The following is a 52,262-nucleotide window of genomic DNA, read 5'->3' on the forward strand; positions in this document are numbered from 1 at the left end:
ACCTGGTCCGGCCAGGTGCGGTCGGGGATGTCGATGCGGGTGAAGGGGCGGTATTTCTTCGACGGGTCTTTGAGCATGCTCATGGCGGTGGTCCCTGGAAAGTGTGCAGACGGAAACGGCGGGGCGAAGGGCGGTTTCAGCCTGGCAGTCGCGGGCTGACCAGACGCTGGCAGGCGTATTGGCGCAGCAGGATGAGGGTCTGTGGCGTATTCATGGGGTCAACGCTAACGATGCAGGGGTTTCATTGCAACAACTTGAGGAAATACGCTGGTAAATCGCGTATCAAGTATTTTTCAGCAATTTTATCTCGTTGTGTTCGTGCAATGCGCTAGACGATGTTAAGGCGCGCCATGCTGGCGCGGCTAGAACGAATGTGACGATGTGGGCATTGCCCCGGAGCGGGGAAGGGGAGCCGGTCCAGTCCATGGGCAAGAGGCGACCGGCAATGGGCCGCGACGATGGGGACGAAGAGGGCGGGCCACGCGCACCCGGATGCGCCGGGCAGCGGCGCCCGCAGGCGCCGCCCCGGGACTCAGAACGCCGCGCGCAGGGTGAGCGAGACGTTGCGCGGGTCGCCGTAGTAGTAGCCGATGCCCGTGGCGCTGATTTTCTTGTAGTAGTACTTATCGAACAGGTTGTTGGCGTTGAGCTGCACCGAGTAGTGGTCGTCGAACTGGTAGTTGACCACTGCGTTGTACACCGCGTAGCCGCCTTGGCGGGCTTCCGCCTTGCCGCTGCGGGCGTAGGTGTCGCTCTGGGCCTGCACGCCGCCGCCTACGGTCCACGCGGCGTACTGGCCCGGCAGCCGGTAGGTGGTGAACAGCTTCAGCAGGCGCTTGGGGTCGGTGGAGCGCAGCACGTTGCCGGTGTTGCTGGCGGTGTCCTTGAGGTACTCGGTGGTGTTGTAGGTGTAGCCGCCGGAGACCTGCCAGCCCGGCAGCACCTCGCCGGAAACCTCCAGCTCGAAGCCGTCGCTGCGGCTCTTGCCGCCAGCCACCTTGCAGTAGCCGCTCTCGTAGAACGGCAGGCAGGGGTTGGCGCTCTCCGGGTCGTCCAGGGCCTTGCCCACCTGGTTGATGCGGAACACTGCGAACGAGGTGTTCAGCCGGCCGTCGTAGAACTCGCCCTTCACCCCCAGCTCGTAGGCCTCGCCGGTCACCGGGTCCAGCAGCGAGCCCGAGGCGTCGGTGTAGTTCTGCGGGCTGAAGATTTCGGTGTAGCTGGCGTAGGCGCTGTAGGTGTCGTTGAGGTCGTAGATGAGCGCCGCGTACGGCGTCACCTCGTGGTCGACGCTGTAGTTATTGTCCGGGGTTGCCGGCTGCTCGTAATCCCACCAGCTCATCCGTGCACCGAGGATCGCCGTCAGCGGTTCGGCCAGGGACAGGCGCCAGGTGGCGTACGCTCCCTCTTGGGTGGTGCGGGTCAGCACCGGCGTGGCGGTGATGGGGATGCTCGGCTCGGCGAGGATCGTGCTGGGGTCCCAGTGGCGGATGTCCACGTTGGTCAGCAAGTTCTGCCGGTTGGCGGTGGCCGAGGCGTAGGAGTCGTTGCGGATGCGTTCGGCGCCCAGGACCATCTCGTGCTCGCGGCCGAACAGCTCGAACGGCCCGTGGAGCAGGCCACTGAGGTTGGTCTGCTCGCTCTCGCCGCCATCCCCCTCGGTGACCTGGACGTTGAACAGGTAGGGGTTGGTGGCGCCGGCCGGGCGACTGATGTAGGTCTGCTTGAAGCCGTTGTCTTCCAGCCGGTAGTGGGTCCGGGTGCCGGACAGCTTCAGCGACCAGTCGTTGTCGAAGCGGTGCTCCAGCTCGCCGAAGGCCTGCAGGTTGTTGCGGTCCCAGCGGTTCCAGTTGGCGCCCAGGTAGGTGTCCCGGGGCAGGTCCAGGGGCGAGCCGTCGAAGTCCGCCGGCAGGTTGCCCCAGGCGCCGGTGGCCTCCAGTTCGGTGTATTCGAGGCCACCGGTGAGGGTGGTGCGGTCGGTGAGGTCCGCCGCCAGCACCGTGTAGAGCACGTTCTTGCGCTCCATGCGGGCGTCCTGGAAGAAGTCTCGGTCGTCGTGGACCGCGACGATGCGGCCGCGGATCGCGCCTTCCGCCGACAGCGGTCCGGAAATGTCCGCCACGTAGCGCTGGGCGTCCCAGGTGCCGGTGGCGTAGCTGCCGGACGCCTGGAAGTCGTAGGTGGGCCGCTTGCGCACCAGGTTCACCGTCCCTGAGGGGTTGCCCGAGCCGCGCAGCATGCCGGTGGCGCCCCGCAACGCCTCCACGTGGTCGAGGATCGCCGAGTCGGTCTGGATGAACGAGCCGCCGCCGCTGCCCTGGGCGAGGGTCGCGCCGTCGTACTGGATGGCGTCGATCTGATAGCCCCGGGCGTAGTAGTTGACCCGTTCGCTGTCGGTGTAATCGACGATGATCCCCGGGGTCTGCTCCAGCACGCTGGTGAGGTTGGTCAGGTGCTGGTCGTCCAGGCGCTGCTGGGTCAGCACCGAGACCGACTGCGGGGTGCGCCGCAGGGTCTGCGGGGTCTTGCCGATGGTCACCGCGCCGGTGGTGTAGGACCCGCTGTGCTCGGTCACCTCGCCCAGGCGGGTGCCGCCGATGGACACCGCGCCCAGTTCCAGGGCGCCGTCCACCGGTTCCGCCGCCGGGAACAGCAGGAAACCGTCGCCGCCTTGCTGCTGCGCCTGCATGCCGCTGCCCTGGAGCAGCACACCCAGCGCCCCGGCCGCGTCGAGGGCGCCGGAGACCCCCTGGGTGCGCTTGCCCTGCATGCTGGCGGCGTCATAGGACAGGTTCAGGCCGCCCTGGCGGGCGAACTGGTCCAGGGCGGCCGCGAGCGGGCCGGCGGGGACGTCCCAGCGGCGCTGCTCGGTGGCCGGGCGTTCGTCGCCGCGGACGGGCTGGGGCAACGCGCCCAGGCCCAGGCTCACGCCGAGCACGGCGGCGCTGATGGCTTGGCCCAGTGGGCTCCGCGGGGAAGGAAGGCGGGTCATTGCGGGTTCCTGTAGATGATGAGGTGGGCGGGTGGCCATGGGCGGCCGTCCGATACAGGCCGGACGGCACGGGCAAACCCCCTCAAGAATGTTTCCGGCTAGGCGACGGCGGCTTCCAGGGACACCCAGTAGGCGGAGCGGTAGCGCACCCGGAGCGGCAGGGCGCGGGCGAGCAGGGCGAGGATCGCGTCGGTGTCCTTGAGCTGGTAGATCCCGGAGACCCGCAGGCCGGCGACCGCTTCCGAACAGCGCAGCAAGCCAACGCGGTAGCGCGAGACCTCGGCGACGAAGGCGTCCAGGCGCATGGCCTGGGCCCGCAGCACGCCGTCGCGCCATGCCCAGGGGTCGAGGCCGTCGTCCGCCGGCACCCTGGCCTGCCGGGTATCGAAGGCCAGGCGCTGGCCCGCGCCCACCGCCGTCGCCGCGGCGGCGCCCTGGCCGCCGGGGAACACCTGCACCGTGCCCTGGTGCACGGCGAGGACGGTGTCCCGATCCTGCTCGCGGACCAGGAAACGCGGGCTTTCCGCCCGCAGCAGGCCGTCACGGCCCTGTACCCAGATCGGCTGCGGCCCGGCCGCCGCCTCCACCAGCAGCTCGCCCTGGCGCAGGCGCAGCACGCGCCGCTCGCCGCTGACGTCCACGTCCAGCGCTGTGTCGGTGTTGAGCAGCAGGCGGGTGCCGTCGGCCAGGTGCACGGGGCGGCGTTCGCCGGTGGCGGTGCGGTAGTCCGCCAGCAGCGCCGCCGCCGGTTCCCGCAGGCCGTAGGCACCGAGGGCGCCGGCTCCGGCCAGCAGGGTCAGCACCTTGAGGCTGTCGCGGCGGCGCAGGCGACGCGGGCCGTCGTCCAGGGCCTGGCGCGCCAGCTCCCGGGGCAGCACGGCGAAGTCCTCGCCGAGGCCCTCGACCCGTCGCCAGGCCAGCGCATGCTCCGGACGCAGCGCCAGCCAGCGCTCGAAGGCCTGGCGGGTCGCCGGATCGGCCGGGTCCTGGTCGAAGCGCAGGCGCACCATCCAGTGGATGGCCTGCTCGACCACCTCCGGCGCCGGGCCGCGGGTGTCAGCCTTCGCCATAGCGCAACCGGTAGCAGCGTTGCAGGGCGTGGGCCAGGTCGCGCTCCACGGTGGCGCGGGACACCCCCAGGCGCTCGGCGATCTTCGGGCAGGACAGGCCGTCCAGCTGGGCCAGCAGGAACACCTGGCGCACCCGTGGCTTAAGGCGGTCCAGGAGGCGGTCGACGCGCTCCAGGGCGTCGAGGATGATCCGCCGGGTTTCTTCCGACGGCACGTCCGCCACCGGCAGCAGCGCGATGCTTTCCAGGTAGGCGCGTTCCAGCTCCCGCCGCCGGTGCTGATCGATCAGCAGGCCACGGGCGATGCTGCTGAGGAACGCCCGTGGCTCCCGCAGCAGCGAGGCCTGGCGGGTCCGCAGCAGGCGGACGAAGGTGTCCTGGGCGAGGTCCGAGGCGTTTTCCCGGCAGTTCACGCGACGGTTGATCCAGCCGCGCAGCCACCCGTGGTGATCGCGGTAGAGCACCGCGATGTGCGCGGGATTCAGCCAGTCGTCGCGATGCATGGACGTACGGTCTTTATTGAAAACGTTTCTCAATTGTATTGCGCGCGCGTAAGCGGCGGCAACTGCTAACCGAGCCAGGCGCTGAACGGAAACCTGGTGTCATGGAGCGAACGGCGGGCGACGGGCAATCCCGCCCGGCGTGGACCGGGGTGGGGCCGGGAACGGGCCGATGAAACGGGTGGACGTTCGAGTCTCCCCCGGAGACTCGAAGTCATCAGCGCGTTGGAACGGCGCGTCGCCCGTCAACGGGCGTAGGCGTATTCGCCGCCCTTTTCCAGGGCGCGGCGGTAGGCGGGGCGGGCGTGGATGCGTTCGAGGAATGCCTGCAACCGTGGCCGGCTGGCGTCCAGCCCGCCACGGGACGCGGCAGCTTCCAGGGGGAAGCTCATCTGGATGTCGGCGATGCTCAGGGCCTCGCCGGCGAACCAGGCGTGCTTGCCCAGTTCGCCCTCCAGGTAATCCAGGTGCTGGCGGATCTGCGGCTCGACGAAGCTCTGCTTGACCTTGCGGGCGATGCCTTTGGCGATGGGCCGGACGAAGAACGGCATGGGGCTGCTTTCCACCTTGTCGAACACCAGCTTGAGCAACAGCGGCGGCATCGCCGAGCCTTCGGCGTAGTGCAGCCAATAGGTGCAGCGCAGGCGTTCCGGGGTCCCGGCGGCCGGCAGCAGCTGCGGCCCGTAGCGCTCGGCCAGGTATTCGACGATGGCGCCGGATTCCGCCAGGGTCAGCTCGCCGTCGGTGATCACCGGCGACTTGCCCAGGGGGTGCACGGCCCGCAGCTCCGGCGGCGCCAGCAGGGTCTTGGGGTCGCGCTCGTAACGCTGGATGCGGTACTCGACGCCCAGTTCTTCCAGCAGCCAGAGGATGCGCTGGGAGCGCGAGTTGTTCAGGTGGTGGACGGTGATCATGGACGCTCCGCGAGTAGGGGTGGTCGGGGTTGGACCGTGCTCAGGGCTGGAAGGCGCCGATGAAGATCGCCGGGTCGACCCGCACGTCGTTGAGGCTGACGTTCCAGTGCATGTGCGGCCCGGTGGCGCGACCGGTGGAACCGACCCGGCCGATCACGCCGCCGCGGGGCAGCGCCTGGCCGAGGGTCACGTCGATCTTCGACATATGGCAGAACATGCTGATGAAGCCCTGGCCGTGGTCGACGAACACCGTCCGGCCATTGAAGAAGTAGTCGCCGATGAGGACCACCTTGCCTGCCGCCGGGCTCTTGATGGGCGTGCCCGCGGGCACCGCGAAGTCCAGCCCCGCGTGGGGGTTGCGCTCCTCGCCGTTGAAGAAGCGGCGCAGGCCGAAGGGGCTGGACAGCGGGCCGTTCACCGGTTTGTCCAGCAGCAGGTTGCTGGGCGTGCCGGGGCTGAAGCGGCGGTAGGCGGTGGTCTGCTCGGCCAGTTCGCGTTCGATGCGCTTGAGATCGTCCGGCAGCGGGTTCACCTGGCGGGTGTTCTTCAGGGTGATGCGTTGCTCGCGGTAATGCTTGGCGCCGACCTGGAAGTCCAGGGGCTGCGCCCGGCCGTCCACCGCGAGGTGCTGTGGGCCGGGCGCGGTCTTCAGCGGGATGCCGACGATGGCGACCCAGCGCTTGCCATCCTCGCGTACCACCAGCACCGGCCGGCCCTGGTAGCGTGCGGCGGGCGCCTGGGCCGCTTCGCCCAGGGTCACCACCGCGACGCCGCCCGGCACCGGCTTGTTCAGCAGGCGGCTGATGAACCCGTCGGCGCGGACGGAGGACGCGCCACACACCAGCAGGGCGACGAGCAGAAAGGACAGACGCGGCATGACGGCACTCGGTGGCGAAGAAGCCGCCCATGCTGGCGCAAATGGGCGGCGGAAGAAAGCACCGCGCCGCGCCGGGCGGCCGTCAGTCCAGCAGCGACAGGGTCACCGGCTCCAGGTGGTTGTCGCTGACCCGTACGTCCAGCTCGCCTTCTCCCAGGCGCGCCCGCAGGGTCTGGCCGATGCGGGTCTGGGCGGCGCTGCGGATGGCCTGGCCGCGCTCGTCCAGCAGAATGCTGTAGCCGCGCCCCAGGGTGGCCAGGGGGCTGACCACGTGGAGCGTCTGGCCCAAGCCCTGGAGCTGCCGGCGGCGATCCCGCAGGGCTTCGCCCATGGCCCGGGGCAGGCGCGCCTGCAGGTGTTCCAGGCGCTGGCGCAGCAGGGCCAGGGCGCGGCCCGGGTGCTGGGCGGCGAGGCGGGTGTCCAGGCGCGCCAGGCGCTCATGGCGTTCGCCCAGGCGGCGGTCCAGGGCGCGGATCAGGCGTTGTTCCAGGTCGTCGATGCGCTGAGACTGCTGCAGCAGGCGTTCGCCGGGGTGGCGCAGGCGGCGGCTGAGGCCTTCCAGGCGCAGGGCATTGCGGTGCAGGCGCTCGCGCATCCGCACCCGCAGGCGGTGATGCAGACCGGCGAGGCGCTGCTGCAGGTCGTTCGCGTGGGGCGCCAGCAGCTCGGCGGCGGCCGACGGCGTCGGCGCACGCACGTCGGCGACGAAGTCGGCGATGGACACGTCGGTCTCGTGGCCCACGGCGCTCACCAGCGGCGTGACGCAGGCGGCGATGGCCCGGGCCACCGCTTCCTCGTTGAAGCACCAGAGGTCCTCCAGGGAGCCGCCGCCGCGGGCCAGGATCAGCGCGTCGAAGCCCTGGGCATCGGCGCGGCCCAGGGCACGGACGATCTGCTCGGTGGCGTCGCGGCCCTGCACGGCGGTGGGGATCAGGGTCAGCGCCACCTGGGGCGCGCGGCGGCGGAACACGCTGATGATGTCGCGGATCACCGCCCCGGTGGGCGAACTGACGATACCGATGCGCCGCGGGTGGGCGGGCAGGGCGGCCTTGCGCTCGGCGGCGAACAGGCCCTCGGCGTCCAGGCGCTGCTTGAGCGCCTCGAAGGCCAGGCGCAGGGCGCCGTCGCCGGCCGGCTCCAGGGTCTCCAGGATCAGCTGGTAGTCGCCGCGGCCTTCGTACAGCGAGACCTTGCCGCGTACCCGCACCGCCAGGCCGTCGCGCAGGGCCTGGCGGACTCGCGTGGCGTGCTGGCGGAACAGCGCGCAGCGGACCTGGGCCTGGTTGTCCTTGAGGGTGAAATAGATGTGGCCGGACGCCGGACGCGACAGATTGGAAATCTCGCCCTCGACCCAGATGCGGGCGAACACGTCTTCCAGCAGTACCCGGGCACGGCTGTTGAGTTGGCTGACACTGAGGACCTCGCGGTCGAGGCCCAGGCGTTCGAAGGGATCGGTGAGCATCGGCGCATGATAAAGGGTTCACATCCTCGCCGGAAAACCGTCGGTCTTTACCCAGCCTTTACCGAACCCTGACGCCGCCCGGGTGGCCGCCGAGGATAATGCCCGGACGCTTCCTCACCGGTCCTTCCCCATGCACGCAGACTCGCGCTTTCCTCGTTACGCCATGAACGCCGCGGCCTACCTGTTGTTCGTGGCCCTGGTCGGCTGCGCCGGCTGGCTCGAAGTGAACCGGGGCGCCGCCGGCAGCCTCTGGCACGACCTGCAGACGGCCTACCTGCCCGGCGCCACCGACCCGCTGACCGAGGTGGGCGGCTGGCCGGGCACGGGCGCCGCGCTTCCCGCCGTGGAAGACCCCGCGGTCCCGTCCGCCCGGACGTCTCGCAATGATCCGCCGTTCGCCGCCCTCGACGGGCCGCTGTTGCCCGCCGAGAGCTGGGCGCCGGTGCCCGGCGATGGTGCCACCGTCGCCCGGGCCGGCTCGCCCCGCGCACCCGCGGCGGCCCGCTACCTGGGGGGCGGCGAGCAGGCCCCGGTGCTGCGCCGCCACGGCCGCAGCGCCCGGCCCTCGTCGCCCACCCACATCGAATTCCGCGCCTCCGGCGAGACCCCGGGCACCTGGAGCCGCGAGGTTCCCCACTACACCTTCTGACGGCCGGCGGGCCAGCACGTCGAGCGCGCCGGCGGAGCGGCCCAAGTCGCCCCGCTTCCATGCCGTTCCGCCGGGCTGCCGCTCGTTGAGCGCGGGGCCGGTGCTGGGTATAATGCCGCGCTTCCTTTTTCCCGACTGGGAGCCCCCGCCATGCTGCGCATCAGCCAAGAAGCCCTGACCTTCGACGACGTCCTCCTGATCCCCGGTTACTCCGAGGTGCTGCCGAAGGACGTCAGCCTGAAGACCCGACTGACCCGTGGCATCGAGCTGAACATCCCCCTGCTGTCCGCCGCCATGGACACCGTCACCGAGGCGCGCCTGGCCATCGCCATGGCCCAGGAAGGCGGCATCGGCATCATCCACAAGAACATGGGCGTCGAGCAGCAGGCCGCCGAAGTGCGCAAGGTCAAGCGTTTCGAGGCCGGCGTGGTGAAGGACCCCATCACTATCGACGCCGACGCCAGCGTCCGCGACCTCTTCGACCTGACCCGCCAGCACAACATCTCCGGTGTCCCGGTGCTCTCCAACGGTGACCTGGTGGGGATCGTCACCTCCCGCGACGTGCGCTTCGAGAGCCGCCTGGACGCCCGGGTGCGCGAGGTGATGACACCGAAGGATCGCCTGGTCACGGTGCGCGAGGGGGCCGACAAGAACACCGTGCGCGACCTGCTGCACAAGCACCGCATCGAGAAGGTGCTGATCGTCGACGACGCCTTCGCCCTCAAGGGCATGATGACCGTCAAAGACATCGAGAAGGCCAAGGCCTACCCCTTCGCCAGCAAGGACGACCAGGGCAGCCTGCGAGTCGGCGCCGCGGTGGGCACCGGGGCCGACACCGGTGAGCGGGTCGCCGCGCTGGTGGGCGCCGGGGTCGACGTGATCATCGTCGACACCGCCCACGGCCACTCCAAGGGCGTGATCGAGCGGGTCCGCTGGGTCAAGCAGAACTTCCCGCAGGTGCAGGTGATCGGCGGCAACATCGCCACCGGCGAAGCCGCCCTGGCGCTGGTGGAAGCCGGCGCCGACGGGGTCAAGGTGGGCATCGGCCCGGGCTCCATCTGCACCACCCGCATCGTCGCCGGCGTCGGCGTGCCGCAGATCTCCGCCGTGGCCAACGTGGCCGCCGCTCTGGAAGGCACCGGCGTCCCGCTGATCGCCGACGGCGGCATCCGCTTCTCGGGCGACCTGTCCAAGGCCATCGTGGCTGGCGCCTCTGCGGTAATGATGGGCTCCATGTTCGCCGGCACCGAAGAGGCGCCGGGCGAGATCGAACTGTTCCAGGGCCGCTCCTACAAGGCCTACCGCGGCATGGGCTCCCTGGGCGCCATGGCCCAGGCCCAGGGCTCCTCGGACCGTTACTTCCAGGACGCCTCGGCCGGCGCCGAGAAACTGGTGCCCGAAGGCATCGAGGGCCGGGTGCCGTACAAGGGCTCCCTGGCGGCGATCATCCACCAACTGATGGGCGGCCTGCGCTCCTCCATGGGCTACACCGGCTGCGCCACTGTCGAGGAAATGCGTACCAAGCCGCAGTTCGTGCGCATCACCGGCGCCGGCATGGCCGAGTCCCACGTGCACGACGTACAGATCACCAAGGAAGCCCCGAACTACCGCGTGGGCTGATCCGGGCGCCCCGGTGGACACCTCGTCGTCCACCGGCAACCCGGCCGCAGGGTGGCCAGGCGCCAGGCGCCGCCACCCGCGCACTTGCAATGGATAGGCGCCGGACCCTGGAGAACCTTCCGGAACGCACCGTTCCCGACCCGTCTCCCGTTTCCGGTTCAACGCTCCCGCATTCTCCGAAGGAAAGCCCCATGTCTCTTCCTGACATCCACGCCCACCGCATCCTGATCCTCGACTTCGGCTCCCAGTACACCCAGCTGATCGCCCGCCGCGTGCGGGAGATCGGCGTGTACTGCGAACTGCACCCCTTCGACATGAGCGACGAGGACATCCGTGCCTTCGCCCCGCGCGGCGTCATCCTCGCCGGCGGCCCCGAGTCGGTGCACGAGGCCGACAGCCCCCGGGCGCCCCAGGCGGTGTTCGACCTGGGCGTGCCGCTGCTGGGCATCTGCTACGGCATGCAGACCATGGCCGAGCAGCTCGGCGGCAAGGTGGAAGGCTCGCAGATCCGCGAATTCGGCTACGCCCGGGTCGACGTGGTCGGCAAGAGCCGCCTGCTGGATGGCATCGAAGACCACGTGGACGAAGACGGCGTGCTGGGCCTCGACGTGTGGATGAGCCACGGCGACAAGGTCGCCCAGCTGCCGGGCGACTTCCACGTCGTCGCCAGCACCGCCAGCTGCGCCATCGCCGCCATGGGCGACGACACACGCCGCTGGTACGGTGTGCAATTCCACCCGGAGGTCACCCACACCAAGCAGGGCGGCCGAATCCTCTCGCGCTTCCTGCTGGACATCTGCGGCTGCGAAGCGCTGTGGACCGCCTCCAACATCGTCGACGACGCCGTGCGCCAAGTCCGCGAGCAGGTGGGCGACGCCAACGTGCTGCTGGGCCTCTCCGGCGGTGTCGATTCTTCCGTGGTCGCGGCCCTGCTGCACAAGGCCATTGGTGAGCAGTTGACCTGCGTGTTCGTCGACAACGGCCTGCTGCGCCTGCACGAAGGTGACCAGGTGATGGCCATGTTCGCCGAGAACATGGGCGTCAAGGTGATCCGCGCCGACGCCGAGCCCCAGTTCCTGACCAACCTCGAAGGCGAGGCGGACCCGGAGAAGAAGCGCAAGATCATCGGCCGCACCTTCATCGACGTGTTCGACGCCGAAGCCAGCAAGCTGCCCAACATCCGGTTCCTCGCCCAGGGCACCATCTACCCGGACGTGATCGAATCCGCCGGCGCCAAGACCGGCAAGGCCCACGTGATCAAGTCCCACCACAACGTCGGCGGCCTGCCCGAGGAAATGAACCTCAAATTGGTGGAACCGCTGCGCGAGCTGTTCAAGGACGAAGTGCGCAAGATCGGTCTGGAACTGGGCCTGCCCTACGACATGGTCTACCGCCACCCCTTCCCGGGCCCGGGCCTGGGCGTGCGCATCCTCGGCGAAGTGAAGAAGGAATACGCCGACCTGCTGCGCCGCGCCGACGACATTTTCATTAGCGAACTGCGCAAGGCCGACTGGTACCACAAGGTCAGCCAGGCCTTCGTCGTCTTCCAGCCGGTGAAATCCGTCGGCGTGGTGGGCGACGGCCGCCGCTACGCCTGGGTCGTCGCCCTGCGCGCGGTGGAAACCATCGACTTCATGACCGCCCGCTGGGCCCACCTGCCCTACGAACTGCTGGAGACCGTCTCCAACCGCATCATCAACGAGATCGAAGGCATCTCCCGGGTCACCTACGACGTCTCGAGCAAACCGCCGGCGACGATTGAGTGGGAATGATTAGGCATCTGGCAACTGCCGGCACCCTCTAGCAAGAAATACCCTGGAGCCCGCGTAATTGCGGGCTTTTTGCATTTTGCGTTAAGCACCTTCTGGCAGCTATAGGCAGTATCAAGCAGCACTTTTTTATGGCATGGAGGATGGTAGTATCGGCGTTGGATACCATGAGTTATCTCAATACCATAAGGCATAGCCAACGTTCATCATGGTATAAAAAATCTATTAATATCTGATTTATAAGGTTTTTTAAATTTTTCCTCGGCCTTCGCAGCCATGGTATTTCTACAGGGAGATTCGGGAGGACGATGCTGACTGATACCAAGCTCCGTAGCCTCAAGCCGCAAGAGAAGCTTTACAAAGCCAATGACCGAGATGGGCTATACGTTGCAGTTACACCAGCCGGCTCGATTTCGTTTCGCTACAACTACTCGATCCACGGCAGGCAGGAAACCATCACCTTCGGTCGCTACGGTGTCGGTGGCATCACGCTGGCAGAAGCGCGGGAGCGCCTGGGCGAAGCGAAGAAAATGATTGCTGCCGGTAAATCACCTGCGAAGGAAAAGGCGCGGGATAAAGCACGGGTTAAAGACGCAGAGACTTTCGACGCCTGGGCTCAAAAATGGCTGCGCGGCTATCAGATGGCGGATTCGACTCGTGACATGCGCCGGTCAGTTTATGAGCGTGAGCTCAAGCCGAAATTCGGTAGCCGAAAGCTGATCGAAATCACCCACGAGGATCTGCGTGCGCTCGCTGATACCATTGTCGAGCGCGGTGCGCCGGCGACAGCAGTGCATGCACGTGAAATTGTCCAGCAGGTTTTCCGCTGGGCCATTGAGCGGGGCCAGAAAGTCGAGAATCCTGCCGATCTGGTTCGCTCCGCAAGCATTGCCAAATTTGAGCCGCGTGATCGGGCGCTTGCGCCTGACGAGATCGCTTTGATGTATCAGTACATGGATCGTATCGGTACTTCATCATCTGTACGCGCTGCGGCCAAGCTGCTTCTGCTGACCATGGTACGGAAAAGTGAGCTGACAAATGCTACATGGCGCGAGGTCAACTTTACCGAAGCGCTCTGGACGATCCCAAAAGAGCGCATGAAGCGGCGCAACCCTCACCTGGTGTTCCTGTCGAGCCAGGCGCTGGACTTCTTCATCGCGCTCAAGACCTTTGCGGGCGGCTCGGATTACGTGTTCCCCTCTCGATACGACTCTGACCAGCCAATGAGTGCAGCAACCATCAATCAAGTGCTGACTTTGACGTATCGGCTTGCGCAGAAAGAAGGTAAGCCGCTGGGCAAGTTTGGGCCGCACGACCTCAGGCGCACGTCAAGCACGTTGCTACATGAGGCGGGTTACAACACCGATTGGATCGAGAAGTGCCTAGCCCATGAGCAAAAGGGGGTGCGAGCGGTGTACAACAAGGCGGAGTATCGTGATCAGCGGCGGAGCATGTTGCAGGACTGGGCCAACATGATTGATGGCTGGACGGCGGGAAATTCCCACTGATTATTTTTCTTTAGCAGCTAAAATTTCTCCAGGGTTAACGCTTCAAGTGAAGCGCTTCGGGAATTGATGCCAGCGCCTTCGATATGGCCTGGCGACCAATGCCCAGCCGGCGCCCAATCGCCGATTGGCTCAGACCGTAATGCTGGAGTACCAGCATCTGCTTTTTCCGATCTGACAGCTTTGAACCCACCATGAAGCGCGCTTGATTGCGTAGTGCCGCCTGGTCTGCGGGTTGGATGGTTTGGCTTAGCATGTAAATGTGAAAGTAATCGTCCACCAACGGGCAACCGGATGCTGCTTGCGGCTTGGCTCGTTTGGCACATTGACGACTAAGCCGAGCTAGCTCCAAGTTGAATTGCTCCTGAGATCTTTTCGCTTGCCGATAAGCAGGGTTCCACTCCCCATCTAAGCGTTTTGGGCGGTGCCCTGTGCAGTATTGGTGGCTGAGTTCAAGCTTCTTGTGCTCTTCCAGCTCGATATCGTTGATACCCCCGTCCGCTACGGTTGCCGTAAAGTCGGCGAACTCGGTCAGTTCACCGCAGAGATCGCAAAATCCATTCTTTCGTTGACCATTAAGGTTGACCCCTTTCGCTGGTGCCGAGTTTTTTGGGCGTTTGCACGCGCAGTCCCATACCAACTCAATCAGAGACTCCAGGGTGGCGACGAATCGCTGGTCTCTAGCGTCCTGCCTATCCTCAGTTTTGATGAACTGGCGCAGTAACTGGCGCTGTACACGAACCATAGCATCAAGCCCAACCAGCTTTGTGATTGCGCTGAAGCTCACTCCTGAGCCGGCACCTGAAACGTAGGCACTGTATCGGGCCGGCAACGTCGCCATGTATTCAGTTACTACGGGGTCGATAAGCTCTTCAATCAGCCGAATGATCGGATAACGCCGAGACGAGATCGAGTACGGATGCCAACGCTGCTCGAATTGTCGAATGGCTTCCGAGACAGAGGGGGAACAATTTTCCCAGACCGCGACGCTTGGTGTATTTTTCATGTCAACCATTATGGACAATTAATGGGCTAAATCAATATGCATTGCTTGGCAACATGAGGCATGTATCGGCAACTGGAGGCCAAGCCATGCAAACAGTGCAAAGCAAGATGTTGATCAACCGTAAACGACTACTGGAGATCATTCCTCTCTCCACGCGAACGATCTATAACCTGGAGCTGCGGGGGGAGTTCCCGCGCCGCATTGCGCTCACTTGCAGGAGTGTCGCGTGGGATTTATCTGAGGTTGAAGCTTGGATCGAAGCGCGCAAAGCATCGAGTATCCAAGCCGACCGTCCTGGCGAGGAGAGGCGCTGATATGGCCCTTGACCTGATGGCGGCATTCACCGAGCCGCCGCCCCCGATAGATTATGTTTTGCCTAATATGGTTGCCGGCACTGTGGGGGCGCTTGTTTCACCTGGTGGTGCCGGGAAGTCCATGTTGATCCTGCAATTGGCTGCGCAGATTGCTGGTGGGCCAGACCTGTTGGAAGTGGGAGAGCTGCGTGGCGGTACAGTCGTGTATCTGCCAGCGGAAGACCCACCTACGGCTATTCATCATCGTCTGCATGCACTAGGCGCGCATCTAACCGCTAATGAGCGGGAATCGGTGGCCGATGGACTGCTGATAGAGCCGTTGGTGGGCAGATGCCCCAACATCATGGCCGCTGATTGGTTTGATGGCCTTCGGCGGGCCTCTGAGGGGAGGCGTTTGATGGTTTTGGACACACTGCGCCGCTTTCACGTTGAAGAGGAGAACGCCAGCGGGCCTATGGCGCAGGTCATTGGTCGAATGGAGGCTATAGCTACTGAGACGGGTTGTTCAATCGTCTTCCTGCATCATGCCAACAAAGGGGCAGCAGTGAGCGGTGCCGGTGACCAACAGCAGGCCAGCCGGGGATCGTCCGTGATTGTCGATAACATCCGCTGGCAGTCGTACCTGGCTGGTATGACGCAGGGCGAGGCCAATGAGTGGGGTGTAGCCGATAGTCAGCGTGGTTACTTTGTCCGCTTTGGCGTCTGCAAAGCCAACTACGGTGCGCCTTTTCAGGAATGTTGGTTCAGAAGGCACGAGGGTGGCGTTCTCAAAGCTGCGGTGCTGGAACGGCACAAGCCCAAGTTGCCCTCCAAGCTGAAGTCCGTGACGAGGGGCGGTAATGACGATTGGTAACCAGGTCGCTCCCACCAGCACGGCATTGCAGGCTCGAGTAATGATCTATCAGCCAAGTCAGCGGCCACGAGAGCGTGTGGGGGATTGGATGGACACCAGCTTTGGTCGATGCCGCGTAACTGGCAGGCTGGGACAGCGGCATGCCGATATTGTGGAGTCCATCCTGTATATAGCAGAGCGCCGGCGCGAAATTTCAGACGGAGGCATCGAGTTGCTGATTGATCCGGCAAAGCTGCGTCGAATTTTATCTAATCACCAATACAGCCACGACCGTATCAAAAAGTTACTGATCGACCTGCGCGCAGCCACTGTGGAAATTGTAACGCCGGAACTGGAGCTCAGCGGCGAAAGTATCATCGGCGGCCTGATCGACCATGTAATTCCGTCACCTATGACTCGCCGCGATCCACTGACTAGTGGTGTGCGCCATTTGTGGCGTGTCCGTCTGGGTGTTGCTTTGGTAATGCTGTTGGAAAGAGATTTGTCTCTGTATTACCCGCCTGCCCCTATTGCTCGATTGCAGCACGGGATAAGCCAAGCGCTTGCGCGGCACGTTTTGACTCACAAGCAAAACCCGTCCGGAGGCTGGCACTTAGACACGCTGATTCGCGCCGTAGGCGGTAGGGGGGTCCACAGCATGATGCTCCGCAACTACAGGCGGCGGTTGCGGGAGGATGCTGCCGGGTTGGCCGAAATTGGCATCGAATTAGACGCATCGGATAGAGTAAAGCGTGCCACAGCGGCCCGATAGCGTGCTGCTCCGGCCCGATGGCGTGTCACAACGGCCCGAGCGTGTGCCACAGCGGCCCGGCTTGTAGCGGTTTTGGCAGAATACTTAGGATATTCATCATATCCAAGCGGTGTAACCGTCCGCTTTAGGCGGACACTTACACCTTAGTGAGTAAGACCTGATGTTTCGCTTAATCGGCCTGTGGTCGATGGTTGGACGCCATGGAGAGGCGGCGGGGCAACACATCTTCCGGCTTCGCTAAACGGCATATCCGGAGATTATCGATTCCAGGGGCGTCGCCGGCTGTTGGTAGCCTTCAGCTGTAGGCGCAGGCTGAGCATTTTAGCTGCTAAATTTTCCATCAGGGCGGCCTCGATTAACGAATGCCGCGGTTACGCTGACAGATACCCTCCGCTGTTGCTGCCAGAACCAGGCCTGTTTCCAGCTCTCCACCGCTGTCCGCCGTTTGACTGCGTTTTTGCCCCTTCTCCTGATCCCTGTTCCTGTGCTCAGCCAGGTTTCTCCTCTTGGCGTTCAACCTGTTTTTTGGTCGCAGCGTGAGTGCGCGAACTGGCAGCGGTGTGCTGAGGCGGACGTAATTCTTCGGCTACATCGAAACGTCACTCCTCTTGACGATGCTGAGCGTCCTTTGCAATTGCGGTGCAATTGCAGTTGCAGTTGGTCCTATGATGTTGCTCTGACGGCTCTCAATTGATATGCCGATTGATGCTTAGCCGATGTCAGTTGATCTTTGATCGTGCAAAAACGCGGCGAAGCTGCGGGCAAGACAGGTGAGGTAGGCCCACCGGCAAGCCGGCGGGCCTACCTCACTTTCCTAATTCGCGCTACGCACTCAAACGGGAGTCTTGCTCTCCGAGGGGCCAGCTACCGCCGACAGAGACGAGAAACCCACTCCAAAAGCAAAGGCCGAAGTCATCAAATCGGGTCACTGATCAGTATGTGCAGCGCTGCATGCTTGGAGCGGTGCGCAGTCGTAAGCATTTGCCGAAGGATGCCCTCCGCATCTTGCGGAGGGTCGCCTATCGCTGTTGGTAGGGCACATTGAGCATAGAATTGGGCGAGCCTAAACCTGCATAGGAGTAGCATCTAATGGGTGAGTCATCACGCACGGCTGTGAAATGCGAAGACCCTGGCGATGGCAGCGGAGACATGATCGTCGATCTGCCGCCTGAGATTCTGGAAGCCATGAATCTTCGGATTGGCGACTCATTGAGTATTGAGGTGGAGCAAGGGATCATAGTGCTCAAACCAATCCGGAATACAGGCAGTCGTAAGGCAGTTTTCAGCTCAGACTGAGGGTTGGCTAACCTCGTAAATGCGCGACTCCTGCACCGACGCTTGCGACCCATGCGTGATCTTTCGGTACAGAAGAACGCTACAAACCAGAGGGCTGGCTTCGCAGTAGAGGTGGGGCGGCACGATCCGAACCTCAGCCGGAATCTCTCCCTCTTTCGAATGGTTGCTGTTACCGGTGCAGGCTTTACGATTTGGCTGCGTAAGGCACATCTGGCGCAGTCAGTGACTTCTCATTGAGCGTGAGGATAGGTGCAAGGTGCCGGTGCCGCCGGGGAGTTCGGCCACTGATGGTCACCCATTTGCTTGCATTGCAGCGCCGGTATCGTGATTTTCTACGCCCCGTCATATGTATTCCTAAACGCTTTTCAAAAGTTCGGAACACTACAGCCGGAATCTTTCCCCAATAGAGCCGGCGCCGTAGCGGAGTGGGCTTCGGCTTTAAACCTTCATCCTATGCCTTCGCAGCAGCTCAGCCTTCATCCACGCTGATGAGTCCGCCATGTTCTTGCGAAGCTCTGCGACTTCAAGCTCTGTCAAAGCCCGCACGTTTTGCTTGATGTCGTCAGCATGTACTGGCGAGGCTTGATTTTCGGCATAGCCAAACTCTGTGGTCCTGCTTTTCTTCATGCGCACCTCGTGATCTAGACCTCAAACCCGCGCTGCACACCCATAGAACGGTTCGGCTACCGAGGCGATAGCATTTCTCAATACATTACGCCGGCTTGCTAGCTTCACTCCAGGCCTCGAAGCCAGGGCAGTACGGCCGAGAGGCGTTGCAGAGAGCGCAGAAGTCAGATGGGTAATACGGAACAGAAGGCTACCAGCCCACCGGTAGTTGGGAAATCGCTTGCATCTTGCTATAGTGCAAGAGCCTACAGCAAAAACAGGTTTTGAAAGATGCCATCCGTTACCGTTCGAAATGTACCCGATGAGGTGCATCGCGCCATCCGCGTCCGGGCCGCTCAACACGGACGTAGTATCGAAGCGGAGATGCGTGAAATTCTGGAGTCCGCAGTGAAACCGCAGGGCCGGGTCAAGCTGGGTTCGCTGCTGGCCGAGGTTGGTCGTAAAGCCAAGCTGACGGATGAGGAGTTAGGCACCTTTGAGAGCGTGCGCGACAAGACTCCTGCACGGGCAGCGAGCTTTGAATGATTCTGCTCGATACAAACGTTATTTCGGAGCCCCTGCGGCACTCACCTCAGGCCAGTGTCATTGAATGGATTAACGCACAACCGCTGGAGACGCTTTTCCTGTCAGCGATGACTGTCGCTGAGCTGCGCGCCGGTGTGGCACTTATGCCGACAGGCAAGCGGCGGACGATACTGCAAGAAAGCCTCGAAAGGCAGGTGCTACCCATGTTTGTAGGGCGTGTTCTCGCGTTTGATCTGGCATGCACGCACGCCTATGCAGAGGTGCTGGTAACCGCTCGTAAGGCGGGTAGCGGTATCGAGACTGCCGATGCGTGCATCGCAGCAATCGCCCGTGCCAATGGATTTGTCGTTGCTACTCGAGACACTAGCCCTTTTCAGGCTGCCGGCTTGATGGCCATCAACCCTTGGGAGGTATAGACACCTTACTTGTTCCAGACGCCGTGAAATAACACAAAAAGGCCGGGCTTCGGTGTCGCTCTGGTCAATTACCGATTAGCTACGTGGCGCAGCTACTCGATGACCCTGAAAGCCATTTCAGTGAGGTTATCGACCATGAAGCACATCCGCATTTTAGCGGCTAAACCCGCGCTCGCTGCCATCTTGGTCAGCGGCATTTTCAATACCTCGGCTCATGCCGGCATTCCTGTCATAGACGGCACCAACCTATCTCAGAATGTCATGACCGCCTTTGAGTCGGTGGCGCAAACGCTCAAGCAAATTGAGCAATACAGCATCCAACTCCAGCAATATCAGAATCAGCTTCAGAACACGATGGCCCCGAGTGCGTACATTTGGGACCAGGCCCAATCGACCATCAACGGGTTGATGAACGCGACCAATACGCTGAACTACTACAAGAATCAGCTCGGCAGCCTAGACGGTTACATTAGCAAATTCCAAGACGTGAACTATTACAGGGGTTCGCCGTGCTTTTCCGCCACCGGTTGCTCAGCCGCTGAGTGGGAGGCTATGAACAACGGGCAGCGGCTAGCAAGCGGATCTCGGAAGAAGGCCAACGATGCCCTGTTCAAGGGGCTCGACCAGCAGCAAAACAAGCTGACCTCTGATGCGGCAACTTTGCAGCGTCTTCAGGTGGCTGCGCAAGGTGCTCAAGGCCAAATGCAAGCCATCGGCTACGCCAATCAGCTTGCCAGTCAGCAGGCAAATCAACTTTTGCAGATTCGTGGCCTGTTGATCGCGCAGCAGAACGCTGTTGCTACCAAAATGCAGGCAGATGCTGACAAGGAGGCCCGGCAGGAGGCGGCCGGTATGGTTGCTAGAGAGTCCAGGATTGAGCGCACGGCTAGCCCAAAAAACTGGCTTGAACTGACCCGCTAACGGAGGCCTAGCACCATGAACAAAATGATGCTGCTCGCCGGCTTTGCGGCGACGACGCTGGTCGGTTGCGATAGCAAGCCGCCTGTCTTGCCTATGCCTGAAGTCAATGACACCAATTGCCAAATCGAGGTGATCAAGAATATCGACGACAAGCCTACACGTGAAACGTTTGCCGGGTTGTGCTCACGCCGGTCGCCGGAAGCCGGCGGTATTGCGCCGACCGAGAAGCCATTGAATTGGTTGGAGCTGGCTGACCCGGCAAGCTTGAAAGAGCAGGAGGCGAAACCATGAAAGCACTGCATAAGACTGCGCTGATTGGCGTCACTTTCGCGCTGTATTCCACAGCCGCGTCGGCGCAACTCACCAATCAAGGGATGCTTGATCAAGTAATAACGGAGTTCTCCACAAGGGCCTCAGCCTGGCAGACAGTAATCATGAACGCCGCGACGTTCTTGTTTTGGACGCTGGCCACGATCTCGCTGGTCATTACTTTCGGCTTCATGGCACTACGCAAAGCTGACATCGGTGAGTTCTTTGCCGAATTCATCCGCTTCAGCCTATTTCTAGGTTTCTTCCTATGGTTGCTGCGCCACGGACCTGAGTACGCAAACTCGATCGTCAAGTCACTGGCCAGGCTGGGCGAGCATGCGTCCGGTCTGTCATCGGTGACACCATCAGGCATCGTGGACGTCGGGTTTCTGATCTTGAGGCAGGCATTCAATAACTCGTCGAGCTTGTCCCCCGTGGATAGCGTCATTGGTGTGCTATTGAGCGTAGGCATCTTAGTCCTGCTTACGGTTGTCGCGGTAAATATGCTTTTGCTGTTCGTCTCTAGTTGGCTGCTGATGTACGCCGGGATTTTCTTTCTAGGGTTCGGCGGTTCGCGCTGGACATCCGACATAGCGATCAACTACTTCAAAACGGTCCTTGGAGTGGCCGTGCAGATTATGACGATGGTGCTCTTGGTCGGCATTGGGAACGACCTGCTCTCGAGCTTCTACGCCAGGATGAACACCGGCACGCTTAACTTTGAAGAGCTGGGCGTGATGCTGGTTTTCTGCGTTGCGTTGCTCCTGTTAACTAGTCGTGTACCACCTCTGGTTGCAGGCGTCATTTCCGGTGCAGGCATCGGGAACGCGGGTGGTATCGGCAGCTTCGGCGCGGGCGCGGCTCTAGGTGCCACGATGGGAGCGGCTAGCGTAGCAGCGGGGGCTGCGAGCATGGCCGGTGCCGCGGTGATGGGGAGCGCAACCAACCTTGGGGGCGGCGCTTCGGCACTCAAAGCCGCATTTATAAAGGCCCAAGGCAGCATGGCGGGCGAAGCCGGCGCTGGGCTAGGCGCCATGGCGCGTATGTGCGGTGCAGATACTTCCGGCAGCCAAGGTGCATCTGGCTCAGGATCATCAGCATTCGCGCGAGCGGCAGGCTTGATGGATTCGCTATTGGGTGCAGGAAGCTCCTCGACTGGCAGCATTTCTAGTAAGCCGAAGGGCGGCGATAACACCGGCAACATTGGCGATAGATCCCGCAACGAAGCCGGGGAAGCTAATGGCAGTGAGGGGATGGGGCGAATGGGCGCTCCAGCTAGTAGCCAGGGCGGTTTTGCGCGAGCTACAGCGCTTGCAGCAGGCACCGCTGGCGAACTGGTAAAAGGCGCAGGGACTGTACTCAAAGGTAAGGCCTTACAGCTTGCGGATGGGTTTCAGGAACGCATGGATAAAACAATTGGCGGCCAAGCGGCAACTGCAATCCGGGCTAGCACGCCAGCAGAGACTCTGGCTTTCGAGGGCGACAGCTTAGGTAGTGAGCAGGTCGGCAATCAGGCGGCTGATGCAGATGAAGAAGTCGCTGCTTTCGTTAAGGGCTCGACGGAACACTGAAAGGCGCATCGGTCGGCGTGGGGCCGGCCGACACTTCCATTAATCCACCTGAAGAAGAGGTGAATCGTGGCAACTTCGAATCCTACCAACGTAACTCAGGCAATTCACCATGCCGCTGTTCAGCTTGCGGCTATGGACTGGATCGACCAAGAGGAGGCACGTGAGCTTGGGCCTCTGGCCGAAGCAGTCGCCAATGCTTTTATCGTTGTGTTCTATCAGGCCGAGACGGGGCAAGCTACAGCAGCGGACTTCCGTGAGGTTGTAGATACGGTACGGCGAACGCTTGGCGTGTAGTTCGCGCAGTTGAGCAGCAAGGGCGGCTACCGGCCGCCCTTGTCGTTCTATGGCTCATCTTCGAAATCCTGGTTAACCGGCGGCACCAGCGTTTCGGCTAATCGGTTAATGACAGAGGCATTCTGTCCATCAAACGGTGGTTTTCTGGACAGATCAAAGTGGCGCGCTTTACCGTCGTGAAAGCCGCCGTCTGGTGTTAATATCGGCGTCAAGTTTTCAATGTCCTGGATGCGTCCATGAATCAACGCATAGGATACGCCCGCGTATCGACCGATGATCAGCACCTTGACCTGCAGCGCGACGCGCTCCAGCAGGCCGGGTGCGGCGTGATCTACGAAGAAGCGGTCAGTGGCAAGAATACAGCGCGGCCGGAGCTTGAACAGTGCCGCAAGGCGCTGCGGGCAGGGGACACTCTGGTGGTGTGGCGGTTGGATCGGCTCGGGCGCAGCCTGCCCGACCTGGTGCAGGTCGTGACCGATCTTGAGCAGCGTGGCGTCGGCTTTGAAAGTTTGACGGAAAAGATCGAAACCGGCAGCGCGGCGGGTAAGTTGATCTTCCATGTGTTCGCAGCGTTGGCCGAATTTGAGCGTGGCTTGATCCGTGAGCGGACGCAAGCTGGTTTGGCCGCAGCGCGTGCCCGAGGTCGCGCCGGTGGTCGTAAGCCGAAGCTGGACGAACAACAGGTGAGAGAGATCAAAGCCCTGCTGCGTGACCCCGATATTCAGGTGGCGGACGTGGCCCGCCGCTATGGCGTATCTCGAACCACGATTTACAAGCATTGCGGTGTCGTGCAGCCACGTCATCAATAGCGAAGAAACAAAAGAGAGAAAAAATTTCCGTGTCTAGACTGACTGATTTGATTGCCAAGGCCAAAGCCAAGGATTCGGCCCTGGGGGCTGAGTTGGATCGAGAGTTCAAGATGCTCTCTTCGCGCCTCCCTTTTGGTTTGAACTTCGAGCGGCATAGCCCCGAAGCGGTGGAGCTGCCGCTGCGCCCATTGCGCAAGGGCGACAAGGTGCGCGTGCTGCCGGAGCGCGGCGAAACCCGAAAGGGCGATCATCGGCTGTGGCAGGTGAAGGCCATCCACAAGGCGAAGAAAACGGCTGACCTGGAGTTGCTGGGTGCGGCAGAGATCGAAACGCAGACCGTGGCGCTGGATGATCTGGTGCTGGTGGCCGAGTTCCGCGACAACATCTATCCGGGCCTGGTCAGTACCGGCAAGGTGCAGCGTGGTGGTGATAAGCCCTGCCACACCGTTATCAATGGTGAAAACTACCACGTCCTCAAGGCGTTGACCTATACGCACCGGGGCGGCGTGGATGCTATCTACATCGACCCGCCGTACAACAGTGGGGCGAAGGACTGGAAGTACAACAACGATTACGTTGGAGACGATGACCTTTATCGACACAGCAAGTGGTTGGCAATGATGGAGCGTCGTCTGCTAGTGGCCAAGGAGTTGCTAAATCCTAACGACTCGGTGTTGATTGTCACTATTGATGAAAAGGAGTACCTGCGCCTCGGATTACTGCTGGAACAAGTGTTTCCAGAAGGAAAAATTCAGATGATTTCTTCGATTATCAATCGAAAAGGAATTGTCCGGGCAAATGAATTTAGGCGGACTAATGAGTTCATTTATTTCGTCATGTTCGGTGCCGCTCGATTGAGTCCAAGTAGGTCCGATACTGGTGCGGCTGTGAGATGGGCTAGTTTGAGAAGAACGGATATAGAATCGCGACGCGGGACAAAAAAAGGTGGGACCTCACAATTTTTCCCGATTTATGTAAATAGAGCGACTGCGCAGATCGAAGCGATTGGTGAGCCAATTCCACCAGATGTAGATCGTAACTCTGTTCCTGATCGCCAAGGATGCTTCACCATATGGCCTGTTCGCCCGAATGGGACAGAGATGAACTGGGGATTGACGCCAAAGACAGTGATGGCCCTACTGAAGGATGGCTATGTTAAGGCTGTCGATGGGCGAGCGAATAAGGAACCGACGCTCTACTATTTAACTAGTGGTCAAGTGAAAGATATTGCGAGTGGGAACTTGAAAGTTACAGGAAGAGAAGCTAGCGGTGCCGCAATCGTTGAATTTGAAACAGGTAGGGCAACTATGCCTGCTACGCAATGGGATCATGAAGCGCACAGTGCACAGGAACACGGTAAATCTGTAATAAAAGCGCTGATCCCAGGGCGTGCTTTCGATTTTCCAAAGTCTCTTTATGCGGTTGAAGATGGGCTGCGGTTTTTTGTAGCCAACAAGCCTGATGCAGTAATTCTTGATTTCTTTTCTGGCTCAGGCACGACAGTCCACGCTGTGATGCGGCTCAACAAACAGGATGGTGGCAGTCGCCAATGCATCAGCGTCACTAATAACGAAGTGGCCGCAGAGGAACAAAAGGCGCTTCGTGAGCAAGGTTTGCGCCCAGGTGATCTTGAATGGGACAAATGGGGCATCTGTGACTACATCACCAAACCCCGCGTTGCGGCTGCCATCACGGGTAATACGCCCGACGGCGAGCCGATTAAGGGCGATTACAAATTCACCGATGAATTTCCGATGTCCGATGGCTTCGAGGAAAACGCCGAGTTCTTCACGCTGACCTATGAGACGCCGGTATCGGTCAATTACAACCTCGCGTTCAACCGGATTGCGCCGTTGCTGTGGCTGCGAGCCGGGGCGCGAGGCAGCCGCATAGACAAGCTGCCCGGCGATGGCTGGGCGGTGGCTGACGCCTATGGCTTGCTCAACCAGGTCGATGCGGCCACACCTTTTATCAAGGCGCTGGACAAGGTCGATGGAATCCGCATTGCCTATATCGTCACCGATGACGACCGGCGCTTTCAGTCCATTGCCAAGCGACTGCCTGATGGCGTTGAGCCGGTGCGCCTGTACGAATCGTATTTAACTAATTTCAGTTTCACCAACGGAGAGTAACGGATGAAGTTCACGCTAAAAGACTACCAGCGCGACGCCGTCCGCGAATCCTTGAGCAACCTGGGCAAGGCCCGCCGCCTGTGGCAGAGCGAAGCCGACAGGACGGCGTTTTCACTGACGGCGGTCACCGGCGCGGGCAAGACCGTGATGGCTGCTGCCACGTTCGAGGCGCTGTTTCATGGTGACGATGAGTTCAATTTTGATGCTGACCCCGGCGCAGTGGTGATTTGGTTCAGCGACGATCCTTCGTTGAATGAACAGACCCGTTTTCGCTTTATCGAGGCCAGTGACCGCATCAATTACACCGACCTGGTGGTGGTGGAAAACACCTTCAACAGGCCGAAGTTCCAGGCGGGGAAAATCTACTTTCTCAACACCCAGAAGCTCAGCAAGAACAGCTTGCTGGTGCGCGGCCATGACCCTGAAGAGATGGCCGCCAAGTGGGACGGTACCTTTCCGGACATGCGGCCAGACCTTCGGGCCTACACGATTTGGGACACCATCCAGAACACCATTGAAGACCCGGATTTGACGCTCTATCTGGTGCTGGATGAGGCGCACCGGGGCATGGGCGCTCAAACAGCAGCCAGTCAGAACGCCAAGAGCACCATCGTCCAGCGGCTGATCAATGGCGTGGGCAGCGTGCCCGGTATCCCGGCGGTTTGGGGTATTTCGGCGACTGTGGAGCGGTTCAACAAGGCGATTGAGTCGGCAGGCAAGCACATCAAGCTGCCGAATGTGGAGGTGGATGCCTCCAAGGTGCAGGAATCCGGCCTGATCAAGGACACCATCCTGCTGGATATTCCAGACGATGCAGGCAATTTCGACACAGTGCTGGTGCGGCGTGCGACCGATAAATTGAAGGAATCCAGCCTTGCCTGGAGCGCCTATTCCAATCAGCAACAGGAAGCCCATGTTGTTGTGCCGTTGATGGTCTTGCAGGTGCCCAACACGCCTGACCCTGATGAAATCGGGCGGGCGCTGGATACCATTTTCAAACAGTATCCGGAGCTGCCCTCTGCCTGCGTGGCGCACGTTTTCGGGGATCACACCACGCAGCGCTTCGGTAACCGTGACGTGCCCTACATTGAGCCGCAGCGGGTTCAGGAATCGACCTGGGTGCGGGTGTTGATCGCCAAGGATGCCATTAGCACCGGCTGGGATTGCCCGCGTGCCGAGGTCATGGTGTCGTTCCGTGCGGCCAGCGATAAAACGCACATCACACAGTTGCTGGGCCGTCTGGTGCGCTCGCCGCTGGCCCGCCGTATACCCGGCAACGACCGCCTGAATGCGGTGGAGTGCTTGCTGCCGAAATTCAACCGCAAGGCCGTGGAGGAGGTAGTTGACGCGTTGACGACGGGCAACGAGGCAGCCACACCGGGGCGGGTGTTGATCGACTACATCGAGGTGCGGCCGAACCCTGCGGCCGCACCTGCGGTGTGGGAGGCATTCGAGGCGCTGTCGTCACAAACGCGGCCACAACGGGGTGCTAGGCCGGCAGTCAGGTTAACCGCATTGGCGCACGAATTGGTATCCGACGATATTCTGTCAGGCGCAGGCCGACGAGCACACGCCGAGATGCACACGGTTTTAGATGCGTTTCAGGCTGACAACGAGGCCAAGGTCAAGGCCAAGCGGCAGTCGGTGCTGGTGGTAGATGGCAGGACCGTGAAAGCAGACCTGCTGGGCCAGGGTCGGAGTCTGGAGAAATTCTGGGAAGACGCCGATGTGGCAGTCATCGACGATGCCTACCGCCGTGCGGCGCGCATCTTCAGCCCGCCGATTGCCCATTCCTATGTTGACCATCTGGCCAGCCAGGAAGCCGACCGCGACGAAGACCCAGAGGGCTTTCTTGAGGCCATCATGGAGGCCCGCGTAACCGTTGCCGGTTTGGGTCTAGTGATGGAAGCACAGGCTTATTTTGATGCCGAGGCCGATAAGCTGACGAAGGACTGGCTGGTCAAGTATGGGGCGCAGATCAAGGCGCTCAGCGATGATCGACGGGAGTCCTACAGGCAGATCATCGAAATGAGCACGGAGCCGCAGGACGTGGGCTTGCTCAAGCCCGAGGCCCGCTATGAGGCGACCAAGGCGAACGAAAACGGCAAGGTGAGAGTGCTCCCAGTCTGGGATGGTCACTTGCTGTGCAACGAGGCCGGCAAGTACCCCGCTGAACTGAATGACTGGGAGCGGACGGTGGTCGAGACGGAATCGGCAAAGCCGGGGTTCTCGTTCTGGTATCGCAACCCGCAGCAGCCAGGGCAGGCTTCGCTAGGTATCGCCTATGAGAAAGCCGGGCAGTACGGGATTGTTCGCCCGGACTTTCTGTTCTTTGCCACGCAGGGGGATGGCTCCCTTGTCGTCGATCTGGTTGATCCGCACGGGCTGCATTTGAGCGACGCGCTGGTCAAGCTGCAAGGCTTGGCCCTGTACGCTGCCAACCATGCCGATGCCTATCGCCGGATCGAGTCCATTGCCCAGGTGAGTGGCAGCGACAAGCTGCGGGTGCTCGACTTGAAACGCCAGGACGTACAGGATGCGATTGCCGCCGCCGACGATGCTGAAGGGCTGTTCAGCAGTGGGCTGGCAGATGACTATCAGTGACCGCGCAAGCGCAGTGACGAATCAGATCAGCAACTATCGGAGGCACAACGCATGAAGCGGGACAACACAAGCGAGCCGTTTTTCATCACCGAGGAAGTCGCCGCTGAAATGATCGCCAGCGGCTACGAGTTCGAGCCGCCGCCCATTGCCTGCACGGTGCGCCTGCGTGACGTGCTGGAAGGCATGAGCGATGCCGAGCTGACACTGCAGCCGGGCGAGATCGCCGACCAGGAGCGTAAGCGTCGCCAATGCAGGCCATGTTCAAGCTCATGATCTGCACATGGCATTTTCCGTGGCACTGAGCTTTGTCGTCATTGCAAAGCGTTGTCAATAAAGGATTTTATGTGCTTGTTTATAATCGAGTGGGAATGACGGAGCGTCTTTCGGGGACTATCGGTACCTATCGATAAGATGCTGTAACGTTTTGATTTAGAAGGAAATACGTCTCGGCATCTATCGGTGGCTATCGCCGAACAGCGAAAATGGTTTGGCGGTCGCGGTGACGGTAGCTCTCGGAGGTCGGATTAAGACTCTCCCGTTTACTATCGAGACCAAACCGGTCTTTGACGGTAAATCTCTACTTGGGAAAGCTTCTATTACGCGGCTTTCCCGGCATCAGCAGGTCTCCTGGCCATTGACGGTAAAAGCCGTCATCAACAGGAGGAAAAACCGCGATGCTGACCGACACCGCACTGCGCAATCTCAAGCCCAAAACCAAGCCCTACAAGGCTTCCCACCGCGATGGCATGTACGTGACGGTATCGCCCGGCGGTACTGTCACCTTTCGCTATGATTACCGTCTCAATGGACGCTGGGAAACGCTGACCATCGGTCGGTATGGCCCAGCAGGTATTTCGCTGGCCATGGCTCACGAAAAGCTGCTGGAGGCCAAGCGCATGGTTACCCAAGGCATATCCCCCTCCCTGGAGAAACAGCGCGCCAAATGCCGTCTGACAGCCGCCAAGTCGTTCGGTGACATGCTGAAGAGCTGGCTGGCCGATACACGTATGGCTGACAGCACGCGGTCCATGCGCAAGAGCATCATTGACCGCGACATCTTGCCGGTCTTCGAGAATCGGCTCCTGACCGAAATCCCCCTGACGATCTGTGGGCGCTCTGTGCCAAGGTGAAGGGGCGTGGCGCGCTTGCCACTGCCGTTCACATTCGCGACATTGTGAAGCAGGTCTTTGCGTTCGCAATCCTGCATGGCGAAAAGGTCGAAAATCCTTCTTAATGCTTGTGTCGTTTATCTGAAAGATATCAATCATCCATGCTAGATAGGAGAAATTGATTTGTCGGCGAGCTGGATAAGTTTGAAGTCTACGTTATATGTGGCTTCCAAGTAGGTGGCTTCGCTGTCATCAAACGATGCGGCAACGATACTTTGTAGATTTGCTTCAGCGGATAACTGTTGGAATAAGGCTTGTTGGCTCTTCGTGGCCATTGAGTGCTGTCCGGGCTCATCCAGTAACAGGAAGCCTGGATGGTTGCCTTGGACGGTGGGGTGTGACGAGGTCTGGTAGATAGAGATTAAGTAACTCCAGATCAGACGGACGAAGTCACTCGCACTCGATTCGCGTGCAATATTGCCTTTTGGCTTGCTGCCTTCGGTCTTTGTTGGAGCTTGATCATCACTTCGCTCATTGATTTCGCGCAGCTCCATTTTTGCTAGATAGGGCAGCAAATTATCGCGGTTGAATTCGATGTCAGCAATTGCCGCGCTGTGATAATCAAAAGTTCCTATGTTAAGTCGGAACATTTTCTCAAAAAGATCATATTTTGCGCTATCTGCAGCGGAGTAGGTGCTGGTCGGCAAGCTAGATCGGTTTTTTACATTTGCTGCGTGCTGTTCAGATAGTCGAGTAATTTGGTTGAGAATAGAACTTGAGCTTTCCGAGAATTTCTCAAGCTCTTCAAGGTGCATTTCAATCTGTAGTTGGCGCCGAACCCCGGCTTGAGAAACTGCAGAGTTAGAGTTTAAGTCAGATCGAAGTGCATTGAGTGACGATTTGGTAACTGCAACCATCCTAGAAATTTGATCTCTGAGAGCTTCTGTTTCTGTGATCTGTTGTTCAATTCCTACTCCATCTCTCTCTAGCATCCGCAGCTGAGCCCTCAGGTACTCGATGTTCGTCCCGATATCCATGTGCGGGGTGCTTTCATGCAAATCTACAAGGGAGTGACCAATTTTCTGGTGGCAAGCGGGGCACGAGTCATTTGCGGTCGAAAGGCTTAATGAGGCGCCATAATTTATTAGCTTTTGCGCCGCTTGGTTTTTTTTCAGTTCGTCATGTGCCTGTTTAGTATTTATTGTGTTGGAATTTCGGCTTGCTCTGAGCAGGGTTAAGTTGCCTAGGCATGCTTCATATGCGACGGTATATCGGGCAAGCTCGTCTGTGAGCTTCTCAATAGACTGTGTCAGCTCCTGAGGTAACGCTTGGGTACGACTCTGTTGCTCTTGGCCGATTCGTTGATGCTCAGCAATTTGGCTTCTTTTGTACTCAATAAGATTTACTGGCTCACGATCAGGTAGAGTCATGCTGAAAGTGACGACTTCTTGATTGAAGTTAGCAATAGGCGCTTTCGGAAAATTTTCGAAGTGAAGTCCGAGCTTCAAGGCTTCAATGTTTAGCGTTCGATAAAGGATTTGCCATTCTTCATATATCCGCTTGGATTCTTTGTCCAGGGTATCTCGACTGGCAGCTGTTTCAAAGACATCGGTGCCTACAAGATAATCGACGATCTTAATTCTGGCATCCTTAATGCCGAAGTATGGAAGATTGGCAATGTAATCTGTCCAGCCACGCTTTTGCTCGATCGCCATGGCTGCGAAGATATATTGAAGATAAAGCTTTACTGGCTTCCCGCTGGTTTGAGGAACCATAGGTAAGTTTAGATTGAGGAATTTTTCAAAGTAGGTAAAAAATCCCTCTTCGATTTGAGCACTGCCGCTGTCGTGGATGAACCTGAAAAACGGAATAGCACTCTCGGATTTTGTTAGGCCAGCGCACTCCTGGATTTCGACTAGTTTGTTGTTCCTTGCTCTGCCCTTGATGCCACGAGTGATTGTAATGGTTTTTCCATGGCTTTCTATTTCGATTGTTACCCCGGAAGAAACTATGAGATGTTTGGCTTCTTCATATTCAACATGATCTTTCAATGCATAAGTCAAGGCGTTTTCATTTTGTGCGCCCAGTAGCTCTTCCATGCCAATGGCATAGAGTATTGCATGAACAATAGTGCTTTTTCCTGCAGAGTTACGGCCTCTGATAATGTTCAGGTGTCGGCTGAATTCTGTATAGAAGCCGAACGGGCCGCTGCTTGTTTGAACATCAATATTGAGAGCTTTGATATACATTTCTAATCCCATTCCTTGGATACAGAAGTTACCATCTTTTCTGTAATCCTTTTACCGATCGAGTGCAGGGCAGATTTTTCTTCGCTGAGAATACTGTCATCTGCAAGTATAAGCTTTACATAGGCCAAGCCCGCTTTGGATAAAGCAAAACCACCGGTGGTTGTATGTGTAATCAGCTCGTCTTGAAATGCTAGGTTTAATGCGATAGCCATAGCGGGGTCAAACCCCCAGATCGGTAAGTGAAGCTGACCGCTCTCTGCTCCACTTCTCAATGCCATAGCACGTTCAGGTCGTTTAAGAGCCCAGTTCATTAAATGAATTTTAACTAGGCTACTTTTACCGCCATGCCCTGTAATGTGAAGTATTAGAAGTGCCTGGGCTATCTTGTAGACTGGACGAAGCTCAGACAGAACGGGGATGGGGCGTCGAGTGAATTTTAATTGAGCCATGTTTTACTCGATGAAGTCCAGTTCACAAATGGCAAGCCAGCGAGCAACGGTTCTGGTTGCTACCTCTCTGGCTGTCGAGCTATCAATGTTGACGTTTCGGTCTGTAACCAAACATTCTATAAGCCTTGATTTAACTAGCTCCGTAAGCGCCTCTGGAGTTTCCGCAGACGTATAAGTCCACTCGTTAACTTGGCTTTCAAAGCTGTTCACAACGCGTGCGATATTTACGTAGGTTTGGGGTGAGCGGTCATACAGAGATTGAAAGTAGGTGTCGTGATCGAGGAAAGACTTTCGGGTAATGGTTATCAGCCCCTGAATCCTTTGCTCAGACATTCCGAAAAGACGCAGACGGCATTTGCGCTCTAGATGTATATCAAAGGTTTCGCCCCTGGAGTTGACTTCTGGTAGTCGTTGAATAGGAGAGCCGACATACGGGGGCATGCCTGCTGAAGTTCTTAATGAGTTGAATTCTTTCAGGTAGAATTCATGATCGTGAAGCAGGATGCTGAAGTTTTCATGGATGTGAGGGAGTTTCCAGTCTCTAACTTCTGCTTCTTTTGTTCTAGAGTAAGACACCAGTTTATGTCGGTTGATTTCGGGAGTAACGAAGCACCAGTTTATGATTCTGGTCCCCCCCAACAAACCTTGAAGTTCTTTCGCGTAATCTTTGAGTTTTTTTAGGTCGGTGTTGATTTTGTCTCGTTGCTTTTCATAAAGCTCGTCTTGCTCATATAAGCGTTCAGGGCAATAGCACTGGAAGGCGTAGCCGGTATGCTTGGTAAAGCCTTCGATACCGTAGTCTCCAGGAGAGGCCGGGATCTGCTGATAGCCATCTGCACCGTGTTTTGATTTAAATGCTAGTTGACATGCTGCTTCCCAGGTTGTCCCTGTGAACTGACCGATTGGTGTCTCTATCACTTCCTGTTTGCCTCGTTGAAGCTGATCGCCCACAGCTGATCACATCCATTTTTCCGAGATCACCAGCAGGGTTAGGCCTCGGTTTTCTGTGAAATTAGCAAAAGGCCACTACAAGGTCTAGCGGACATAACTGGATGGTGTTAGCTAGAGATACCTTGAGCTCGTTGGACTTCCCGGCGTTCGCCCGTCGGGCTCGCGGGCTACGCCCCGTGCTTCGTGCTGAATCACGGCCATCCGGCTTTGATCCCTGACGTCTCCGGCCCTTGAGGGCCTGCGCGCTCCGCTTGCCCCGATCCGTGGCATGGGTGGAGTGGGGCGGTCTGGCTGTTCCCTTCACTGTATCTCGGCGTTAAGGGCTGCGCGTGCGTGCACGCTGGCGTCCTGGCAGCCGTCGTTGACCCCTGACAGCTGCGCCGTGCTGGTGCCGGTTCCGGGCAATTCCGCCTGAGCAACCGGAGCACGATCATGTCGCAACTCTCTCTGACCCTCGACAACGCGCTGTTGGTACGTGAGGGGCACTACCTGCCGGCGACTGCCGACCAGATTCTTGAAGCCGCACGCTTGGTCATCGATCAGAAGAACCCCGCGCGGGGCGCTGTTCACCTCGCCAGCGCTGGTCAGGGACTACCTGTGTACCAAGCTGGCTGGCTTCGAGCACGAAGTTTTCGCGGCGCTGTTCCTCGACACACAGCCTCGCTGATCGAATACGTCGAACTGTTCCGGGGCACCATCGACGGTGCTTCGGTGTATCCGCGCGAAGTGGTCAAGGAAGCACTGCGAGTCAACGCGGCGGCAGTGACCTTCTCGCACAACTATCCGAGCGGGAACCCTGAGCCGAACTAGGCCGACAGGGTGCTGACCCTGCGGCTCAAGGACGCGCTGGCACTGGTGGATGCGCACGCTGGATCACATCATCGTTGGTGTCGAGGCGACAGCATCATTCGCAGAGCAGAGGCTGCTCTGACTGCAGGGGGCTTCGGCCCCCTTTTTTGCTGCGCCAAAACCTGCCGACACTACATCACTTGTCGCTATCGCGTTCACGCTGGCGCAGTCGCTTCACGTACGCGCTGTCTTTCAGTTCATCAGGGCTCAGATCCAACGCACAGTTCACCAGCGAGGCCAGCGTGGCATCGCTTAGCTTGAGGCCTTCGGGTAGCGGGCCACCGCTCTGCTCGCTGTTCTCCTCGATGGCAGCGAAAAGTGCCTTGAAGAAGTCCGCAGACGAGTGGCGGGTGGCTGCGCTTGCGGCTCGAGTCAGCGGATCTGTGGCCTCCACTTCAGCGCCGTTTGCATCGCTGGCCACCGCTCGAACGAACTGTTACAAGGTGGGCCAGTACTTCCATTCGAACTGGTTGCGAACGGTGTTCAGGCGCTTCTTCACATAAGCGTTAAAGAGGTAGTGATCCTTCGCTGCATCCTCAATTACGTTACAGACATGGTAGTGAGTGTTACTTCTGAAACTCGATATATTGTGCAGGTTGGAGCGGTGCTCCAGCAGTTGGGCCAGTTCCTCGGCTTTCTGTGCAATCTGCTGGTTGGTGTCAACAAGTTCGTCCCGTAGAGCGCGAGCCCTGGCGATTTTATCTGGGGCCCAGAATGCAGCAGTACTGAGCAAGAGGCTCATGAATGCCGGGAGTGCCCGAGGATGCAGGTGCAGTTTGTCGTACAGCTCACCGTAGGCTTCATTCAGTTCGAGGCGTCGAGCGAGCAGGCGATCAATGATGGCGTTTTCGCTGGGCAGGATGTTGTGCTCGACGTTGTAAGTTTTATCGTCGATCAGGATGTTCTCGCAGGTTTGCTGCGGGGATGGGGTCGATCCGGTACACATGGGTCTTCTCTGAGTAGTGAGGATGCTTTGCAGCGTAATGAGCCAAATTGCGCTTGTCGGTACCCCCAAGCCCATTGTTCGACCTGCTCTCAGGTACCTCTGTATTTTGGGCATGCACTTGGCCCACATTCCTACCGTGAGGATAGTGCCATCATTGGAGGCAGCCTAGACACCACGGGTTACCAATTGTCGTCAGATACAGCAACACGCCCCCGCATGGAGGAACAGATGACGAACGTAGTAATCCATGAAATGGACTTGAAGCGTTTCTCCGCGCTTATAGGCCAATCCCGGAGCCCGATGACCGAGTTCTTTACCAGCGAAATTGGATGGTTTGCCGTCCAGGATGAAACTGTCCTAGGCGTCGTGCTCATTGATATCCATGACAAAGACTTCTCAGCAATTCTGCTGGGAAGAGATGCTATAGGCCGTTATCGGGGCATCAATCAGAAAATATCTATGGAGACGCCGCAGGCGGCGCATGCGTGGCTGATTGAAACGATCACCGCAGTGACACTGAGTGGGAAAAGGTTTTCGAGCAAGACGATGAAGAAGGTGAAGCTATGGACATCTTCTCTCCGGTTAAAGCCGAGGAAAAACTCCACCACTACTTCCGAATCCTCTCGAAGGAACCGTCGCACGTGGCTGCTAGGGGAATCATCCGTGAGATGATGCCTCACTGCGTCGATATTGATGGAAACTTTATCGAGCAGTTTCAGACTACTGGCTTCGACGCCAGGGTGTGGGAGCTCTATCTGAATGCCTACTTGGTTGAGGAGGGACTCTTCTTCGACCGAGCGCATCACGCTCCTGACTTCATCGTGCAAAAATACGGGCATACCGTAGCGATCGAGGCGACCATCGTAGGCCGCAAGGGTGGGCTAGCGGAGGTTGATTTCGAAAGATTCCCCGAAATGACTCATGAGCAGATATTAGAGAAGACTCGGAATGAAATGCCCATAAAGTTCGGCAGCCCGCTTTTCTCGAAACTTCAAAAGAAGTACTGGGAGCTGGAGCACGTCGCCGGCAAACCTCTGGTCATTGCTATCGCAGATTTCCATGACAACCAGTCTATGTTGTGGACATCTACCTCGCTCACGAATTATCTCTACGGCGTTCGCCACGACCATCACTACGATGAGTCGGGGAAACTGATCATCACCCCTCAAAAAATTGATAAACACATCGTGGGTAACAAGGAAATTCCTTCAGGTTTTTTCTTCCAGCCCGGTGCAGAAAACATTAGTGCCGTCATGTTCTCCGCGAGCGGAACGATCTCCAAATTCAACAGGATGGGCAAGCAGGCTGGCTTTGGAGATAGCAACGTCAGATTGATCCGCAGCGGCACCATGCATGATCACGATCCTAACGCTTCACTACCTAAAACCTTTTCTTACGAGTTCGACAAGAACTGCGAGGAAACTTGGGCCGAAGGTATGAATATGTTCCACAACCCTAATGCATTGCATCCCGTGCCAGAGGAGTTGTTTCCCTCAATTGCTCACCATCGTTTCGAGGGTGACATGATCGTGAGCAACCTGCCTGAGGGTCATGTTTACTCGTCGATGACCATGATTTTGAACGTGTTAAGCGATGAGGAATGGGGGATCGCTTGAGGTCGCCTTTGCCGCGTGCCATTCGCTGTTTATCTCGTCGATCCGCGCTCACTCACGCCCCAGCCGCTCCCGCAGGAATTCGATGAAGCGCTGAGTTTTTGCGGGGAGCAGGCGGGTTTCGGTCACGGCGTAGACGGGTTGGGGTGCGCCGTGCCAGTGGGGCAGGAGGCGGCGCAGGGTGCCTTGGGCCAGTTCGTCCGCGACCAGTTCGTCCGGCATCAGCACGATGCCCATGTCCAGGGTCGCCAGCCGGCGGATCATGCCCATGCTGTTGAGCAGGAAGCGGCCACTCACCGGGACGGTGACCGTTCGGGTGCCTGCGTGCAGGGTCCAGGCGGTGGCCTTCAGCATGCCCAGGCAGCGGTGCTGCTGCAGGGCCTCCGGGGTGTCCGGCTCGCCCGCCTGGTCGAGGTAGCGGGGCGAGGCATAGAGGTGGGGCGTGAACGTGGTCAGGGGGCGGGCGATCAGGTGCGAGGGCTCGGATTCGCCTATGCGGATCGCCACGTCGAAGGGCTCGCTGACCAGGTCGACCCGTCGCGAGGTCAGGTCGAGGTCGAAGGTGATGCCGGGGTACAGGTGGGCGAATTCGGCGATCAGCGGGGCCAGGTAGGTGGTGGCGAAATCCACCGGCAGCGAGGCGCGCAGGACGCCGCTGGGCTGGGCGAGCATGTCCCCCAGGTGCTCGTGGGCCAGGCGCGCCTCGTCGACGATGCGCCGGCAGCGTTCGAAATAGCGCTGCCCGGCCTCGGTCAGCTCGATCTTGCGCGTGGTGCGGTGCAGCAGGCGCAGGCCGATGGCCTTTTCCAGGGCGCTGATGCGCCGGGACAGGGTGGAGTTGGGAATCCCGGTCGCCTCTGCCGCGCGGCGAAATCCCTTGGCGTTGACCACCTCGACGAACAGGGCCATGTCGTTCAGCAATTCCATCGTTCATTGCTCTACCAGTGGATCAATGTTCTCCACATTAGCGTATTCAGGCTGCTGGTGAAGCAGGGGATGATGGCATCGGTGACATGGCGCCTCGGGATCGCCGCTTGGCTTCCGAAAGGACGGAGGCGTTGGCCGCCCCTCGGGCGTGCTTCGCGCGACCGTTCGGCCCGGTTCATGTCCTTCGTCCCTTCACCCAAGGATCGTCCCCATGACCCCCACACGTTTCACGCCCGATACCTCCGCGCTGCTGCTGATCGACCATCAGGTGGGTACGATGCAGCTCATCAAGAACATCGACCGCGAGCTGGCCGCCCGGCAGTCCATCGCGCTGGCGAAGATGGCGCAGCGCCTCGGGCTGCCGGTCGTCATCACCTCCAGCCAGGAGGACCGCGACCAAGGGCCGATCCTGCCGGAAATCGCCGCCCTCCTGCCCGAGGCGCACGACGCCCGGATCAAGCGACCCGGGGTGGTCAATGCCTGGGCGTATTCGCCGTTTCGCGAGGCGGTGGTGGCCACCGGGCGCCGGAATCTCATCATGGCCGGGGTGACCACCGACGTCTGCCTGATCTTTCCCGCCATCGACGCGGCGCGGGAGGGCTTCGCGGTGCAGGCGGTGATGGATGCGTCGGGGTCGCCCAGCGACCTCTCCGAAGCACTGGCCCGCCAGCGCATGCAGGACGCCGGCGTGGTGCTCACGGCCACCAACACGCTCATGGCCGAGATCGCCGATGACTGGTCGACGCCGACCGGGCAGCAACTGATCGAGCTGCTGTTCAGCGACGTCTTCCCGGCGCTCGGCGCGGGCATCACGCCGCCCGCCCGATAAGCGTCGATGGCCGCGGGCTCCGGCGAGGGTTTCGTCGCCGGGCCTGCGGTGTGCACGCTCGCCGTTCACCGGACGACGTCTTGCCTATGAGCGGACAGACCGTTCCGGAGGCGAGTGGGGCCGAGGGGCTCGGCCTTGGCTCGCGCAGCGTCTCCCGCCCGCTGGTGATTCCTCGGGGGAACGGGCTCGCGGGCACTCGCGGAAGCGAATGCCCGTCCCCGGCGCTCAGCCCCGGGGGACGATTCGCTGGATGTTGTGCACCAGGTTGACGTAACCGTTGGGATCGAGGGTAGGAATGACATCGGTGCCGATCACCGCCAGGGAGAAGCTGATCTTCACCTCGTCGCTGCCTTCCAGGCACTCGTAGATGTGGGCGAACGGCAGGATCATCAACGCGCGATCCGGGGAGACCACTGCGCGGCCTTCCCAGTCGTCGAATTCATGGAAGGTCAGGTCGACCCATTGCCAGCCGTGGGTCCGGACCACCGCGTTGCCCCAGGTGATGCCGAAGGCATAGACCAGGTCGTCCTGGTCCACGGACTCCACCGTCGGCGGCGTGCCGCTGTGCTGCCACTCATGCACCGCCTGGTCGATGGCGTCCAGGGAAGCGACGCCGCCGGGCAGGCGCGGGGCGATGGCGTCCAGGACCTGGGCGGCCATGGCGTCGAGCGGGGAGAGGGCCTCGGCGTCGAGGACGGTTTCGCTGATGTTCATCGGGAACCTGCTGCTGCGAGAGAGGAGGGGAACCGGCGACCGGGGCCGGCCTGTCCTGTCTGCGGACAGGGGCGCGGCACCCGGTGGGCCGGAGGGGTGAAAGCAGGTCCGACCCTATCCGATCTCGGCGATGAAATCGAACCGGGTTGCCCGCCTGCCCGGGATCGGCCCGCCCCGTAGCCGGCGACCACCACGTCCTCGCCCAGGCCCGCCCCAGACGCGTCGCCTGGGGGTCGGGAAGCGCCCGGGCATCGCCTGGCGCCAGGGCGAGCGGAGCCCTGGGCCGGGCCCGGCACGGCGCCAGGTCGCGGTTTTCGGCATTGCCGCTTGCGCGCCGCTTCGTTTCGTCTACAGTCGTGCCCAGCGCGCCACCCGGAGACGGGTAAGCCCTTGAGTCTCCCGGCATTTTCCTGTCCCCAGGACGCCCGCCAGGGCGCATGGGCAGCGGACTGGGCCGCCTTTCGGGGTGGCCATCGGCAGGGGGTTCGGGAACGCATCGTCCCCGGGGCAGTCGGACGGGCTTGGCTTTTCGCGCGCGGTCGGCCTGCCGAGCGGGCGCAGGCAGCAGTGAAACGGGCGGTAGAAGGGACGGATATGCTGGGTGTGATACTTGCTGCAGGGGTCGGTTCGCGCCTGCGCCCCATGACCAATGCCAAGCCGAAGTGCCTGGTGACCACCGCCGGGAAGCCGATCCTGCAGTACCAGATCGAGGCCTACCGCAAGGCCGGGGTGCAGCAGCTGATCATCGTGGTCGGCTACGAAGGCCACGCCATCCGCGACTACTGCAAGCACATCAAGGGCATCGGCATCACCATCGTCGAGAACCCCGACTACGAAACCACCAACAACATGTATTCCCTGCACCTCTGCCGCGAGCGGGTGGCGGGCCGGCCGTTCATCCTCAACAACGCCGACCTGAGCATCGACCCGGCCATCGTCGCCCGGCTGGTGGCGTTCGAGGCGGAGGACGCGGTGGCGGTGGACACCTCGTCCTACGACGAGGAATCCATGAAGGTCACGGTCAACGACGCCGGGTTCATCGACGACATCTCCAAGGGCATCGCCGAGGCCGACTGCTTCGCCAGCTCCATCGATTTCTACAAGTTCTCCAGCGCGTCGTCCCGGGTGTTCTTCGAGGAGATCGACCGCATCATCCACCAGGAGCGCAACCTCAAGGACTGGACCGAGGTGGCGATGCAGCGGCTGTTCCGTGCTGGCCGGCTGAGCTTCCCGCCCTGCGACATCGCCGGGCTGGACTGGGTGGAAGTGGACAACTACCAGGACCTGGCTCTGTCCGACCGGATCTTCTCCGGCCTGGACCGGCGCCTGCAGCAGGTGGACACCGTGCTGCTGGACCTGGACGGCACCCTGTTCGTAGGCCGCGACGTGATCCCCGGCGCGCCCGCCGCCATCGAGCGGCTGCAGGCCCTGGGCAAGCGCATCCACTTCCTCAGCAACAATTCCTCCAAGGACAAGCCGGACCACGCCGCGGCCCTCCAGGCCCTGGGTATTCCCTGCTCGCCGGAGCAGATCGTGCTGTCCACCGATGCTCTGGTGGACTACCTGCTGGCGGAGGGGGTGGAGAAGGTGCACGTGCTCGGTACCCGCAGCCTCCAGGCGCGGCTGCTGGCCGCCGGCTTCCAGGTGGGCAATGGGGAGCCGGAGTACGTGGTGGTGGGCTACGACACGGAACTGGACTACCCCAAGCTGGTGGCCGCCTGCCGGCACATCAACGCCGGCACCGATATCCTCGCCACCCACGGCGACGCCTTCTGCCCCTCCGAGCACGGGCCGATCCCCGACATCGGCGCGTTGCTGGCGATGATCAAGGTGGCCACCGGCAAGGGGCCGAAGAAGGTCTTCGGCAAGCCGAGCGGCGAGATGGTCCGGCCGCTGATCCGCCAGCATGGCCTGGACCCGGCCCGGACCCTGCTGGTGGGGGATCGCCTGCACACCGACATCCTCATGGCCCGGACCCTGGGCTGCCTGGGCATGCTGGTGCTGTCCGGCGCCACTACCCGGGACCAGCTGGAAGACGCGGAGATCGTGCCCGACTTCGTGCTCGATTCCCTCGGCCACCTGTGAGGCGGTCGCCGGTGCGGACGGGGCGCGATGCCTAGGCGGCCGGCGGAGGGCGGCGGACGGCTCGCCGCGCTGCTGGGCCACCGGGTCACCCGCAACGCGGCCGCCCTGGGCGTCGTCCAGGTGGCCAACTACCTGGTGCCGCTCCTGCTGTTGCCGTTCCTCACTCGCCAGCTGGGCATGGCCGCGTTCGGCACGGTGGCCGTGGTGCTGGCGGCGATCCAGCTGGCCTTCGTGATCACCGACTACGGGTTTTCCCTGTCCGCTACCCTGGACGTTTCCCTGCACCGGGACGACCGCGGCTACCTCAACCGCAAGATCGGCGCGGTGTTCGCCGCCAAGGGGATGCTGCTGGCGGCGCTGCTGGCGCTGTTCGGCCTGGCGCTGCTGCTCCATGAGCCGCTGCGTACCTACCGGCCGTTCTTCGTCGCCGCCTTCCTCGGGGTGATCGGCCAGGCGTTCCAGCCCCTCTGGCTGTTCCAGGGGCTGGAGCGGATGCGCCAGCTGGCCGTCTACCTGGTGGCCAGCAAGCTGCTCTACGCCGGGCTGGTGCTGGCCCTGGTGCGTGGCCCGGAGGATGCCTTGGCGGTGGTCTATTGCTGGGGCGTGGCCCAGGTCGCGGGTGCGCTGTTGGGGCTGGGCTTCATGGGCGCCCAGGGCTTCGGCGCCGGGGCGCCGACCTGGGCCGGTGTGCTCGAGGAACTGCGCGGCGGGGCCGGGTTCTTCCTCTCGCGGCTGGCGGTGGCGGTGTACACCTCGGTCAACAGCCTGTTCCTCGGCACCCAGGGTACCGTCGGGGTGGCCGCCTATGCGGTGTGCGAGCAGGTCTACAAGGCCGGGCAGAACGTCACGGCGCCGCTGACCACGGCGCTGTACCCGTACATGGCCCGGCAACGCCACTGGACGGTCTTCTTCCGTGCCCTGGGTCTCGGCGGGCTGTGCCTGGCCCTGGGCTGCCTGCTGCTGGGCGTGCTCGCCGAGCCCGTGCTGGGGCTGCTGTTCGGTGCGGAGTACCGGGCCGCGGCGCCGGTGCTGCGGGTGTTCCTGGTCACCGTGCTGGTGAACTACCTGGGGGTGGCGTTCGGCTACTCGGCCTATGCCGCCCTGGGCCGGGTGCAGGTGGCCAACGTCACGGTGATGCTGGGCGGCGCGCTGCACCTGGGCCTGCTGGGGCTGCTGCTGGTGCTGGGCGAGGCCACGCCGCTCGGCGTGGCGCTGGCGACCCTGGCCACCGAGTCCCTGGTGATGGCGATGCGGGTCGCCGGGGTGTACTGGCTGCGCCGAAGTGCCCGGGAGGGCGTGGCCCCATGACCCACCGCCTGGCCAAGTTCGTCGCCTGCCTGCTGCAATGGCCGCTCTGGCTGCTCGCCGCGTGCGTCCCGCGGCGGCGCGACCTGTGGCTGTTCGGCGCCTGGCGCGGCCAGGCCTACAGCGACAACCCCAAGTACCTCTACGAGTACCTGCGATGCCACCGCCCGCCGCTGCGAGCGGTGTGGATCACCCGCTCCCGGCCGCTCTGTGCCCGCCTGCGGGCGGCCTCGCTGGAGGCTCATCATTATTTGAGCCCGCAGGGGCTCTACCTGCAGCTGCGGGCCGGGGCGATCTTCTTCACCCACACCCCGGAAGGCGAGTTCCTCGGCGCCGCGGTGGGACGCGCCTACGCCTGCCAGTTGTGGCACGGCACGCCGTTGAAGAAGATCCTCTGGGACGACCCCGAGCACGTGGCCAGCGAGAGCAGCCGCTCCCGGCGCATCGCAGTGCGCCTGTTCCCCTGGATGCGCAACCGCTGGGACCTGGTGGTGGCGCCCTCGCAGCCGGTGGCGGCGATCTTCGCCGAGACCTTCAGGGGTACGCCGGTGGCGGTCACCGGCTACCCGCGCAACGACAGCGTGGTGCAGCGCGAGGTCTCGGCCGCGCCGCGGCCCATCCGGCGCGCCATCTACATGCCCACCTTCCGCGGCTCGGCCGGCTCGGCCGACAGCGATGCGGCGATAAACACCTTGTTCGAGGCCTCCGGCTTCGATGTGGAGCGCCTGGACGCCCGCTGCGCGCGCCTCGGCCTGGAGCTGACCCTGCGCCTGCATCCGTCCAACCGGCTGAACGAGGCCCTGCGCCAGCGGATCGAGGGCTCGGCCCACATCCGTTTCGACGACGGCGACGACTTCTACCAGCGGATCAACGACTACGACGCCCTGATCACCGACTACTCCAGCGTCTTCTACGACTTCCTGCTCAGCGGCAAGCCGGTGATCCACGCCGGCTTCGACGTGCAGGACTACATGCGCGAGACCCGCGGCTTCTACCGCCCCTACGAGGCGATCTGCCTGACCCCGGGCCTGAAGGACTGGGCCGGGGTCATGGCCACCCTGGAAGGCTTCGCCCGCCAGGGGCTGGACGCGGACTACCTGCAGCGCTACCGCCAGCTGGACGCCTGGGCCAACCAGCGCGCCGACGAGCCCTTCGCCGAGCGGGTGGCCCGCTGCGTCGAGGCGCGGCTGGCCGGCGACTGACGCCTGTCGTCATCGGCGTGCGTCCGGCAGGCAGCGGCCGTCGGCGGGCGCGACGAACCGTCGCAGGGCGCCCGGTTCTTGCGAATGATGTGCAGTTCCCCCGGCCAGGCCCGTATAATTTTGCGCTTACATCCTGGATCGAGAGGAATTGCGAATGACGGCACGTCTTGTAGCGGGGATGGCACGCCTGTGTGGCGCCGGTCTTCTGGGCCTGGGTCTGCTGGCCTCGGGGGTTCGCGCCGAGACCGTCACCCTGACCCTGTACAACGGCCAGCACGAAGCGACCGGCCGCGCCGTGGCCGAGGCCTTCCAGGCCAAGACCGGCATCAAGGTGCTGATCCGCAAGGGCGGCGGTGGCCAGTTGGCCAACCAGATCGCCGAGGAAGGCGCGCGCTCTCCGGCCGACGTGATCTACACCGAGGAGGCGCCGCCCCTGATCAAGCTGGCCAGCGAGGGCCTGCTGGCGAAGGTGGACGCCGGCACCCTGTCCCAGGTCGACCCGAACCTCTCCGATTCCCAGGGCAACTGGCTCGGCATCACCTCCCGGGTCCGCGTGCTGGCCTACAACCCCAAGCTGGTGAGCGAGGCCGAGCTGCCCCAGAGCGTGTTGGACGTGGCCGGGCCGGAGTGGGCGGGCAAGATCGCCTTCGTGCCCAGCAGCGGCGAATTCCTCGGCCAGACCGCGGCGGTGATCCGCCTCAACGGCCGCGAGGCCGCCGAGGAGTGGCTGACCGGCCTGAAGGCCTTCGGCGCCACCTACACCAACAATGTCATCGCCATGAAGGCGGTGGAGAACGGCGAGATCGGCGCGGCGCTGATCAACAGCTACTACTGGATGGCCCTGAAGAAAGAGAAGGGTCAGCTCAACTCCAAGCTGCACTACTTCGCCGACGGTGACGCCGGCGGGCTGGCCAGCGTGTCCGGCGCGGCCGTGGTGAAGGCCAGCAAGCATCCCAAGGAGGCCCAGCAGTTCCTCGCCTTCATGATCAGCGAGGAGGGCCAGCGGGCGATCCTCAGCCAGTCCGCCGAATACCCGGTGAACAAGGCGGTGCCCGCCGACCCGCTGCTCAAGCCCTATGACCAGTTGAAGCCGCCGGCCCTGAGCGCCGCCGAGATCGGCCTGGCCGAGGACGCCCTGGACCTGCAGCGCGAAGTCGGGCTGAACTGATGAACGCCGAGGGGGTGGAACAGGCGCTGCCGGTCATGGCCCCGGCGCGGGCGTCGCGTCGGCGGCGGGCGCCACCCATCTGGCTGCAGTTGCCGGTGCTGGCGTTGCTGCTGGTGGCCGCGTTGCCGCTGTTCTACGTGGTGGTGCGGGCCTCCCAGAGCGGTTGGCACGAGGCCTGGGCATTGCTCTGGCGCCCCTTCGTCTTCGGCCTGCTAGCCAACACCCTCAAGCTGATGGTGCTGGTGACCGTCGGTTGCGCGCTGATCGGCCTGGCCCTGGCCTGGCTGGTGGAGCGCAGCGACCTGCGCGGCCGCCGGCGCTGGAACGTGCTGCTGTGCCTGCCGTTCGCCATCCCCGCGTTCGTCAGCGGTTTCACCTGGATTTCCATCAGCCCGCTGTTCGAGGGCCTGGGCGGGACGGTGCTGGTGATGGTGCTGTCGAAGTACCCGCTGATCTACCTGCCGGTGGCCGCCACCCTGCGCAGCCTCGACCCGGCCCTGGAAGAGTCGGCGCGGATGCTCGGCTACAGCCGCCGCCAGGTGTTCTGGCGGGTGACCCTGCCGCTGCTGCGGCCGGTGCTGATGGCCACCAGCCTGCTGGTGGCGGTGCACATGCTGGTGGAGTTCGGCGCGCCGTCGATCATGCGCTATCAGACCTTCACCACCGCCATCTACCAGCAGTTCGAGCTGGCCTTCAGCAACACCAACGCGGCCATGCTCTCGGCCCTGCTACTGGCGCTGTGCATGCTGCTGCTGTGGGGTGAATTCCGCCTGCGCGGGCGCGGCTATGCGCGTACCGGCCAGGGCGTGGCGCGCCGCGCCGCGCCGGTGCGCCTGGGCGGCTGGGCGCTGCCGGTACAGCTGCTGCTGGTGGCTCTGGTGGCGGTGGGCTGCGGCACGCCGCTGACCATGCTGGGCTTCTGGATCTACCAGGGCAGCTCCGCCAGCTTCCCCCTGGCGGCGTTGCTGGAGGCGCTCTGGTCGTCCCTGTCCCTGGGCTTCGGCGGGGCGCTGCTGAGCTGCCTGCTGGCGCTGCCGGTGTGCCTGGTGGTGGTGCGCTACCACGGGCGCCTGGCCGGGCTGGCGGATCGCCTGCCGTACCTGCTGCACGCGCTGCCGGGGCTGGTGATCGCCCTGTCCCTGGTGTTCTTCGCCCTGGGCTACGTGCCGGCGCTGTACCAGACCACCGCGCTGCTGCTGGTGGCCTATGCGTTGCTGTTCATGCCCATGGCCCAGGGGCCGATCCGGGTCGCCCTGGAGAAGGCGTCGCCGAGCCTGGAGGAGGCCGCGCGGACCCTGGGTCATCCGCCGCTCTCGGCGTTCCTGCGGGTGACCCTGCCGATCATCTTCCCGGGGATCGGCGCCGGCTTCGTGCTGGTGTTCCTCGACACCATGAAGGAGCTGACCGCCACCCTGGTGCTGGGCCCCACGGGCCTGGAGACCCTGGCCACCGCCGTCTGGACCCACACCGCCAACCTGGAATACGCCGCCGCCGCCCCGTTCGCGGCGCTGCTGGTGCTGGTTTCCGGGCTGCCGGTGTACCTGCTGACCACCCGGGCCTACCTGCGCCAGAGCGGTGCATGAGCCCGGCGCCGGCGGCATCCTGCCGCAGCCATGCGGTGTCGCCGGGGCGGGGCTCTGTGCCAGAATGCCCGCCTCCGGGTCGCCCCGTGGTCGGGTCGGCACCGCGAGCAACGTCTCCGCCAGAGAGGCGTCCGGCCGGGCGCACCGCCGTGCGCCGGCCTCCATTGCCTGATGGGTCCGCGACGTTTTCCCCACGAGGAACCTGAACCCATGTCCTTTACCCGCAGACAAGTCCTGGCCGGCCTCGCCGGGCTGGGTGTCGTCGGCCTTGGCGTCGGCGGCGTGCGCTACTGGCTCGGCCGGCCCCTGGACGGCGCCAGCCACGACTACGAACTGATCGCCGCCCCGCTGGACGTCGAACTGGTGCCCGGCCACCCGAGTCCTGCCTGGGCCTACGGCGGCCAGGTGCCGGGGGTCGAGCTGCGCTGCCGCCAGGGCGACTGGCTGCGCGTGCGCTTCATCAACCACCTGGAACAGCCCACCACCATCCATTGGCACGGCATCCGCCTGCCCCTGGAAATGGACGGCGTGCCCTACGTGTCCCAACTGCCGGTGCTGCCCGGCGAGTATTTCGACTACCGCTTCCGCACCGTGGATGCCGGCAGCTTCTGGTACCACCCCCACACCAGCAGCTCCGAGCAGCTCGGCCGTGGCCTCGTCGGCCCGTTGATCGTCGAGGAGCGCGAGCCCAGCGGCTTCCTCCATGAGCGGGTGTTGAGCCTGAAGACCTGGCATGTAGACGAGGAGGGCCGCTTCACCGCCTTCAGCGTGCCCCGGGAAGCGGCCCGCGAGGGCACCCGCGGGCGCCTCACCACCATCAACGGCACACCGGTGCCGACCCTGGAACTGCCGGCCGGGCAGGTGGTGCGCCTGCGCCTGCTGAACCTGGACAACACCGTCACCTACCGCCTCAACCTGCCCGGCGCCGAGGTGCGCATCTACGCCCTGGACGGCCACCCGGTGGCGCCGCGCCCCCTGGGCAAGGAGTACTGGCTGGGGCCGGGCATGCGCATCGAGCTGGGGGTGAAGGTGCCGGACGGCGGCACCGAGCTGTCCCTGCGCAACGGGCCGCTGCGCCTGGCCACCCTGAAGAGCGTTGCCAGCGAGGCGCCGCCCGGCGACTGGCCGCCGGCGCTGCCGGCCAACCCGGTCCCCGAGCCGGACCTGGAGAAAGCCGAGACCCTGCGCTTCAACTTCGAGTGGACCGCGGCACTGTCCAGCAACGTCGACCGGGGCGGCGCCTACAGCTTCTGGCAGATCAACGGGATCGCCTGGGACATCAAGGACAAGACCTGCGCCGACCGGCCCATCGCCACCCTCAAGCGCGACGGCCACTATGTCTTCGTGCTGCGCAACATGGCCCAGTACCAGCACCCGATCCACCTCCACGGCATGGCCTTCAAGGTGCTCAGCTCGGATCGCAAGCGGATCGTCCCGTATTTCACCGACACCTACCTGCTGGGCCGCAACGAGACCGCGCGCATCGCCCTGGTGGCGGATAACCCCGGCGTGTGGATGTTCCACTGCCACGTGATCGACCACATGGAAACCGGCCTGATGGCCGCCATCGAGGTGAAATGACCCGGCCGCGCCAGACACGCCCGCCGCGCATCGTCGACCGTAGCCAGGACCTGCGCTTCATGGACGAGGCCCTGGCGCTGGCGCGGGCCGGCATGGCCCTGGGCGAAGTGCCGGTGGGTGCGGTGCTGGTGCGCGACGGCGCGGTGATCGGCCGTGGCTACAATTGCCCCATCACCACCCACGACCCCAGCGCCCACGCGGAAATGGTCGCCCTGCGCGCCGCCGCCGCCGCCCTGGCCAACTACCGCCTGCCCGACACCACCCTGTACGTTACCCTGGAGCCCTGCAGCATGTGCGCGGGGCTGATCGTGCATGCCCGGGTGGCCCGGGTGGTGTTCGCCGCCCCCGAGCCCCGGGCCGGGGTGGCGGTCAGCCAGGGCCAGTTCTTCGCCCAGGACTTTCTCAACCACCAGGTGCTGGTGGAGGGCGGCGTCCGGGCGGAGGAAAGCGGCGAGCTGCTGCGGCAGTTCTTCCGCCGCCGACGCCAGGCTGCCGACTGAAGGCCGGCGGCTCGAAAAGATCGCTTCTTCGATACCGCTCAACGGATGCCGCTCGGGTTGCGGCTACCCAGGCGCACCACGCGGAGTGGCAGGTCCCCGCCGGAGAATGATCGGCCAGCCTCTCGCGGATCAGCGCCACCCAGGCTCAGGACAACCTGGGCCTATGGGCCCCGCGCCGAGCCCCTCCGGATCACGGTTGCCCGTCGATCTGCTGCCGGTAGCGCTGGCTGCGGGTGATGTAGTGGATTTCCAGGTTGTCCAGCTTCAGCCGCGTGCCCACCGGGCAGCGGAACCGCAGCCGCAGGTCGCCGCCCTGGGGGATCAGGGCATCCAGTTGCAGCGTGCCGGTACTGATGAGCTGGGGCGGCGCCATGTGGTTCAGGCGCAGCCGGCTGCCGCGCACCTGGCCGTCCGGCCGCAGGTAGTCGAACTGGATGTAGTCGCAGTCGGGATCGAAGTCCTTGGCCTCGACGCGCACCACCGGGAAGCCGCCCAGGAGCGGGAATTCCAGGGTATTCCAGCGGATGCTGGCGTCCTGGGCCAGGGTACGGGCGCCGTCGCCGAGGAACGGGTTGCCGTCCAGGCCTTCCAGCTGCAACTGGCCGGGGTTGGCCACCGCGACCCGCTGGTGCGGCACGTGGCTCAGGTCCGGCATCAGCGGCCGGCTGTAGCGCTGGTGCAGGGCGCCCGCGACCGCCCCCAGCAGCAACACCCCCGCGACCCCCGCCAGGACTCGCCACTGCCGCAGCATCTGCCACAGCCCGGCGATGCCGAAACCCGCCAGCAGGGTCAGCGGCAGCTCCAGGGCGCCGACCGCGTAGCGGGCGCTGTGCATCACCAGGCTCATGATCGCCAGCTGGTAGGCAGCGACACAGCCCAGCAGCCAGAGGACCGGCTCGCGGCGGTAGCGCCACAGGCCGACGCCGGCCAGGGTGATCAGCAGGACGTGCCAGGTGCGCGCGTTGAACGGCTTGCGGCTCAGGGTGGCCTGGCTGAAGAACAGCGTCGCGCCGGCCTTCTGCAGCAGCAGGTCGGCCAGCACCGGTGCCGGCAGGTCGGCCAGGGCCGCTTTCGCCGCCCGGTTCAGCCGGCGATCGCCCTCCAGGGACAGGTGGTAGGTCTTGTCGAGGATCAGGAAATGATCGTGCAGCAGGTTGTAGTAGGGCGGCTCGTAGCCGGCCACCGCCGGGTTGCTGCCGAAATACAGCGCCGCGCCGCTGCCGGTGGCCACCATGGGCAAATCGAAGGTGACCTTGTTGTAGCCGATGTAGGCCAGGGTGCCGGTCCCGGCGATCAGGTGCAGCACCAGCCAGCGGGTCGCTACCTGGCGCAACGGCGGCGTTCCGCGCCAGGCCAGCAGCAGGCAGGCGCCCAGGGCCGCGACGATCCAGTAGACGTAGGTGGCGCGGGTGAGGATCGACAGCAATAGGGCGAGGCCACCCAGCAGCACCGGCCAGCGGCGATGTGGCCGCTCGAACAGCAGGGCCGAGCACCACAGCCAGACGCCGATGCAGAACAGCTGCAACGGCTCGCTCAGGGCCGGTACCAGCACTTCCGGCAGCAGCGGGCCGAGGGCCAGCAGCCAGGCTACCGCGGCCCCGGCGGCGAAGCCGGCGACGCGCCGCAGGGTATCGAAGGCCAGCAGCAGGAGCAGCCCGCTGAGGACCAGGTTGCCCTGTACGGCGAGGGCGTTGTCGGCGCCGAACAGTGCCAGGTAGAGGTACGAACCGGGGGCCACCACCAGGTGCGCCGGGTCGGCGAACAGCCCGCCGGCGTCATCCAGCACCCGGCGCGCCAGGGGCAGGTAGGTGATCTGGGTATCGAAGGCCAGCAGGTGGGCGAAGGACGACAGCCGGTAGTGGAGCTGCTGCACCAGCAGGGGCAGCCACAGGCCGAGCAGCAGGGCGACCGGTCTGCTGCGCAGCGTCGCGAGGAAGCGAGCGTTCATTCGAGGTGGGTCGAGTGGGGCGTCAGTTGGGGGTGCAGCGGTTCCTGGGGCGTGCTGCTGATGTCGTAGTGCAGGAAGGCGATCAGCAGCTGCGTGCCGATCAGGATCGGCAGGCCGGCGAGCATCACCGTGCCGCTGGTGGCCGGCACCCCCTGGAGGTCGCTGTTCAGCCATTCGGCGAGGCCGAACAGGCTGCCGCCCAGCACGAACAGGGCGCCCAGCAGGCTGTACAGCGAGCCGATGTTGAAGTCCCGCAGCCAGTAGTTGTAGCCATAGCGGCGCAGCAGCCGCGACAGGTGCTTGCGGGCGAACTCCGGCAGCACCTTGCGCACGTCCAGCCCCGAGGTCTCGTCGGCGTACAGGGCGTCCATCGGCACGTCCTTCACCACCGCCCGCACGGTGTTCAGGCGGAACAGCATGTCGGTCTCGAAGAAGTAGCGGGTTTCCAGCTTGTCCAGGGGCAGCTCCCGCAGCACCTGGGTGTGGATTGCCGTGTAGCCGTTGGTGGGGTCCATGACGTTCCAGTAGCCGCAACTGAGCTTGGTCAGGAACGACAGCATGGCGTTTCCGATCAGCCGCACCCGCGGCATGCTGCGCAGGGACTCGTGGCGGTAGAAGCGGTTGCCCTTGGTGTAGTCGGCGCGGCCCTGGAGGATCGGCCGGACGAAGTAGGGGATCAGCCGCGGGTCCATCTGGCCGTCGCCGTCCACCTTGACCACGATGTCCATGCCGTCGGCCAGGGCCTGGCGGTAGCCGGTGGCCACCGCGCCGCCCACGCCGCGGTTGACCGGGTTGCGCAACACCTTGACCCGCGGGTCCTGGCAGTGGGCCTCGATGAAGTCACCGCTGGCGTCGGGGCAGCAGTCGTCCACCGCGTAAATGGCGGTCACCGACGGCGGCATCGCCGCCAGCACCTGGAGGATGTGCGAGCGGACCTTGTAGCAGGGAATGGCGACGGCGACCTTCATGGCGAACCTCGATCAGGTGGAAGCGGCGATCACGACGCCGAGCAGGATCAGCCCGCCGCCGAGGAACGTGCGCAGGTGCAGGGCGGAGCCGAACACCAGGTGCTCCAGCACCGGCACGATGAGGAATGCCAGGCCCATGAACGGGTAGGCCAGGTACAGCGGGACGTGGCGGAGGATCCAGATCCAGAACAGGGTGGTGACCCCGTACAGCGCCAGGGCGGCGATCAGCGCGCCGTTGAACACCCAGGCCTGCCAGTCGGCGGCGTTCTGGATGTTCAGGGCGGCCTGCTTGAACAGGATCTGGCCGGCCGCGATGCCGGTGACGCACAGCAGGGTGGCGAAGACGTAAAGGGGCGACAAGGCGAATCCTCTGCACGGGCGGCGCGAGGCGGAGAGGCCCGCGCGAGCCGCGCATGGTAGCGGTTTCGCCCCGGCGGATTCCAGCGTGGCGCGCGGCTCAGTCGGGCAGGCTCTGCGCCGGCTTTTCCTTGAGGACGGTGGGCAGGTGCAGGGCGCTCTCGGCGATGGCATTGCCTTCCATCTGCGGCTGGGTCACCCAGGTGAGGATGTCGTAGTAGCGGCGGATGTTCTGCACGAAGTGCACGGTCTCGCCGCCGCGGGCGTAGCCGTAGCGGGTCTTGCTGTACCACTGCTTCTGGGCCAGGCGCGGCAGCATGCTCTTCACGTCCAGCCACTTGTTGGGGTCCAGGCCTTCCTGGCGGGCCAGGCGACGGGCGTCGCCCAGGTGGGCGATGCCGATGTTGTACGCGGCCAGGGCGAACCAGGTGCGGTCCGGCTCCTTGAGGTCCTCGGACAGCGCTTCCTTGATCAGGGCGAAGTACTTGCTGCCGCCGAGGATGCTCTGGCGGGGGTCCAGGCGGTTGGCCACGCCCATGGCCTGGGCGGTGCCCTGGGTGAGCATCATCAGCCCGCGCACCCCGGTCTTGGAGGTGGCGCCCGGTTGCCAGAGGGACTCCTGGTAACCGATGGCGGCCAGCAGCCGCCAGTCGATCTCGTGTTCCTGGGAGGCGTTGCGAAAATGCGCCTCGTAACGCGGCAGGCGCTTCTGCAGGTGCTTGGCGAAGGTGTAGGCACCCACGTAGCCGAGGACGTCCACGTGGCCATAGTAGCGGTCCTTGAGGCGCTGCAGGGTGCCGTTGTCGCGCACCCCGTCGAGGAACCGGTCGATCGCCTGGAGCAGGCTGCGGTCCTCGCCGGCGGCCACCGCCCAGCCCAGGCTGCGGGCGTCGCCCAGGTCGAAGGCGACCCGCACGTTGGGGAAGTAGACCTGGTTCATCGCCAGTTCGTTGGAGTCCACCAGGGTCAGGTCGATCTGGCCCTCGTCCACCATGCGCAGCAGGTCCACCACCTCCACCGCCGAGGACGCCTCGTAGTTCAGCTCGGGGATGCGCTGCTTCAGCTCGGCCAACTGCTCGGCGTGGGTGCTGCCCTGCAGCACCATGATGCGCTTGCCCGGCAGGTCCTCGGGGCGGGTGGGGCG

The 52,262-nt window shown here is 62.6% G+C and carries 47 protein-coding genes and 2 pseudogenes (1 of these 49 only partly in view); 29 read left to right on the forward strand and 20 right to left on the reverse strand.

The annotated features are described in order from the left end of the window. The 7 genes from leuA to xseA all read right to left on the reverse strand — a co-directional run. Positions 1–83 carry the 5' portion of a 2-isopropylmalate synthase gene (gene leuA / locus FM069_RS04125; RefSeq protein WP_143487012.1) on the reverse strand. Its footprint begins 1,588 nt before the window's first position, so only the first 83 of its 1,671 coding nucleotides appear in the window; it begins with the start codon at positions 81–83; its stop codon lies off the left edge, out of view. Between the two features lie 449 nt (positions 84–532). Further along, complete coding sequence (locus FM069_RS04135) at positions 533–2,992, reverse strand: TonB-dependent siderophore receptor (protein ID WP_143487014.1); 2,460 nt, start codon at positions 2,990–2,992, stop codon at positions 533–535. Between the two features lie 98 nt (positions 2,993–3,090). Beyond that, positions 3,091–4,062 carry a FecR domain-containing protein gene (locus tag FM069_RS04140; protein WP_143487015.1) on the reverse strand — a complete coding sequence of 324 codons (972 nt, stop codon included), beginning with the start codon at positions 4,060–4,062 and terminating at the stop codon, positions 3,091–3,093. Then, on the reverse strand, positions 4,049–4,564 hold the full coding sequence (locus FM069_RS04145; RefSeq protein ID WP_143487016.1) for a sigma-70 family RNA polymerase sigma factor: 516 nt from the start codon (positions 4,562–4,564) through the stop codon (positions 4,049–4,051). The genes FM069_RS04140 and FM069_RS04145 overlap by 14 nt, the downstream gene beginning before the upstream one ends. 242 nt (positions 4,565–4,806) lie before the next feature. Next, positions 4,807–5,475: a glutathione S-transferase gene (locus FM069_RS04150; protein ID WP_143487017.1), complete on the reverse strand. Its 669-nt coding sequence runs from the start codon at positions 5,473–5,475 to the stop codon at positions 4,807–4,809. A gap of 40 nt (positions 5,476–5,515) precedes the next feature. Then, positions 5,516–6,352 (reverse strand): peptidoglycan DD-metalloendopeptidase family protein, encoded by an 837-nt coding sequence (locus FM069_RS04155; RefSeq protein WP_143487018.1) that lies wholly within the window; start codon positions 6,350–6,352, stop codon positions 5,516–5,518. Between the two features lie 82 nt (positions 6,353–6,434). Then, positions 6,435–7,814, reverse strand: a complete 1,380-nt coding sequence (gene xseA / locus FM069_RS04160; protein ID WP_143487019.1) for an exodeoxyribonuclease VII large subunit — start codon at positions 7,812–7,814, stop codon at positions 6,435–6,437. Between the two features lie 130 nt (positions 7,815–7,944). Between xseA and FM069_RS04165 the strand changes: the two genes are divergently transcribed. The 4 genes from FM069_RS04165 (at position 7,945) to FM069_RS04180 (ending at position 13,360) form a co-directional block, all read left to right on the forward strand. Next, positions 7,945–8,463 carry a hypothetical protein gene (locus FM069_RS04165; RefSeq protein ID WP_143487020.1) on the forward strand — a complete coding sequence of 173 codons (519 nt, stop codon included), beginning with the start codon at positions 7,945–7,947 and terminating at the stop codon, positions 8,461–8,463. A 150-nt stretch (positions 8,464–8,613) separates the two neighbouring features. Next, positions 8,614–10,083, forward strand: a complete 1,470-nt coding sequence (gene guaB, locus FM069_RS04170; RefSeq protein WP_143487021.1) for an IMP dehydrogenase — start codon at positions 8,614–8,616, stop codon at positions 10,081–10,083. Between the two features lie 191 nt (positions 10,084–10,274). Beyond that, positions 10,275–11,855 carry a glutamine-hydrolyzing GMP synthase gene (gene guaA / locus FM069_RS04175; RefSeq protein WP_143487022.1) on the forward strand — a complete coding sequence of 527 codons (1,581 nt, stop codon included), beginning with the start codon at positions 10,275–10,277 and terminating at the stop codon, positions 11,853–11,855. A gap of 305 nt (positions 11,856–12,160) precedes the next feature. After that, positions 12,161–13,360, forward strand: coding sequence for a tyrosine-type recombinase/integrase (locus FM069_RS04180; RefSeq protein WP_143487023.1), 1,200 nt, complete (start codon positions 12,161–12,163; stop codon positions 13,358–13,360). Positions 13,361–13,394: 34 nt separating this feature from the next. On the opposite strand, the gene FM069_RS04185 is transcribed toward FM069_RS04180, so the two are convergent. Further along, complete coding sequence (locus tag FM069_RS04185) at positions 13,395–14,372, reverse strand: LuxR family transcriptional regulator (RefSeq protein WP_143487024.1); 978 nt, start codon at positions 14,370–14,372, stop codon at positions 13,395–13,397. Between the two features lie 77 nt (positions 14,373–14,449). Between FM069_RS04185 and FM069_RS04190 the strand changes: the two genes are divergently transcribed. The 4 genes from FM069_RS04190 to FM069_RS04205 all read left to right on the forward strand — a co-directional run bounded on the left by FM069_RS04190 (position 14,450) and on the right by FM069_RS04205 (position 17,577). Then, on the forward strand, positions 14,450–14,677 hold the full coding sequence (locus FM069_RS04190) for a helix-turn-helix transcriptional regulator (protein WP_143487025.1): 228 nt from the start codon (positions 14,450–14,452) through the stop codon (positions 14,675–14,677). A gap of 1 nt (position 14,678) precedes the next feature. Then, positions 14,679–15,530, forward strand: coding sequence for a helicase RepA family protein (locus FM069_RS04195; RefSeq protein WP_143487026.1), 852 nt, complete (start codon positions 14,679–14,681; stop codon positions 15,528–15,530). Next, positions 15,517–16,281, forward strand: coding sequence for an ABC transporter ATPase (locus FM069_RS04200; protein ID WP_143487027.1), 765 nt, complete (start codon positions 15,517–15,519; stop codon positions 16,279–16,281). The genes FM069_RS04195 and FM069_RS04200 overlap by 14 nt, the downstream gene beginning before the upstream one ends. A 1,149-nt stretch (positions 16,282–17,430) precedes the next feature. Next, complete coding sequence (locus tag FM069_RS04205) at positions 17,431–17,577, forward strand: AbrB/MazE/SpoVT family DNA-binding domain-containing protein (protein ID WP_325063563.1); 147 nt, start codon at positions 17,431–17,433, stop codon at positions 17,575–17,577. Positions 17,578–18,015: 438 nt separating this feature from the next. Here the strand turns inward: FM069_RS04205 and FM069_RS04210 are convergent, their stop codons facing one another. Then, on the reverse strand, positions 18,016–18,204 hold the full coding sequence (locus FM069_RS04210; protein WP_143487029.1) for a hypothetical protein: 189 nt from the start codon (positions 18,202–18,204) through the stop codon (positions 18,016–18,018). A 270-nt stretch (positions 18,205–18,474) separates the two neighbouring features. Here FM069_RS04210 and FM069_RS22015 point away from each other — a divergent pair, with 270 nt between their 5' ends. The 11 genes and pseudogenes from FM069_RS22015 to FM069_RS04265 all read left to right on the forward strand — a co-directional run. After that, positions 18,475–18,729 (forward strand): FitA-like ribbon-helix-helix domain-containing protein, encoded by a 255-nt coding sequence (locus FM069_RS22015; protein ID WP_143487030.1) that lies wholly within the window; start codon positions 18,475–18,477, stop codon positions 18,727–18,729. Next, entirely contained in the window at positions 18,726–19,145 is a 420-nt protein-coding gene (locus FM069_RS04220) for a type II toxin-antitoxin system VapC family toxin (protein WP_143487031.1), read from the forward strand. Before FM069_RS22015 ends, FM069_RS04220 begins: the two co-directional genes overlap by 4 nt. A gap of 135 nt (positions 19,146–19,280) precedes the next feature. Then, complete coding sequence (trbJ, locus tag FM069_RS04225; RefSeq protein WP_143487032.1) at positions 19,281–20,066, forward strand: P-type conjugative transfer protein TrbJ; 786 nt, start codon at positions 19,281–19,283, stop codon at positions 20,064–20,066. A gap of 15 nt (positions 20,067–20,081) precedes the next feature. Beyond that, the gene (gene trbK / locus FM069_RS04230) at positions 20,082–20,357 is read left to right on the forward strand and encodes an entry exclusion lipoprotein TrbK (protein WP_143487033.1); all 276 of its coding nucleotides are present in this window, start codon (positions 20,082–20,084) and stop codon (positions 20,355–20,357) included. Continuing rightward, positions 20,354–21,946, forward strand: a complete 1,593-nt coding sequence (gene trbL, locus FM069_RS04235; protein WP_143487034.1) for a P-type conjugative transfer protein TrbL — start codon at positions 20,354–20,356, stop codon at positions 21,944–21,946. Before trbK ends, trbL begins: the two co-directional genes overlap by 4 nt. 66 nt (positions 21,947–22,012) lie before the next feature. Further along, a complete protein-coding gene (locus FM069_RS04240; RefSeq protein ID WP_143487035.1) occupies positions 22,013–22,240 on the forward strand; it encodes a type I toxin-antitoxin system ptaRNA1 family toxin in 228 nt (75 codons plus the stop codon). 236 nt (positions 22,241–22,476) lie between these two features. Then, complete coding sequence (locus tag FM069_RS04245; RefSeq protein WP_143487036.1) at positions 22,477–23,049, forward strand: recombinase family protein; 573 nt, start codon at positions 22,477–22,479, stop codon at positions 23,047–23,049. A 29-nt stretch (positions 23,050–23,078) separates the two neighbouring features. After that, positions 23,079–25,181, forward strand: coding sequence for a site-specific DNA-methyltransferase (locus tag FM069_RS04250; protein ID WP_143487037.1), 2,103 nt, complete (start codon positions 23,079–23,081; stop codon positions 25,179–25,181). A 3-nt stretch (positions 25,182–25,184) separates the two neighbouring features. Further along, the gene (locus tag FM069_RS04255; RefSeq protein WP_143487038.1) at positions 25,185–27,785 is read left to right on the forward strand and encodes a DEAD/DEAH box helicase; all 2,601 of its coding nucleotides are present in this window, start codon (positions 25,185–25,187) and stop codon (positions 27,783–27,785) included. Positions 27,786–27,836: 51 nt separating this feature from the next. After that, entirely contained in the window at positions 27,837–28,058 is a 222-nt protein-coding gene (locus FM069_RS04260) for a hypothetical protein (RefSeq protein WP_143487039.1), read from the forward strand. A 401-nt stretch (positions 28,059–28,459) separates the two neighbouring features. After that, positions 28,460–29,016 (forward strand): annotated as a pseudogene (locus FM069_RS04265) (tyrosine-type recombinase/integrase); the annotation flags it as partial. A 42-nt stretch (positions 29,017–29,058) separates the two neighbouring features. Here FM069_RS04265 and FM069_RS04270 read toward each other — a convergent pair. The 3 genes from FM069_RS04270 to FM069_RS04280 are packed head-to-tail and all read right to left on the reverse strand — an operon-like array spanning position 29,059 to position 32,543. Then, the gene (locus FM069_RS04270; protein WP_143487040.1) at positions 29,059–31,143 is read right to left on the reverse strand and encodes an AAA family ATPase; all 2,085 of its coding nucleotides are present in this window, start codon (positions 31,141–31,143) and stop codon (positions 29,059–29,061) included. A 2-nt stretch (positions 31,144–31,145) separates the two neighbouring features. Next, entirely contained in the window at positions 31,146–31,592 is a 447-nt protein-coding gene (locus tag FM069_RS04275) for a hypothetical protein (protein ID WP_143487041.1), read from the reverse strand. A gap of 3 nt (positions 31,593–31,595) precedes the next feature. Beyond that, positions 31,596–32,543 carry a hypothetical protein gene (locus tag FM069_RS04280; protein ID WP_233281974.1) on the reverse strand — a complete coding sequence of 316 codons (948 nt, stop codon included), beginning with the start codon at positions 32,541–32,543 and terminating at the stop codon, positions 31,596–31,598. A gap of 432 nt (positions 32,544–32,975) precedes the next feature. Here FM069_RS04280 and FM069_RS04290 point away from each other — a divergent pair. Beyond that, positions 32,976–33,474 (forward strand): annotated as a pseudogene (locus tag FM069_RS04290) (JAB domain-containing protein). A gap of 54 nt (positions 33,475–33,528) precedes the next feature. Here the strand turns inward: FM069_RS04290 and FM069_RS21800 are convergent. Both FM069_RS21800 and FM069_RS21805 read right to left on the reverse strand, forming a co-directional pair. After that, positions 33,529–33,813: a hypothetical protein gene (locus tag FM069_RS21800; protein ID WP_233281975.1), complete on the reverse strand. Its 285-nt coding sequence runs from the start codon at positions 33,811–33,813 to the stop codon at positions 33,529–33,531. A gap of 15 nt (positions 33,814–33,828) precedes the next feature. After that, on the reverse strand, positions 33,829–34,338 hold the full coding sequence (locus FM069_RS21805) for a hypothetical protein (RefSeq protein WP_233281976.1): 510 nt from the start codon (positions 34,336–34,338) through the stop codon (positions 33,829–33,831). A 563-nt stretch (positions 34,339–34,901) separates the two neighbouring features. Here FM069_RS21805 and FM069_RS04300 point away from each other — a divergent pair. After that, positions 34,902–35,954 (forward strand): hypothetical protein, encoded by a 1,053-nt coding sequence (locus tag FM069_RS04300; RefSeq protein ID WP_218570280.1) that lies wholly within the window; start codon positions 34,902–34,904, stop codon positions 35,952–35,954. A 48-nt stretch (positions 35,955–36,002) separates the two neighbouring features. Here FM069_RS04300 and FM069_RS04305 read toward each other — a convergent pair whose 3' ends face one another. Further along, complete coding sequence (locus FM069_RS04305) at positions 36,003–36,878, reverse strand: LysR family transcriptional regulator (protein WP_143487043.1); 876 nt, start codon at positions 36,876–36,878, stop codon at positions 36,003–36,005. 211 nt (positions 36,879–37,089) lie between these two features. Between FM069_RS04305 and FM069_RS04310 the strand changes: the two genes are divergently transcribed. Then, the gene (locus tag FM069_RS04310; protein WP_143487044.1) at positions 37,090–37,707 is read left to right on the forward strand and encodes an isochorismatase family protein; all 618 of its coding nucleotides are present in this window, start codon (positions 37,090–37,092) and stop codon (positions 37,705–37,707) included. Positions 37,708–37,932: 225 nt separating this feature from the next. On the opposite strand, the gene FM069_RS04315 is transcribed toward FM069_RS04310, so the two are convergent. Further along, on the reverse strand, positions 37,933–38,421 hold the full coding sequence (locus FM069_RS04315) for a hypothetical protein (protein WP_143487045.1): 489 nt from the start codon (positions 38,419–38,421) through the stop codon (positions 37,933–37,935). Between the two features lie 594 nt (positions 38,422–39,015). On the opposite strand from FM069_RS04315, the gene FM069_RS04320 reads away from it, so the two are divergent. The 7 genes from FM069_RS04320 (at position 39,016) to tadA (ending at position 47,845) form a co-directional block, all read left to right on the forward strand. Beyond that, the gene (locus FM069_RS04320) at positions 39,016–40,506 is read left to right on the forward strand and encodes an HAD-IIA family hydrolase (RefSeq protein WP_143487046.1); all 1,491 of its coding nucleotides are present in this window, start codon (positions 39,016–39,018) and stop codon (positions 40,504–40,506) included. Between the two features lie 27 nt (positions 40,507–40,533). After that, positions 40,534–41,814 (forward strand): oligosaccharide flippase family protein, encoded by a 1,281-nt coding sequence (locus FM069_RS04325; protein ID WP_143487047.1) that lies wholly within the window; start codon positions 40,534–40,536, stop codon positions 41,812–41,814. Further along, positions 41,811–43,013, forward strand: coding sequence for a CDP-glycerol glycerophosphotransferase family protein (locus FM069_RS04330; protein ID WP_143487048.1), 1,203 nt, complete (start codon positions 41,811–41,813; stop codon positions 43,011–43,013). The genes FM069_RS04325 and FM069_RS04330 overlap by 4 nt, the downstream gene beginning before the upstream one ends. A gap of 154 nt (positions 43,014–43,167) precedes the next feature. Then, on the forward strand, positions 43,168–44,181 hold the full coding sequence (locus FM069_RS04335; protein WP_143487049.1) for an extracellular solute-binding protein: 1,014 nt from the start codon (positions 43,168–43,170) through the stop codon (positions 44,179–44,181). 35 nt (positions 44,182–44,216) lie between these two features. Beyond that, positions 44,217–45,764, forward strand: a complete 1,548-nt coding sequence (locus FM069_RS04340; protein WP_143487072.1) for an ABC transporter permease — start codon at positions 44,217–44,219, stop codon at positions 45,762–45,764. A gap of 210 nt (positions 45,765–45,974) precedes the next feature. After that, positions 45,975–47,345: a multicopper oxidase family protein gene (locus tag FM069_RS04345; RefSeq protein WP_143487050.1), complete on the forward strand. Its 1,371-nt coding sequence runs from the start codon at positions 45,975–45,977 to the stop codon at positions 47,343–47,345. Continuing rightward, on the forward strand, positions 47,342–47,845 hold the full coding sequence (gene tadA, locus FM069_RS04350) for a tRNA adenosine(34) deaminase TadA (RefSeq protein WP_143487051.1): 504 nt from the start codon (positions 47,342–47,344) through the stop codon (positions 47,843–47,845). Before FM069_RS04345 ends, tadA begins: the two co-directional genes overlap by 4 nt. A gap of 190 nt (positions 47,846–48,035) precedes the next feature. On the opposite strand, the gene FM069_RS04355 is transcribed toward tadA, so the two are convergent. The 4 genes from FM069_RS04355 to mltF all read right to left on the reverse strand — a co-directional run. Continuing rightward, positions 48,036–49,793, reverse strand: a complete 1,758-nt coding sequence (locus FM069_RS04355; RefSeq protein ID WP_143487052.1) for a hypothetical protein — start codon at positions 49,791–49,793, stop codon at positions 48,036–48,038. Continuing rightward, entirely contained in the window at positions 49,790–50,761 is a 972-nt protein-coding gene (locus tag FM069_RS04360; RefSeq protein ID WP_143487053.1) for a glycosyltransferase family 2 protein, read from the reverse strand. Before FM069_RS04360 ends, FM069_RS04355 begins: the two co-directional genes overlap by 4 nt. A gap of 12 nt (positions 50,762–50,773) precedes the next feature. After that, positions 50,774–51,121, reverse strand: a complete 348-nt coding sequence (locus FM069_RS04365) for a hypothetical protein (protein ID WP_143487054.1) — start codon at positions 51,119–51,121, stop codon at positions 50,774–50,776. A gap of 97 nt (positions 51,122–51,218) precedes the next feature. Beyond that, on the reverse strand, positions 51,219–52,262 hold a 1,044-nt coding region (mltF, locus tag FM069_RS04370), incomplete at its 5' end, for a membrane-bound lytic murein transglycosylase MltF (RefSeq protein WP_143487055.1).

Source organism: Pseudomonas mangiferae (genome assembly GCF_007109405.1).
Lineage (GTDB): Bacteria > Pseudomonadota > Gammaproteobacteria > Pseudomonadales > Pseudomonadaceae > Pseudomonas_T > Pseudomonas_T mangiferae.

Bases quoted from the DNA above. Each gene is read 5' to 3' on its own strand.
- FM069_RS04205 (WP_325063563.1), top strand. From the start codon at position 17,431: ATGATCGTCGATCTGCCGCCTGAGATTCTGGAAGCCATGAATCTTCGG.
- FM069_RS04335 (WP_143487049.1), top strand. From the start codon at position 43,168: ATGACGGCACGTCTTGTAGCGGGGATGGCACGCCTGTGTGGCGCCGGT.
- FM069_RS04135 (WP_143487014.1), bottom strand. From the start codon at position 2,992: ATGACCCGCCTTCCTTCCCCGCGGAGCCCACTGGGCCAAGCCATCAGC.
- FM069_RS04200 (WP_143487027.1), top strand. From the start codon at position 15,517: ATGACGATTGGTAACCAGGTCGCTCCCACCAGCACGGCATTGCAGGCT.
- FM069_RS04275 (WP_143487041.1), bottom strand. From the start codon at position 31,592: ATGGCTCAATTAAAATTCACTCGACGCCCCATCCCCGTTCTGTCTGAG.
- FM069_RS04255 (WP_143487038.1), top strand. From the start codon at position 25,185: ATGAAGTTCACGCTAAAAGACTACCAGCGCGACGCCGTCCGCGAATCC.
- FM069_RS04320 (WP_143487046.1), top strand. From the start codon at position 39,016: ATGCTGGGTGTGATACTTGCTGCAGGGGTCGGTTCGCGCCTGCGCCCC.
- FM069_RS04315 (WP_143487045.1), bottom strand. From the start codon at position 38,421: ATGAACATCAGCGAAACCGTCCTCGACGCCGAGGCCCTCTCCCCGCTC.
- FM069_RS04145 (WP_143487016.1), bottom strand. From the start codon at position 4,564: ATGCATCGCGACGACTGGCTGAATCCCGCGCACATCGCGGTGCTCTAC.
- FM069_RS04155 (WP_143487018.1), bottom strand. From the start codon at position 6,352: ATGCCGCGTCTGTCCTTTCTGCTCGTCGCCCTGCTGGTGTGTGGCGCG.
- FM069_RS04260 (WP_143487039.1), top strand. From the start codon at position 27,837: ATGAAGCGGGACAACACAAGCGAGCCGTTTTTCATCACCGAGGAAGTC.
- trbL (WP_143487034.1), top strand. From the start codon at position 20,354: ATGAAAGCACTGCATAAGACTGCGCTGATTGGCGTCACTTTCGCGCTG.
- guaA (WP_143487022.1), top strand. From the start codon at position 10,275: ATGTCTCTTCCTGACATCCACGCCCACCGCATCCTGATCCTCGACTTC.
- FM069_RS04190 (WP_143487025.1), top strand. From the start codon at position 14,450: ATGCAAACAGTGCAAAGCAAGATGTTGATCAACCGTAAACGACTACTG.
- FM069_RS04195 (WP_143487026.1), top strand. From the start codon at position 14,679: ATGGCCCTTGACCTGATGGCGGCATTCACCGAGCCGCCGCCCCCGATA.
- FM069_RS04140 (WP_143487015.1), bottom strand. From the start codon at position 4,062: ATGGCGAAGGCTGACACCCGCGGCCCGGCGCCGGAGGTGGTCGAGCAG.
- FM069_RS04360 (WP_143487053.1), bottom strand. From the start codon at position 50,761: ATGAAGGTCGCCGTCGCCATTCCCTGCTACAAGGTCCGCTCGCACATC.
- FM069_RS04310 (WP_143487044.1), top strand. From the start codon at position 37,090: ATGACCCCCACACGTTTCACGCCCGATACCTCCGCGCTGCTGCTGATC.
- FM069_RS04185 (WP_143487024.1), bottom strand. From the start codon at position 14,372: ATGGTTGACATGAAAAATACACCAAGCGTCGCGGTCTGGGAAAATTGT.
- trbJ (WP_143487032.1), top strand. From the start codon at position 19,281: ATGAAGCACATCCGCATTTTAGCGGCTAAACCCGCGCTCGCTGCCATC.
- FM069_RS04210 (WP_143487029.1), bottom strand. From the start codon at position 18,204: ATGAAGAAAAGCAGGACCACAGAGTTTGGCTATGCCGAAAATCAAGCC.
- xseA (WP_143487019.1), bottom strand. From the start codon at position 7,814: ATGCTCACCGATCCCTTCGAACGCCTGGGCCTCGACCGCGAGGTCCTC.
- FM069_RS04345 (WP_143487050.1), top strand. From the start codon at position 45,975: ATGTCCTTTACCCGCAGACAAGTCCTGGCCGGCCTCGCCGGGCTGGGT.
- FM069_RS04325 (WP_143487047.1), top strand. From the start codon at position 40,534: ATGCCTAGGCGGCCGGCGGAGGGCGGCGGACGGCTCGCCGCGCTGCTG.
- tadA (WP_143487051.1), top strand. From the start codon at position 47,342: ATGACCCGGCCGCGCCAGACACGCCCGCCGCGCATCGTCGACCGTAGC.
- FM069_RS04245 (WP_143487036.1), top strand. From the start codon at position 22,477: ATGAATCAACGCATAGGATACGCCCGCGTATCGACCGATGATCAGCAC.
- FM069_RS04305 (WP_143487043.1), bottom strand. From the start codon at position 36,878: ATGGAATTGCTGAACGACATGGCCCTGTTCGTCGAGGTGGTCAACGCC.
- FM069_RS04340 (WP_143487072.1), top strand. From the start codon at position 44,217: ATGGCCCCGGCGCGGGCGTCGCGTCGGCGGCGGGCGCCACCCATCTGG.
- FM069_RS21805 (WP_233281976.1), bottom strand. From the start codon at position 34,338: ATGTGTACCGGATCGACCCCATCCCCGCAGCAAACCTGCGAGAACATC.
- FM069_RS04180 (WP_143487023.1), top strand. From the start codon at position 12,161: ATGCTGACTGATACCAAGCTCCGTAGCCTCAAGCCGCAAGAGAAGCTT.
- trbK (WP_143487033.1), top strand. From the start codon at position 20,082: ATGAACAAAATGATGCTGCTCGCCGGCTTTGCGGCGACGACGCTGGTC.
- FM069_RS04355 (WP_143487052.1), bottom strand. From the start codon at position 49,793: ATGAACGCTCGCTTCCTCGCGACGCTGCGCAGCAGACCGGTCGCCCTG.
- guaB (WP_143487021.1), top strand. From the start codon at position 8,614: ATGCTGCGCATCAGCCAAGAAGCCCTGACCTTCGACGACGTCCTCCTG.
- FM069_RS04165 (WP_143487020.1), top strand. From the start codon at position 7,945: ATGCACGCAGACTCGCGCTTTCCTCGTTACGCCATGAACGCCGCGGCC.
- FM069_RS04150 (WP_143487017.1), bottom strand. From the start codon at position 5,475: ATGATCACCGTCCACCACCTGAACAACTCGCGCTCCCAGCGCATCCTC.
- FM069_RS22015 (WP_143487030.1), top strand. From the start codon at position 18,475: ATGCCATCCGTTACCGTTCGAAATGTACCCGATGAGGTGCATCGCGCC.
- FM069_RS04300 (WP_218570280.1), top strand. From the start codon at position 34,902: ATGGACATCTTCTCTCCGGTTAAAGCCGAGGAAAAACTCCACCACTAC.
- FM069_RS04330 (WP_143487048.1), top strand. From the start codon at position 41,811: ATGACCCACCGCCTGGCCAAGTTCGTCGCCTGCCTGCTGCAATGGCCG.
- FM069_RS04270 (WP_143487040.1), bottom strand. From the start codon at position 31,143: ATGTATATCAAAGCTCTCAATATTGATGTTCAAACAAGCAGCGGCCCG.
- FM069_RS04220 (WP_143487031.1), top strand. From the start codon at position 18,726: ATGATTCTGCTCGATACAAACGTTATTTCGGAGCCCCTGCGGCACTCA.